General features: G+C 73.5%; 39 protein-coding genes (1 of these 39 running past the window's edge). 19 read left to right on the top strand and 20 right to left on the bottom strand.

Annotated elements, in window-relative coordinates:
• Positions 1–2,204 carry the 5' portion of a hypothetical protein gene (locus IEY99_RS07520; RefSeq protein WP_189200831.1) on the bottom strand. Its footprint begins 1,849 nt before the window's first position, so the window shows 2,204 of its 4,053 coding nt (coding positions 1–2,204); its start codon is at positions 2,202–2,204; its stop codon lies beyond the left edge, outside the window.
• Positions 2,205–2,523: 319 nt separating this feature from the next.
• Here IEY99_RS07520 and IEY99_RS07515 point away from each other — a divergent pair, with 319 nt between their 5' ends.
• The 3 genes from IEY99_RS07515 (at position 2,524) to IEY99_RS07505 (ending at position 8,446) form a co-directional block, all read left to right on the top strand.
• Positions 2,524–3,459 (top strand): zinc metalloprotease, encoded by a 936-nt coding sequence (locus IEY99_RS07515; protein ID WP_189200829.1) that lies wholly within the window; start codon positions 2,524–2,526, stop codon positions 3,457–3,459.
• A gap of 206 nt (positions 3,460–3,665) precedes the next feature.
• Positions 3,666–5,621 (top strand): serine/threonine-protein kinase, encoded by a 1,956-nt coding sequence (locus tag IEY99_RS07510; protein WP_189200827.1) that lies wholly within the window; start codon positions 3,666–3,668, stop codon positions 5,619–5,621.
• Positions 5,622–5,728: 107 nt separating this feature from the next.
• Positions 5,729–8,446, top strand: coding sequence for a heparin lyase I family protein (locus IEY99_RS07505; RefSeq protein WP_189200826.1), 2,718 nt, complete (start codon positions 5,729–5,731; stop codon positions 8,444–8,446).
• Between the two features lie 5 nt (positions 8,447–8,451).
• On the opposite strand, the gene IEY99_RS07500 is transcribed toward IEY99_RS07505, so the two are convergent.
• The 3 genes from IEY99_RS07500 to IEY99_RS07490 all read right to left on the bottom strand — a co-directional run bounded on the left by IEY99_RS07500 (position 8,452) and on the right by IEY99_RS07490 (position 9,909).
• Positions 8,452–8,760, bottom strand: coding sequence for a DUF2382 domain-containing protein (locus tag IEY99_RS07500; RefSeq protein WP_189200824.1), 309 nt, complete (start codon positions 8,758–8,760; stop codon positions 8,452–8,454).
• Positions 8,761–9,186: 426 nt separating this feature from the next.
• Positions 9,187–9,471 (bottom strand): hypothetical protein, encoded by a 285-nt coding sequence (locus tag IEY99_RS07495; RefSeq protein WP_189202227.1) that lies wholly within the window; start codon positions 9,469–9,471, stop codon positions 9,187–9,189.
• 48 nt (positions 9,472–9,519) lie between these two features.
• Complete coding sequence (locus tag IEY99_RS07490) at positions 9,520–9,909, bottom strand: hypothetical protein (protein WP_189200822.1); 390 nt, start codon at positions 9,907–9,909, stop codon at positions 9,520–9,522.
• Here IEY99_RS07490 and IEY99_RS07485 point away from each other — a divergent pair.
• Together IEY99_RS07485 and IEY99_RS07480 are read left to right on the top strand one after the other, a co-directional pair.
• A complete protein-coding gene (locus tag IEY99_RS07485) occupies positions 9,893–10,150 on the top strand; it encodes a hypothetical protein (protein ID WP_189200820.1) in 258 nt (85 codons plus the stop codon). The genes IEY99_RS07490 and IEY99_RS07485 overlap by 17 nt on opposite strands.
• A 51-nt stretch (positions 10,151–10,201) precedes the next feature.
• Positions 10,202–11,050, top strand: a complete 849-nt coding sequence (locus tag IEY99_RS07480; protein WP_189200818.1) for a hypothetical protein — start codon at positions 10,202–10,204, stop codon at positions 11,048–11,050.
• A 3-nt stretch (positions 11,051–11,053) separates the two neighbouring features.
• Here IEY99_RS07480 and IEY99_RS07475 read toward each other — a convergent pair whose 3' ends face one another.
• On the bottom strand, positions 11,054–11,392 hold the full coding sequence (locus tag IEY99_RS07475) for a hypothetical protein (protein WP_189200816.1): 339 nt from the start codon (positions 11,390–11,392) through the stop codon (positions 11,054–11,056).
• Positions 11,393–11,499: 107 nt separating this feature from the next.
• Complete coding sequence (locus IEY99_RS07470; protein ID WP_189200814.1) at positions 11,500–12,300, bottom strand: SDR family NAD(P)-dependent oxidoreductase; 801 nt, start codon at positions 12,298–12,300, stop codon at positions 11,500–11,502.
• A gap of 303 nt (positions 12,301–12,603) precedes the next feature.
• On the opposite strand from IEY99_RS07470, the gene IEY99_RS07465 reads away from it, so the two are divergent.
• From IEY99_RS07465 to IEY99_RS07455, 3 genes are read left to right on the top strand one after another with little or no spacing between them, the layout of a single operon-like run.
• The gene (locus tag IEY99_RS07465) at positions 12,604–17,067 is read left to right on the top strand and encodes a cation-translocating P-type ATPase (protein WP_189200812.1); all 4,464 of its coding nucleotides are present in this window, start codon (positions 12,604–12,606) and stop codon (positions 17,065–17,067) included.
• Between the two features lie 54 nt (positions 17,068–17,121).
• A complete protein-coding gene (locus IEY99_RS07460; RefSeq protein ID WP_189200810.1) occupies positions 17,122–18,063 on the top strand; it encodes a glycosyltransferase family 2 protein in 942 nt (313 codons plus the stop codon).
• Positions 18,056–19,234, top strand: a complete 1,179-nt coding sequence (locus IEY99_RS07455) for a glycosyltransferase (RefSeq protein ID WP_189200808.1) — start codon at positions 18,056–18,058, stop codon at positions 19,232–19,234. The genes IEY99_RS07460 and IEY99_RS07455 overlap by 8 nt, the downstream gene beginning before the upstream one ends.
• Here IEY99_RS07455 and IEY99_RS07450 read toward each other — a convergent pair.
• The 3 genes from IEY99_RS07450 to IEY99_RS07440 form a co-directional block, all read right to left on the bottom strand.
• Positions 19,140–20,564: a hypothetical protein gene (locus IEY99_RS07450; protein ID WP_189200806.1), complete on the bottom strand. Its 1,425-nt coding sequence runs from the start codon at positions 20,562–20,564 to the stop codon at positions 19,140–19,142. The two genes, IEY99_RS07455 and IEY99_RS07450, sit on opposite strands and share 95 nt — an antisense overlap.
• A complete protein-coding gene (locus IEY99_RS07445) occupies positions 20,561–21,409 on the bottom strand; it encodes a hypothetical protein (RefSeq protein ID WP_189200804.1) in 849 nt (282 codons plus the stop codon). Before IEY99_RS07445 ends, IEY99_RS07450 begins: the two co-directional genes overlap by 4 nt.
• Positions 21,410–21,533: 124 nt before the next feature.
• Positions 21,534–22,907: a glycosyltransferase 87 family protein gene (locus IEY99_RS07440; protein ID WP_189200802.1), complete on the bottom strand. Its 1,374-nt coding sequence runs from the start codon at positions 22,905–22,907 to the stop codon at positions 21,534–21,536.
• A 337-nt stretch (positions 22,908–23,244) separates the two neighbouring features.
• Between IEY99_RS07440 and IEY99_RS07435 the strand changes: the two genes are divergently transcribed.
• Both IEY99_RS07435 and IEY99_RS07430 read left to right on the top strand, forming a co-directional pair.
• Positions 23,245–24,234: a glycosyltransferase family 2 protein gene (locus IEY99_RS07435; protein ID WP_268245101.1), complete on the top strand. Its 990-nt coding sequence runs from the start codon at positions 23,245–23,247 to the stop codon at positions 24,232–24,234.
• Positions 24,235–24,302: 68 nt separating this feature from the next.
• Positions 24,303–26,522, top strand: coding sequence for a hypothetical protein (locus IEY99_RS07430; RefSeq protein ID WP_189200800.1), 2,220 nt, complete (start codon positions 24,303–24,305; stop codon positions 26,520–26,522).
• Here the strand turns inward: IEY99_RS07430 and IEY99_RS07425 are convergent.
• Complete coding sequence (locus IEY99_RS07425; protein ID WP_189200798.1) at positions 26,511–30,440, bottom strand: PAS domain-containing hybrid sensor histidine kinase/response regulator; 3,930 nt, start codon at positions 30,438–30,440, stop codon at positions 26,511–26,513. The genes IEY99_RS07430 and IEY99_RS07425 overlap by 12 nt on opposite strands.
• 100 nt (positions 30,441–30,540) lie before the next feature.
• Here IEY99_RS07425 and IEY99_RS07420 point away from each other — a divergent pair, with 100 nt between their 5' ends.
• Positions 30,541–31,278 carry a sensor histidine kinase gene (locus IEY99_RS07420; protein ID WP_189200796.1) on the top strand — a complete coding sequence of 246 codons (738 nt, stop codon included), beginning with the start codon at positions 30,541–30,543 and terminating at the stop codon, positions 31,276–31,278.
• Between the two features lie 27 nt (positions 31,279–31,305).
• Positions 31,306–33,327 (top strand): hybrid sensor histidine kinase/response regulator, encoded by a 2,022-nt coding sequence (locus IEY99_RS07415; RefSeq protein ID WP_189200794.1) that lies wholly within the window; start codon positions 31,306–31,308, stop codon positions 33,325–33,327.
• Between the two features lie 29 nt (positions 33,328–33,356).
• Here IEY99_RS07415 and IEY99_RS07410 read toward each other — a convergent pair whose 3' ends face one another.
• Both IEY99_RS07410 and IEY99_RS07405 read right to left on the bottom strand, forming a co-directional pair.
• The gene (locus IEY99_RS07410) at positions 33,357–33,752 is read right to left on the bottom strand and encodes a VOC family protein (protein ID WP_189200792.1); all 396 of its coding nucleotides are present in this window, start codon (positions 33,750–33,752) and stop codon (positions 33,357–33,359) included.
• Positions 33,753–33,873: 121 nt separating this feature from the next.
• A complete protein-coding gene (locus IEY99_RS07405; RefSeq protein ID WP_189200790.1) occupies positions 33,874–35,073 on the bottom strand; it encodes a hypothetical protein in 1,200 nt (399 codons plus the stop codon).
• 189 nt (positions 35,074–35,262) lie between these two features.
• Here IEY99_RS07405 and IEY99_RS07400 point away from each other — a divergent pair, with 189 nt between their 5' ends.
• Entirely contained in the window at positions 35,263–36,090 is an 828-nt protein-coding gene (locus IEY99_RS07400; RefSeq protein WP_189200788.1) for a MerR family transcriptional regulator, read from the top strand.
• 61 nt (positions 36,091–36,151) lie between these two features.
• Here the strand turns inward: IEY99_RS07400 and IEY99_RS07395 are convergent, their stop codons facing one another.
• On the bottom strand, positions 36,152–37,723 hold the full coding sequence (locus IEY99_RS07395; protein ID WP_189200786.1) for a methyl-accepting chemotaxis protein: 1,572 nt from the start codon (positions 37,721–37,723) through the stop codon (positions 36,152–36,154).
• Positions 37,724–38,020: 297 nt separating this feature from the next.
• Between IEY99_RS07395 and IEY99_RS07390 the strand changes: the two genes are divergently transcribed.
• Both IEY99_RS07390 and IEY99_RS07385 read left to right on the top strand, forming a co-directional pair.
• Positions 38,021–38,401: a response regulator transcription factor gene (locus IEY99_RS07390; protein ID WP_189200784.1), complete on the top strand. Its 381-nt coding sequence runs from the start codon at positions 38,021–38,023 to the stop codon at positions 38,399–38,401.
• A 118-nt stretch (positions 38,402–38,519) separates the two neighbouring features.
• Positions 38,520–39,527, top strand: a complete 1,008-nt coding sequence (locus tag IEY99_RS07385; protein ID WP_194505961.1) for a helix-turn-helix transcriptional regulator — start codon at positions 38,520–38,522, stop codon at positions 39,525–39,527.
• A 53-nt stretch (positions 39,528–39,580) separates the two neighbouring features.
• Here the strand turns inward: IEY99_RS07385 and IEY99_RS07380 are convergent, their stop codons facing one another.
• Together IEY99_RS07380 and IEY99_RS07375 are read right to left on the bottom strand one after the other, a co-directional pair.
• Positions 39,581–41,287 (bottom strand): putative bifunctional diguanylate cyclase/phosphodiesterase, encoded by a 1,707-nt coding sequence (locus tag IEY99_RS07380; protein WP_189200780.1) that lies wholly within the window; start codon positions 41,285–41,287, stop codon positions 39,581–39,583.
• Between the two features lie 35 nt (positions 41,288–41,322).
• Positions 41,323–42,903 carry a PAS domain-containing protein gene (locus IEY99_RS07375; RefSeq protein ID WP_189200778.1) on the bottom strand — a complete coding sequence of 527 codons (1,581 nt, stop codon included), beginning with the start codon at positions 42,901–42,903 and terminating at the stop codon, positions 41,323–41,325.
• Between the two features lie 214 nt (positions 42,904–43,117).
• On the opposite strand from IEY99_RS07375, the gene IEY99_RS07370 reads away from it, so the two are divergent.
• Complete coding sequence (locus IEY99_RS07370; protein WP_189200776.1) at positions 43,118–44,752, top strand: sensor histidine kinase; 1,635 nt, start codon at positions 43,118–43,120, stop codon at positions 44,750–44,752.
• 36 nt (positions 44,753–44,788) lie between these two features.
• Here IEY99_RS07370 and IEY99_RS07365 read toward each other — a convergent pair whose 3' ends face one another.
• The gene (locus IEY99_RS07365; RefSeq protein WP_189200774.1) at positions 44,789–46,306 is read right to left on the bottom strand and encodes a GGDEF domain-containing protein; all 1,518 of its coding nucleotides are present in this window, start codon (positions 46,304–46,306) and stop codon (positions 44,789–44,791) included.
• Positions 46,307–46,436: 130 nt separating this feature from the next.
• Here IEY99_RS07365 and IEY99_RS07360 point away from each other — a divergent pair, with 130 nt between their 5' ends.
• Positions 46,437–48,404: a S8 family serine peptidase gene (locus IEY99_RS07360; RefSeq protein WP_189200771.1), complete on the top strand. Its 1,968-nt coding sequence runs from the start codon at positions 46,437–46,439 to the stop codon at positions 48,402–48,404.
• Positions 48,405–48,470: 66 nt separating this feature from the next.
• Here IEY99_RS07360 and IEY99_RS07355 read toward each other — a convergent pair whose 3' ends face one another.
• The 4 genes from IEY99_RS07355 to IEY99_RS07340 form a co-directional block, all read right to left on the bottom strand.
• Positions 48,471–49,640, bottom strand: a complete 1,170-nt coding sequence (locus tag IEY99_RS07355; RefSeq protein WP_229798288.1) for a glycoside hydrolase family 6 protein — start codon at positions 49,638–49,640, stop codon at positions 48,471–48,473.
• 3 nt (positions 49,641–49,643) lie between these two features.
• Entirely contained in the window at positions 49,644–51,596 is a 1,953-nt protein-coding gene (gene glxA, locus IEY99_RS07350; RefSeq protein WP_189200769.1) for a radical copper oxidase GlxA, read from the bottom strand.
• Positions 51,593–53,359, bottom strand: coding sequence for a glycosyltransferase family 2 protein (locus tag IEY99_RS07345; RefSeq protein WP_229798286.1), 1,767 nt, complete (start codon positions 53,357–53,359; stop codon positions 51,593–51,595). Before IEY99_RS07345 ends, glxA begins: the two co-directional genes overlap by 4 nt.
• 498 nt (positions 53,360–53,857) lie before the next feature.
• Complete coding sequence (locus IEY99_RS07340; RefSeq protein WP_189200765.1) at positions 53,858–54,550, bottom strand: phosphatase PAP2 family protein; 693 nt, start codon at positions 54,548–54,550, stop codon at positions 53,858–53,860.
• 250 nt (positions 54,551–54,800) lie between these two features.
• On the opposite strand from IEY99_RS07340, the gene IEY99_RS07335 reads away from it, so the two are divergent.
• Together IEY99_RS07335 and IEY99_RS07330 are read left to right on the top strand one after the other, a co-directional pair.
• Positions 54,801–57,212, top strand: coding sequence for a putative bifunctional diguanylate cyclase/phosphodiesterase (locus IEY99_RS07335; RefSeq protein WP_229798284.1), 2,412 nt, complete (start codon positions 54,801–54,803; stop codon positions 57,210–57,212).
• 219 nt (positions 57,213–57,431) lie between these two features.
• On the top strand, positions 57,432–57,671 hold a 240-nt coding region (locus IEY99_RS07330; protein WP_373293307.1), incomplete at its 3' end, for a cbb3-type cytochrome c oxidase subunit I.

Genomic DNA, 57,671 nt, shown 5'->3' with positions numbered 1-57,671 from the left:
TCCTCGGCGGGCGGCGCGGCGGGCGGCGGCGCCGCCGGGCGGTTCAGCGGCAGCAGGATCGACGTCGGCTGGGTGACGAACAGGTCGCCGCCGGATCCGCGGTAGTCCACGTCCAGCAGGGGGTGATCCTGGCCGTCGGCGTCCCGGGCGGTCAGCGTGATCCGCTGGATACCGACGTCGCAGTTCTCCGGCGCGACGCCCAGGGCGATCGCGTCCACGTCCCGCCACGGCACGGAGCCGTGGCGCGGCGGCGCCGGCGTGACCCCGGCGACGAAGACGTAGGTGTGGTCGGTCGCCTCGAAGGCGCCCGGGTAGCCGAGCGTGTCGATGTCCCCGAGGGCCCGGTTGACCAGTCCGGTCGCACCGCCGGGACCGATGAACGTGCCGCGGATCTCGACCCGCTGGTTGCTGCCGCCGGTCGCGCTCACGCCGCCGGTGCGGATGGCGAACCGGAAGTAGACCAGCGGCGCCTCCGGGCGGGCCGGCGGTGCCGGCTGGGCCGCGCGCACCTGCCGGCGGTGCACCGTACGGACGAGGGCGTCGACGTGGCCGGACAGCGCCGGGTCGAGCAGCGCGGCCCGGATCGCCCCGGCGTACCGGGCGGCGACCGCCGTGGCCACCTCGTCGGTGCCGTCGAACCAGTCCACCCGGGTCCGGACGAAGACCGCCGGGCGCTCGCGCTCCAGCGTGGTGGCCACCCGGAAGTGGCGCAGCACCTCGTAGTAGAGGACGGTCAGGGCGTGCGCGTGGTTGTAGTTGACGACCGTGCGGGTCTCGATGGCCTCCCGCTCGGCCTGCGTCGAGTGGACGACCACCGTGCTGCGCAGTTCCCGTACGGCGCTGCTCGCCTGGGTGATGTGGTCGCTGACCCGCTGCACGGTCTGGGAACCGAGGTCCCGCCGGCCCCGCGACTGCGAGGACGCCCCGCCGATCGCCCCGCTGAGGCCGACGGCCGCGCCCGCCACGACCATGCTGCCGGACGCCCCCGCGGACCCCGCCAGCCCGGCCATCGAGCTCGAACCGCCCTGGTACTCGCTGAGCGCGGCGTCCACCGTCTCCGTGATGGTGCGGTCCCGCCGCTGGTCGTGCAGCAGGTGCTCGGTCACCTTGGTGTCCTCGTCGCGGGTCGCGTCGTCGGCCCGGGACCAGTCGATGACCGCGAGGTTGACCGACTCGCCGGGCGCGAGCGGCACACTGTGCACGATCCCGCCGAGGGAGTGGCCGAGCTGGAACCAGCGGATGGCGTACTCGTGCACCACGCCCAGGCGTACCGGGTCCGCGGGCGCCGTCACGTCGGTGAGCAGCACCGCCTGCTGCAACTGGTACGCCTGGACGGCCAGGCTGGCCGGCAGCATCTTCTCGCAGCCGTGGTCGCCGAAGACCGCCGGAAGGGTGGCCGCGAACGAGCCGGGGGAGAGCCGCCAGTCGGCCAGGCTCGGTCGCTGGATCGCCGGCAGTCCCGCCCCGCGGAGCCGGTCCAGCAGCGGCGGGGCCGGCGCGGGCAGGCGGGCGACGATGGCGGCCTCGGCGAAGCGGCCGTCCACGAGGGCGTCCACCCGGTCCGGGGAGCCGGCCGCCACCAGCCAGACCGCGACGTCGCGGGGCCCGCCGGGCGACTGCCGCCGCACCTGCATGGCCTCGCCGATCGCCGCCCGCACGGGCGTGGGCAGGCGGGTCAGGTCGAACGACAGGTAGCCGCAGTGGTCGCTGGCCAGCACGCCGAGCGGGTACGCCCAGCCGCGCGGCTCCTCGCCGGCGACCCGGAGGTCGAGCCCGCGCTCCCGGGCCACCGCGCGGACCGCCGCCTCGATCAGGCCCGGTAGCCGCCCCGGTGGCACGGCGCCCAGCCGGCCGGCCTCGCCGACCGCGTGCCGGATCGCCTCCGCGGCGAACGCCCGGCCCGCGGCGCGGTCGCCGGCGAGGCCGGCGGCGACCGTGGCGGACAGCGTCGCCGCCACGGCCGGGCGGAACGCGTCCCAGCAGTCGCGGGCGACGGCCGCGTCGTCCCGCTCGTCCGGGTCGGCGTCCCGGAAGGCCGCCACGAAGTCGTCGAAGTTGAACCCGGCGAGCGGCTCGCCGGGTGCCGCCGCCGGGAACTGCACCTCGGCGTAGACCGGCAACCCGCGGCCGGCCGCGGTGCCGCTCGCCGGGTCGAGGCAGAAGACGCTCAACTGGGCCGGAAGGACGGCTGCGGCTCGTGGCATGCGGACCACCCCGGGGTGCGCGTCGTGATCGGAAGGTTCAGGCTATGAGCGCCGGAGGCCGTCCGTGATCGCACTATCGGGAACCGGGCACACCCGGCGCGGCCGTTGTCCGTCCGGCCGATCGCTGGCCGACCGATCGTACGAGTCTCCGCAGCTGAAAGGCGTCGCACTCTGCCCGGAGCGCCCCCGTGGGGAGATCTGGATCACGCCTACGGTCTGTTCGTGGTCGCCGGCCCGGCCATCACGGTGCGACACCGGTACGCATCCCTGTCGCGGTGACGCCGTCCGGCCGGTTCAGCTCGAGGGAAGGTACACAACGATGCCCACATCATGGAGGCGGCGGCTGGCCCTCCTGACCGTCGCGACCGCGTCCGTCGTGGCGACCGGTGGCCCGCCCGGGCTGGCGTACGCGGCGGCGTCCCCCGGCGTCGCGGCCTGCGCCGCGGACAGCGTGGCCCGCGTACGTGCCGGGGCGACGGCACAGGAACCCGCGCTGTACCCGAAGAACGAGGCCAACGCCTACGGGGTCATCAAGGACGCACCCCGGCTGCCGAACGGCACCGTCACCATTCCCACGGTCTTCCACATGGTCTCCGACCGCCCGTTCACCGCCGCCGACAAGAACCGCTGGAACTCGATGATCGCGGCGCAGATGACGGTCCTGAACGACTCGTACACCGGACGCACCGCACCGGGCGCCGCCGACACCCCGTTCCGGTTCTCGCTGACCCGCACCACGTGGACGGTGAACCCGGCGTGGTACACCGTCGTGCCGGGCAGGAACGAGCGGGACATGAAGAAGGCTCTCTACACCGGGGACGCGCGGACGCTGAACGTGTACGCGGCCAACATCGGCGACGGACTGCTCGGGTGGGCGTACTTCCCCAAGGGCTACAACAACGGCCGTGACTACCTCGACGGCGTGGTCCTGCTCGACGAGTCGATGCCGGGCGGGACGGCCGGCAAGTACGCCGAGGGCGACACCCTGACCCACGAGGTCGGTCACTGGCTGATGCTGGAACACACCTTCGCGCACGGCTGCGCCGCCTCGGGCGACTTCGTGGCCGACACCGCGCCGGAGGCGATCCCGCAGTTCGACTGCCCGGTGGGCGCCGACTCGTGCGCCGCGCCGGGAGCCGACCCGATCCACAACTTCATGGACTACTCGCAGGACTCGTGCATGAACCTGTTCACCGCCGGCCAGGCCGACCGGATGAGCGACGCCTGGGTCGCCTTCCGCTCCGGCGGCGCCTGACCCTCCTGCCGACGGCACCGCAGCCGCCCAGCGTCGTAGCCGCCGGGCGGCTGCTTGCCGTACTGCCACGTCAGGTGTCAACCACCCGACAGTCGACTCTCCTTCCCGGCCGCGGCGGGACAAGAGGCCCGAACGGCGGCCATTCTGGTGGGAGGCGATACGGAAGGTCGCATGGCGACCGCTGGAGAAGTGGTGGCATTCAGCCCATGGCCGCGCGGGGGGAGTTCATCGCGAGTCGGTACCGTCTCCTCGAGCGGACCGGCACGGTGGGTATGTGCCGCGGCTGGCGGGCCCGAGACCTGGTGGCCGGCCGTGAGGTGGCCATCTGGGAGCTCGTCGCGCCCGGGTGGCTGAGCGACGAGGACAAGGGCCGCCTCGGCGACCGCACGGCCTGGGCGGCCCGCAGCGCCGGCCGGCTCGACCACCCGGCTGCGTTACGGATCCACGACGTGATCCAGGTCCGGGGCCGGCCCTGGATCGTGACGGATGTCGTCCCGCCCCGCTCCCTGCACCGGGTGATCGTGGAGGACGGCCCGTTGGCCCCGGCCGACGCCGCCCGGATCGGCGTGGAGGTGCTGGGCGCGCTGGCGGCCGCGCACCGGATCGGCTTGCGGCACGGGGATCTGAGCCCGCACCACGTGCTGCTCGGCGAGGGCGGGCGGGTCCTGACGATCTTCGGGCTGACCGTGTCGTTCCTGGAGGACGCGCCCGGCTCGGGTCGGGGCCTCTTCATCGGCTCTGTGCCGTTCGTCTCCCCGGAGCGCGCCCGCGACGGTGTGGCCACCGTGGAATCCGACCTGTGGGCGCTCGGCGCCACCCTCTACGCGGCGGTGGAGGGACGTCCGCCGCACGCGCGGGAGAGCGCGATGGCCACCCTGGTGGCGCTGGCCACCGAGCCGCCCGCTCCGCCCCGGCTCGCCGCCGACCTGACCCCCGTCCTCGCCGGGCTGCTGCGGCGCGCGCCGGGCGACCGGCTGAGCGCCGTCGAAGCCGAGAGAGCACTCCGCAGAGTCGCGCGTGGCGTCCCACCGGGACGGCTCGAACGACACGCGTTCCCGCGCCCTCGTGGACTGGTCGAGAGCACTGTCCGGCTGTGGCTGGTGCTCGCCGCTGTCCTGTTCCTGGCATTGTGGCTGCTCCCGGGCATGGTGGCGAGGACCTCCAGCGGTCCCTCCGTCGCTTTTCGGCCCAGCGCGCCGCAGCCGTCTTCCGGCCCGCCGCCTCGGCAGGACCTCGGTCGCTGCGGCGTGTGGGGAATGCGGTTCGTGGAGTCGCATGCGTACGCGGGTGAGCCGTTCACCCTCGAACTGGCGGGCAGCCTGGCGGCGGGCCGGGCCGGTGCGGGGTGCGTGCTGGAGGCGAAGCTCGAGTCCGTGCCGGGCGGAGCCGCGTCCCACGCACCCTCGGGCGTCATCCGGCGCGAGCTGGCGGCTTCCGCGAGGAAGGTGTCGTTCACCTGGCAGGTGTCGGCCGAGAAGCCGGGGCCGCTCGGCTTCACCGCCGTCGTCACGCGCGCGGGCGGCCCGGAGGCCGCGCCGGTGAGTCACCTGGTGGAGGTCGGCGGGAGCCGGCGGGAGCAGGCCGGTGCGAGTTGGCTGTACGCCGTGGCCAGGAGCGCGCGGGTACGGGCGGCCGGCGACGTCGGGAAGCTCCGCCGTGGACGCCCGTCGAGCCTCGCCGTCGACGTCGCCGCGGTCGCGCCCCCGTTGCCGGCGGGACTGGCGCCGGACGGCACCCTCGAGATCTGCCTCAGGGCCACCGGCGGTGCGACGGCGGACGAGAGCTGTACGACCATGAAGGTGCGACTCGCCGACGGGATCGACGAACGCCGTGACCTGTCGTTGCAACCCGTCAGCAACGACCCGGTGACCATCCTCGCAACGGTGGAACTCTCCGGCACTGTGGACGGCCGCGAGGTCGACGGGTACGGGAGCTATTCGTCCTTGTCCACCCGCGGGGGGCCGTCCGTGTCCCTCACGGACCGGTTGTTGCAGGGTGGCACCGCCACCGTGGCCATGGTCGCCGCGCTCGGCGGCGCGGGCGGGATCGCCGCCGCCGTCACGGCAGTACGCCTGTTCGTCCGGAAGCTTCGGGAGCGGAGGAAGAACCCGCCGAGGTCGCCGTCGGACGCCGGTACCGAGCCGTCGCGAGCCTATCTCTGACCGTCCCGGGGCGCGACGGCCGGGTCGCCGGAGAGTGCGTCGCCGACAACCCTCAGGTCACCGTGCCGCCGGACGATGGGGCCCCGCGGAGATCCGGAGGAGGACCCATGAAGGCCGCACACAGCACGACCCGGCGCCCGCGGCCGCACCGGAGCCTGGCGGTGCCCGCCGCCGTCACGGTGGCGCTCGCCGGGGCGGCCGTGCCGGCCGCGGCAGCCACCACGCCCCCGGTCTTCAGCCCCGCCACCTACGGGGCGCTCCCCTCGGACGGCCGCGACGACACGGCCGCGTTCGCCGGCGCCCTGCGGGCCGCGGCCGACGCGGGCAACGGCGTGGTCCGCGTCGCCGCCGGCACCTACGAGGTCCTGCCCGACCGGCTGACCGTGGGCGCCGGCACCACCCTCACCGGTTCCGGCGCGGTGCTCGCCGCCGCCGACCATGGCTTCAACCTGCTCAGCGTGGCCCGCGGCGCGACGGTCAGCTCGCTGACCGTCGACGGGCGCGACCGCGTGGTGCGCGGCATCACCGTGGCGGCCGGCGCCACCGACGTGAAGCTGACCAGCGTCACGGTCAAGGCCGTCGCCACCCCGCGCGACCCGGCGGCGAACGGCTTCGCCGCGAACGCCCGGCAGACGGTCGCCGGCATCCACGTCGCCGGCAACACCAGCAACGTGCTGCTCGACCGGGTCGTCGTCGACGGCGTCCGCGCCGTCGGCAGCTCCAGCCCCAACGTGACGACCACCGCCGCGTTCGACACCGACAGCATCCCGGTGGCCACCAACGGCTGGTGGCGGCACAACGCCTACGACGCCCCGGCCGGCTACCAGCCGCCGGTCGACGCCGGCCAGGTCGACCCGGTCCACCAGCGGTCCCGGTCGCTGGTGACCTCGCCGGTGCGCGCCGGCAGCCACGCCTGGCGCAGCGAGCTGCACGCCACCGACCCGGCGATCTACGGCGGCAGCCGCTCCGAGCTCACCCGCCGTGCCGACAGCTCGTTCGTGGAGCGCTGGTACGGCGTGAGCGTCCTGCTGCCCGCGGGCGGCCCCGAGGACTACGCCGTGGACCGCTCGGCCGAGGCCGTGGTGCAGTGGCACAACAGCCCGGACGCCTGCGAGGCCACCGCCACCATCTCGCCGCCGCTGGCGCTGCTGACCAAGAACGGCCAGTGGCAGCTGCACCGCTGGTGGGACGCGGATCCGTGCACCGACAACAGCAAGATGTACCACGCGAAGCCGCGCCAGCAGGAGGAGAAGATCCTCGGCGACTACGCGGCGGACAAGGGCAAGTGGACCGACTGGGCGTTCCACATCCGCTGGGGCTGGTCGACGGCGCAGAAGCCGCTGCTCGAGGTCTACAAGAACCGGCAGCTGGTCTACCGCACGGTCGGGCCGAACACGGTCAACGACGCGGTGCCGCCGTACCTGAAGTTCGGCATCTACAAGTGGGACTGGTCGCAGCGCAACCCGTCCGACACCACCACCAGGGTGATCTACCACGACGAGGTGCGCATCGACGACGCCTCCGGCAGCCTGGACACCGTCTCGCCGCCGGTGCCGCCGGGTCCGCCGGGTGCGTGGGACTACCCGGTCGCCCGCGGGGTGCTGATCTCCTCCGGCCCCGGGCAGACCATCCCGCGCAACGTGACGGTGCGCGGATCCACGATCCGCAACGTCGGTCCCAAGGACGACGGCGACTGCCTGGTGGTGCAGGGCAACGGCGCCACCGTGGAGCCGGACGCCCACACGCTGATCACCGGGAACACGTTCACCGGATGCGCCAAGCGCGCGGTGAAGGTGCAGGTGCCGGGGGTACAGGTGGTCTCGAACAAGATCACCAACGGGTTTCTCGGCAACAACCCGTACGTCGTGCGGCCCCGCTCGATCGACACCGCCGACATGTTCGCCGGCATCTCGGTGTACGCCTCCCGGGTCACCGTCTCCGGCAACTCGATCACCGGCACGGGCAGCGCCTACGCCGGCATCGACGTGGACAACGGGCCGCTGTCCGACCTGACGGTCACCGGCAACGTGGTGGTCAACGGCCGCACCGCCCGGCTCGCACCGGCCAGCCTGATCCGGCTGCACACCGCGGTGGACCGGCTGACCCTGACCGGCAACAGCGGCAGCTTCGGCGCCTGGGGCGTGCGGTGCGACGTCGCGCCCACCGCCACGCGGTACGCCCTGAACCGCGTGACCGCCACCTCGCCCGGCTTCGGCTGCGTGCCGCCGCCCACGGTGGCCTCCGCGGCGGAACTGCGGGCCCGCGGCGGCGACCCGCTGACGCTGACCGGCACCGGCTTCGGCGCCGACCTCGCCGCCTTCCGGGCGGCCGGGATCACGGTGTCCGTCAACGGCCGGTCCACGGGCGTCACCTGGCTGGACGCCTCGACGCTGCGGGTGCTCGCGCCGGCCGGCGCACCCGGCACCCGGCCCGTGGTGGTGCTGTCCCGCGGCGGCGTGGCCGCCGCGCCGGTCGAGGCGCCCGGCCGGTACGCCGCCGGCGTCACCTCGCTGCGGCCCAGCACGGTGGCGCTGACCGGCGGCCTGGTGACGGTCACCGGCATCGGCCTGCGCGACACCACCGGCTGGCAGCTCACCGGGCCGGCGACCGTGCCGCTGCCCCGCGTGGCGGACCGGACCGCGCTGAACGCCGCGCCGTCCGGCGTGGTCGTCGTCAGCGACACCAGCGTGGTGGTGAAGCTGCCGGCGGCCGCCGACGTCACCGGCGACGGGCGGGCCGACCCGGGCACGTACACGCTGGGCTTCACCCCGGCGGCCGGCACGCCGTACCTGGCGGTGGGCCCGACGGCGATTCTGCGCCGCTGAGCGGGCTACTGCAGGGGCGTGGGCCGCTCGCCGGTCAGCTCGGCGTCGATGCGCTCCTTGCGGACCTGCCCGGTGAGGACGTGCTGGTCGTTGCGCACGAGCTTGGTCAGCCGGACCCGTTCCACCGGAACGATCTCGGTGGTCACCAGCGGCCTCTCCTCGTGCAGGGTGACCTCGAAGACGACGCCGCCGTCCGGGCCGTCGAACTGTCCCGGTGCCCCGAAGACGTCCGGGTCCTCGACCATGCCGCGCTGGTGATCGGGGACGGGCTCGCGCTCGATCCGTAGTTCCTCGCGGCGCGGACGGTCACCCACTCGGGGGCGCCGGTCTGCGCGTCGAGGTAGACCTGGCCGGCGGAGCCGATCTTCGAGCCGTCGACGCCGTACACGTCGATGCCGTCGAGCCGGTCGAGGTTCTCGCGAGTGATCATGAGGATCGCCTTTCGTCGGGGGATCATCGGGCTGCTGCGACCGAATGCGCGCCACACGGCCGCGGGCGGTGCCCGCGCCGGGACAGCTGTGCGGGGTCTGCGTCCCGGCCGGACCGCGTTCCAGCGCTACGCGTCCGCCGGGCAGGAGTGCCGGTGCTGGTGCCGACGGGGGACTGGTGCCCCTGGGCCAGGGCCGTAAACAGTCTGACCATAGGAAAGAACCTGCTCGTCACCCGGAATGGCGCAGGGCCGGCACGGGAAGAACCCGTGCCGGCCCTGCCGGGCACACTGCCGATGTGGCGACGCGCGCTCAGATCAGCTCGGCGGCAGCGGCATCGCTGGATGCCGTCACCGCGGCGGACCGGGCCTTGCGGCGCTGACCGCCGGGGCGGGCGGCCGGGGCCGGCCCACCGCCGGCGGCCGGCGGCGGGTCCGAGCTCATCAGCCGGCCGGTAGCCGGGCGCTCCTCGATCGCCGGGGGCTGACCGGTCAGCTTGCGGGCGTTCGCGACGATCCGTTCGTACGTCTCGCGGCCGGCGCGGCTGCCCAGCACGTACCCGGCGGCAAGGCCAACAGCGAACTTCATCGTCTTCATCGGCGGTTCCTCATCTCGATCGGCATGGCGGGTGCGCGTGGGGGCGGGTCAGCGGTGCAGGAATCCGGGCAGCCAGCGGTTGCGCGCCGCGCGGGCCTTCGCCGCCCGGCGGCGGCGGATGAGGACCGCGGCCACCGCTCCGGCCACGGTCAGGGCCGTCGCCGTAGCCGGCGCGGGCCGGCTGCGGACGGCTTGCTGTGCCTGCCGGGCCCGCTGCGGCGCGGATGCCCGTACGCGGGAAGCGCCCGAGAGCGTCCTGGTCTTCACGCTCGACAGAGCACCGCGAAGACGCGAACCGGAGTTCGCCTCGCCGGTGATCCCCGTGACGGTGTCACCGAGGTCCCCGCGGGTGTGCTCGATCTGCGCGCGGACGTTCTCCGGAGCTCCGGGAACGGTATGGGAGCTCGTCACCTTCTCGGTGGTGTCGCTGATCTTCATGCTTCTTCCTCTCCTTGCCGGCACGCCGTCGTTGCTGGCCGGCACCTGGGGGGTCTGGGCGACCGGACGGCGCCGTAGCCTTGCCCATCCGGCGAACCCGGCTAACGTGACCAAACGGTTCATTCACGCCTACGTGTCGGTGGATCTTGGCTACCCGGCGCGGGGGCGGTCGCAAACGTCGGGCGCCGGCCGGATCCGCGTGGCTTGCGGCGATCCGTACCGGCGCTTGAACCGGTCTTGAACGACCGGCGGCAGTCTGGATCAGGTAGACATGCCACCGGAAGGACTGCCGATGAACTCCTCGCCCCTGGACCGTCGCCGCTTCCTGTCCCTGCTGGGCGGGAGTGTCGTGGCCGGTGCGGCCGCCTCGGCGGGCCTGACCCTGCCCGCGAGCGCGAACCGGTCCGACCGGGCGTGGCGCCTTCTCGGCCACGGCAACGACCTGTCGGGCTGGGAGACCATCCTCGGCGACGGGCTCTACACCGCCGCCGGCCAGGTCCCCGTGAACGCCGCCGACGTCACGGCCGAGCACCTCGGTCGCTACTCCCGGCTGCGCGCCAACATCGCGAACCGCGGCGTGATGGCGCACGTGCTGTCCTTCAAGCGGTTCACGGACGACTACCCGCTCAACGGTGACGTCTCGCTGATGAGCTGCCGCCACACCGCGAGCTACCAGTTCCGGATGCCGTACCTGCCGGCGACCGCCGGCGGCGCGTTCAACGCCCAGACGGTGGAGGGCGGTCTCTTCGTCTGGGACGGACTCGGCACCCGGGTCGACCACGGGACGGCGTTCCAGTGGGTCCTCAACCCGTGGCTGCCGAACTTCGGGCAGCTCCTGGTCTGGTCCGACGGCGAGGACGGCACCGGCGCGTGGATCGCGGGCGGCTACCTGAAGCCGGACACCGAATGGCACACGGCGCGCTTCGTCGTGGACCCGGCCGATCAGCGGGTGGAGCTCTCCATCGACGGCAACGCTCTGCCGGTGCCGTACTGCCGGACGCCGAAGACCGGCTGGGGGACCGACGTGTCGGCCCGCCTGCAGGCGGAGGCCGTCTCCATCTGGCCCGGGGCGAAGGCTACCTGGGCACCGCAGCACCAGGTGGAGGTCCGCAACTGGCACTGGCTGCGCGGCCTCGCCTAGCGCTCAGGACGGGCCGGGCGGCTTCTGCGCGGCGGCGGTCGCGGCGGCGACCGCTTCCTCGCGGGTGTCGCCGAAGTGCAACGGTACGAACTGACCGTTCTTGTCCCGCCCGCAGCGGACGAGGCCGGCCGCCACCAGGGCGCCGTGCGGCGGATCCCACGTCACCAGCGGAGAGAACCGGGCGTCGGCGCCGGACGCCGCCGCCGCGTCGGCGATCTTCTCCCTGGCCGGGATCTCGGGCGACGGTTGCTCCGACATCCAGCCGACCACCCGGCCGGCTCGCACGTCACTGCCGTCCTGGGTCGCGCACCACAGCGGGTACCCCTGCGAAATGACCGTCACGAGATCTCCCCCGTCCTCACACCGCCATTCTCGGGCAAACCGGGAGCCCAGTCGGCCGGTATGAGGACACCCGCCGGGATTTGTGGGGGGCATGCCCTCCCTTCCCGCTACCCCGTGGTGGTGACCGGCTGCTCCCGGGGTGCGGTCAGGCGGCCCGCCATCGCGATGACCATCCGCCTCGGCGCCCACCTCGTGGCCACCGCCAGCAGCGCGTTGGCCAGGCCGTCGACCCGGCTCGGCCGGCCGCGCCCCAGGGCCGCCAGCGTCGTCGCCACCACCTGTTGCGGGGTGCGCTTCTTGCCGACCGCCGCGTCCTCGCCGGCCACGTCGAAGAACGGCGTCTCCGTCGCGCCCGGGCAGATCGCGACGACCCTGACCCCGGCGGGCTTGACCTCGGCGTACAGCGCCTCGCTGAACGACAGCACGAAGGCCTTCGTGGCGCCGTACACCGCCATGTGCGGCAACGGCTGGAACGCCGCCGTGCTCGCCACGTTGACGACCGCCCCCCGTCCGCGGGCCACCATGGCGGGCAGGAACCGCCGCGTCAGGTCGACCAGGGCGACGCAGTTGAGCTGGATCTGCTCGGTGATCCGGCCGGCGTCGGCGGCGGCGAAGTCACCGTGCATCCCGAAGCCCGCGTTGTTGACCAGCACGTCGACGTCGACACCGAGCGCGGCCACGCGCGTGGCCACCCGGTCCGCGGCGCCGGGCTCGGCGAGGTCCGCGGGCACGACGTGCACCTGGCGGCCGTGTGTGCCGCGCAGCTCGTCGGCCAGGCGGTGCATCGCCCCCTCGCTGCGGGCGACCAGCACGAGATCGGCGCCGCGGGCCGCGAACTCCCGTGCGTACGCGGCGCCGATGCCACTCGACGCCCCGGTGATCAGCGCCGCCCGTCCGTGGAACTCCACGTGCCCTCCTGAGGGAAAACAGATCGACAGGTCTCTTGGAACGCGGTGCTCCTCAGGAGACTACCGCGCCGGATCATGACGGCGATGAATGCGTCCATCCGTTGGACAATCCCCGATGTATTGACTCAGTGTCACCACATGTTCGCTGATCCGTAGTTTTAGCGCGCTTGGATAGAAAACTGACGGTCATGTCCACCCAGGACGTGAGTCGTCCGCATGAACATCCGCCAACGCGATCATGGCGCGCACATGACGGCGGCGCCCCGCCCGCCGGCCATGCGAGGACCTGGGAAGGAAGCCACTGTGGCGAAGAACTCGGCGGTGTCCGTGACGCGACGGTCCGAGGCGGGGCCCGGGAGGGGACGGAGCACGGCGGGCGAGGTGCTGCGGCATGCCACGCGGCCGGTGGTGCGGGCGGCGCGCGGCGACGGCGGCCCGGCGGTGTGGTCGCGGCCGGGCCGGGTGCACCTGGGCGTGCCGGGCCTGGACGGCACCGCGGCGCAGGGATGGCCGGCGGCACTGGTGGCGGCGGCGCAGGAGCTCGAGGGGGTGCGCTGGGCCGCGGTGAACGCGCCGCTGGGCTGCCTGGTGGTCGACGCCGGCGCCGGCGCCGACGTGGGCCGGCTGGCGGCGGCCGTCGCCGAGGTGTGCCGCGAGTACGGAGTGGACGCCACCCTCCCGGGCGGCCGTGCACCGCATCCCGGGGACGCCGGGCCCGCCCGTACGGCCGCGCTCGGCCTGATCACGCACGTCGCCGGCGCCGGTGCGGCCCTGGGAGGGCGGCTGCTGCGGCTGGCCCCGCTGCCCGCGGAGGTGACCGCGGTGACCGCGGTGACCGACGTGGTGCCGTGGCTGCGCGACCGGCTGCGGCAGCACCTCGGTGACGCCGCCGCGGAGCTGGCGGGGTCGGTCACCGCCGCCGGGCTGGCCGCCGCCGCGCAGACCCCGCTGTCCTCGGTGGCCGAGGCGGTGCTGCGCGCGGTGCAGTGGAGCGAGGCCCGCGCCCGGGTGGCCGGCTGGTCGCGGCGGGAGCCGGAGCTGGTCGTCGACGCGCACAGCGCCGCGGTGCCCCCGGCACGGATGCCGGTCCGGCCGGTCCCGCTGCCTCCGGGACCGGCCGAGCGGTATCTCGGCTGGGTCGCGCGCCTGGCCGCGCCGGCGGCGGCGGTCGCCGCGCTGGGGGGCGTGCAGCGCGCGGCCCGGGTGGTGACGGTGGCCGCGCCGAAGGCCGCCCGGATGGGCCGCGAGGCCTACGCGGCGCGGCTGGGCCGGCTGCTGGCCGAGCGCGGCGTGGTGGTCCGTGACCCCGCCGCCCTGCGCCGGCTGGATCGCGCCGACACCGTCGTCGTCGATGCCGCGGTGCTGACCACCGGCCGGCTCGTCGTGGTCGAGCTGCACCCGGTCGACGAGCGGCCCGACCCGCAGCTGGCGCACCGGGCACGGCTGCTGCTCGACGAGTGGCGCCCCGGCACCGTCGTGGAGAAGGACGCGTGGCGGCTGGGACCGCCGTCCCGGGTGGGGACCTCCGTTCCCGCGGAGCTGCGCGCCCGCGGGTCCCGCGCCCCCGGCCACCACCGGCTCGCCCTGCACACGCAGGGACGCCTGGTCGCGACCGTGGTGGTCGCGGCGGAGATCGCGCCTCTGGCCGAGGCGGTCGTGGAGGCGGCCCGCGCGGTGGGCCGGGTGGTGGTCGCCGGCCGGTCCGCGGGCATCGCCGAGCGCCTCGGCGCCGACGACACCGTGGCGGGCGGGACCCGGCTGGGCGCGTCCGTACGGCGGTTGCAGCAGCAGGGTGCCGTGGTCGTCCTCGTCGGCGGCCGCAACGACGTCGCCCTGACCGCGGCGGACTGCGGCATCGGCGTCGTCGGCGCCGGTCCGCGCCCCCCGTGGGGCGCTCACCTGCTGTGCGGGCCGGGCCTGGGCGAGGTGTGGCTGGCGTTGCACGGCGCGGCCGGCGCCCGCGCCAACGGCCTGCGCGCCGCACGGCTGGCCGCGCTCGGCACGGCCACCGGCGCCGTGGTCGGCTTCACCGGCCCGCAGGCCGGCGCCGGCGACCGCGCCACCGTGCCGATCAGCCTGACCGCCCTGGCCGGCATCGCCGCCGGCGGATGGTCGGTGGCCGGGCTCGCCCGCCGTGGCGTGCCGGTCGCTGCCGATGCGCGGCCCTGGCACGCCTGGCCGCTGGCCGAGGTGTGGCGGCGCCTGGACAGCTCCGCGGCGGGGCTCAGCGAGGACGAGGCCGCCGCCCGCCGCCCGGCGCCCACCGCGGTCGACGACGACGAGCCCCAGGGACTGCTGGCGGCCACCGTCGCCGAGCTGGACACGCCGTTGACGGCCCCGCTCGCCGCCGGGGCGGGGGTGTCGGCGGCGACCGGGTCGGTCGGTGACGCCGGCCTGGTGGGCGGCGTCCTGCTGGGCAACGCCTTGCTGGGCGGGGTGCAGCGGCTGGCGGCGTCCCGCGCCCTGCGCCGGCTGGTGGACACCACCGCGCTGCGGGTACGGCTGCGCCGCGGCGGCGCCGAACGCACCGGCAACGCCGACGATCTGGTACCCGGTGACGTGATCACGCTGCGGTCCGGCGACGCGGTCCCGGCCGACTGCCGGCTCGTCGAGGCGGATGCGCTGGAGATGGACGAGTCCGCGCTGACGGGCGAGTCCCTGCCCGTGCCCAAGAGCGCCGCGCCCAGCGTCGCGGCGGCCGTCGCGAAGCGCACCAGCATGCTCTACGCCGGCAGCACCGTGGCCGCCGGCACCGCCACCGCCGTGGTGGTCGCCGTCGGCCGGGCCACCGAGGCCGGGCGGAGCATCGCCGCCGTCGCCGGCGCACCGACCGGCGGTGGGGTGGAGGCGCGGCTGCAGCGGATGACCGCCGCCTCGGTGCCGGTCGCGGTGGCCGCGGCCGGCGCGCTGCTCGGCGTCGGTGCGCTGCGCGGCCGGTTCGCCGCGAGCGTCGGCGACGCGGTGGCCCTGGCCGTGGCCGCGGTGCCCGAGGGGCTGCCGTTCGTGGCCACGGTCGCCCAGCTGGCCGCGGCGCGGCGGTTGTCGCGGCGCAACGTGCTGGTACGCAACCCGCGCACCATGGAGGCGCTGGGCCGGGTGGACGTGGTCTGCTTCGACAAGACCGGCACCCTGACCGCCGGGCGCATCTCCCTCGGCTGCGTCAGCGACGGCGCGACCGACGAGCCGGCCGCCGCGCTGACCGGGCAGCGGCGGGCCGTGCTGGCCGCGGCGCTGCGGGCCACCCCGGTCGCCGCCGGCGGCGAGCTGCTGCCCCACCCCACCGACCGGGCCGTGGCCGACGGCGGCCGCGCCGCCGGCGTCGCCGTCGCCGATGCGGCGCCGGGCTGGCGGCAGGTGCGCGAGCTGCCCTTCGAGCCCGGCCGCGGCTTCCACGCCGTGCTCGGCGACAGCGCCGGCGGCCGGCTCATCAGCGTCAAGGGCGCCCCCGAGACCGTGCTGCCCCGCTGCGTCACCCGGCGCGGTGCGCACGGCGCTCCCGCGCCCCTGGACGCGCCCGGCCGGGAGCTGCTCGCCGAGCAGGTGGAGCGGCTCGCGCGCCGCGGCTACCGGGTCCTCGCCATCGCCGAGCGCGCCGCGTCGGCGCGCCGGCACCTCGACGACGACCGCGTCGACGACCTCGAGTTCTGCGGTCTGCTCGGCCTCGCCGACCCGGTACGGCCCACCGCGGCCGCGGCGGTACGCCAGCTGCGGTCCGCGGGCGTGGAGGTCGCCATGCTCACCGGCGACCATCCGAGCACCGCCCGGGCCATCGCCGCCGAGCTGGGCATCCTCGACGGACACCCGCCGGTCACCGGGGCGCAGCTGGACGCCTGCACCGACGACGAGCTGGCCCGCCTGGTCGACCACGCCAGCGTCTTCGCCCGGGTCAGCCCCGCCCACAAGGTGACCATCGCCCGCATGCTGCGCCGCAACGGCCGCATCGTGGCGATGACCGGCGATGGCGCCAACGACGCCCCCGCGATCCGCCTGGCCGACGTCGGCGTCGCCGTCGGCGCCGGGGCCACCGCCGCCGCCCGGGAGGCCGCCGACCTCATCGTCACCGACGACCGGATCGAGACGATCGTCGACGCCGTCGTGGAGGGCCGCGCCATGTGGGCCTCGGTGCGCGACAGCGTCGCACTGCTGCTCGGCGGCAACCTCGGCGAGATCGGCTTCACCCTCGGCAGCAGCCTGCTGGCGGCCACCCCGCCCCTGAACGCCCGCCAGCTGCTGCTGGTCAACCTGGTCACCGACCTGCTGCCCGCGCTGGCCCTGGCCGTGCGGCCGCCCCGCGACACCACCCCGGAGCAGCTGCTGCGGGAGGGGCCCGACAGCTCGCTGGGCGAGTCGCTGATCCGCGACACCGTCGTGCGCGCCGCCGCGACCGGCCTGGCCGCCACCGGCGGCTGGCTGGCCGCCCGGGCCACCGGCACCCCGGGCCGGGCCGGCACCGTGGCCCTCGCCTCGCTGATCGGCGCGCAGCTGGCCCAGACCGCCGTCGCCTCCCGCGGGGACCCGCTCGTGCTGGCCGCCGCGGCCGGCTCCGCTGCCGCCCTCGTCCTGCTCCTGCAGGCCCCGCCCACCAGCCTGTTCTTCGGCTGCCGTCCGCTCGGGCCGGTCGCCTGGTCCATCGCCGCCGTGGCGTCCGCGGCCGGCGTCGCCCTCGCCGCCGCGGGCGGACGCCTCGTCACCGGCGCATCGCAGGCCGGCCGGACGGACGAAGCCGCCGGCGGTGGCCGACCGACCGGTATCGCTGACCGTCGATGAGCGTCCACCCGCTGTTCAGCGAGCGGACGCAGTCGGCACCTAGCTTCCGACGGCATGGACGCCATCCCCGCGGTCAGCGTGGTCATTCCCACGCGCAACCGCCCGCACCTGGTGGCCCGCGCCGTCCGGAGCGTGGCCGGCCAGACGATCCCGGACCTCGAGGTGATCGTCGTCGTGGACGGGCCGGACGACGACACGCCGAAGGCCCTGGCCGAGATCGGCGACCCGCGGGTGCGGGTCGTGACGCTGCCCGAGCGCCGCGGCGCTCCGCACGCCCGCAACGTCGGGGCCCGCCAGGCGCGCTCGCCGTGGACGGCGCTGCTCGACGACGACGACGAATGGCTTCCCGGCAAGCTCGCGGCCCAGCTGGAGCTGGTGCGCGGCATGGACGTGCCGTTGCCGATCGCCGCCAGCCGCCTGATCAACCGTACGCCGCGCGCCGAGCTGGTCATGCCGCGCCGGCTGCCGCGCCCGCAGGAGCATCTCAGCGAGTACTTCACGGTGCGCCGCGGGCTGTTCCACGGCGAGGGCTTCATCCAGACCTCCACCATCCTGGCGCCCACGGAGCTGCTGCGGGCGGTGCCCTTCACGGTGGGCCTGCGCCGCCAGCAGGAGCTGGACTGGGCGTTGCGCGCGCTCCGCCACCCCGGCACGGCGCTGCGGGTCGCCGAGGAGCCGCTGGTGATCTGGCACACCGACGAGGACCGCGAGCGGATCAGCCTGGACATGCCGTGGGAGTCGCAGCTGGCCTGGTTGCGCCGCAGCCGGGAGCTGTTCACCCCGCGGGCGTACGCGGTATTCACGCTGAGCGTGATCAGTTCGATGGCCGCCGGCACGCACCGCCCGGCGGTGTTCCGCGAGCTGCTGAGCGAGGCCCGCTCCCACGGCCGGCCCGGTCTTCTCGACTACCTGACGCACCTGCAGATCTGGCTGCTCCCGCCGCATCTGCGGCGGGCCCTGCGGGATCGGCTGCTGGGCCGGAGCCGCCGTGCCTAGGCGCGTCGTCATCTGGCGCAGCGGGCTGCTCGCCGCGTCCGAGACGTTCATCCGCGACCAGGGCCTCGCCCTGCGGCGCTGGCGAGCGACCTTCGTCGGTGCCACCCGGGTCGCGTCCGCACAGGCCCGCGACGACGACGTCATCGTGTTCCCCGGCGACCCGGCCGGCTTCCTGCGCCTGCGCCTGACCGGTCGCTCGCCCCGGCTGTCCGCGGCACTGGCCGAGACGGCACCCGCGGTCGTGCACGCGCACTTCGCCGGCGACGGCTGGCTCGTCCACCGCGCCGCGGCGGAGGCCGGTGCGCCGCTGGTGGTGACCCTGCACGGCCACGACGTGAGCCGGCAGCCGCGGGCCGGCGGCGTACGCGGCGCGCGCCACCGCCGCCACCTGCGCGTCGTGCTCCGCCGCGCGGCGCTCGTCCTGGCGGTCTCCGCGCCGTTGCGGGATCTGGCGCTCGCTCACGGCGCCGACCCCGCCCGCATCCGGGTGCACCACACCGGCGTGACCATCCCGCCGGCCGGCCCGCCGGCGCCGACGCGCTGGGACGTCGCCTTCGTCGGCCGGTTCGTGCCGAAGAAGGGGACCGGCGACCTCGTCACGGCGCTCGGCATGCTCGCCGACCTCCGGCCCCGGGCGGTGTTCATCGGCGACGGCCCGCTCGCCGCGGCCGCCCGCGAGCGCGCGGCGGTGCTGCGGCTGGACGCGACGTTCCTCGGCATGCAGGACCACGGCGAGGTCCGGCGGGCGCTCGCCGCGTCGCGGATCCTCGCGGCGCCCTCGCGCACCGCGCCGGACGGCGACATGGAAGGGCTGCCCACGACGATCCTGGAGGCGTCCGCACGGGGTGTTCCGGTGGTGTCCACCCGGCACAGCGGCATCCCCGAGGCGGTCGTCCACGGCGAGACCGGGCTGCTCGGCGCGGAGGGGGACCCGGCCGCGCTGGCCGCCCACCTGCGGCGGCTGCTGACCGACGAGGAGCTGCGGCAGCGGCTCGGCCGTCAGGCGCGGGCGTACGCCGCCACGCACTTCGACCTGCACCGGCAGACCGGGCTGCTGGAGGGCTTCTACGAGGAGGTCAGCGACGGGGCAGCAACCAGCGGCCGCCCCGCACGGCCGCGCGGACCCCGCCCGCCAGCCTCCGTCCCGCCCGGGCGGCGCCCCGGGCGCTGAGCAGCTCGACGGTACGCCGGGCGCGGGCCAGGTCCGACTCGGCCGCGTCCAGCGACTCCTCGTACCAGGTCAGCTGGGCCCGGGCCGCGGCCAGCTCCCGGCTCAGCCGGTCGCGGTCGGCGATCAGCCCGGCGACCGACGCCGGGGCCGCCGCGGCCGGCAGGTGGCGCGGGTCCACGTCCCGGCCGGTCATCGCCCCGAGGGTGGCGGCCAGGTCCGCCGGCCCGGTCACCGCCGGCCACGGGTGCGCACCGCCGCGCAGCAGGCTGACGGCGAGGTCGTGCAGCGCGGCGTCCGGGTCACCCGCCGGCACCAGCGCGGTCCGCTCGCCGCCCGGTCCGATGATCATCTGACCGGCCGGCACGCCGGCATGCGGCCCGGCCTGCCACCGCGTCAGAATCGCGCGCAGCCCGGGCAGGTCACGGCGGGCGGCCGCGCCGGCGACGAGGCTGGACAGCGTACGGCCGGGCGGCAGGTCCCGGCGCCACGCGGCTCCCGTCGCGGTGAGGACGTCGGGCAGAGTTCCGGCGTCGCGGGCCGGGCGGTGGCGTGCCACCACGACCCATCCGGGTGCCAGCGCCGGGGCCAGCCCGTGCGCGGCCGCGTCGACGGCGAGCGCGACCGGGTCCGACAGCGTCCCCGCCGCGGGGACGGTGCCGCGGCTCAGCGTCGCCTCCACGTAGCCGCGGATCGTGTCGTCGCCGAGCACGGCGACGTCGAACAGCACGTCGGGCGCCACCGGGTCGAGGAATGCGGCGTACGTGCGGACGACGTCGAGCCCGGCCGCGGCGAGCGCCTCCGGCACCCCCGCCAGGCCCGCCGGCCGGGTGCGGTCGTGAGCGGCGGCCGGCGTCCAGTCCGAGTCGGTCAGCGGTCGCGGCGCCGCCGTCAGCCGGTGGACCCCGCACAGGTTCGCCACGCCGAGGACGAGGGTGCCGCCGGGACGCAGCACGGCAGCCAGCCCGGCCAGCCGCTCGCCCCAGTCCGGCTCGTCGCCCTCGGCCGAGGCGAGGCGTTCCAGGCCGTCCAGCGCGAGAACGGTGTCGAACCGCTCCTCGGCGGGCAGCTTCGCGATCCCGCCGCAGTACACGGCGGCGTCGAGCGACGCGGCCAGCCGTTCGGCGTCCGGCAGGCCGCGGACCAGCACCGCGAGGTCGCCGGATCCGGCCCGGCGGACCAGAGCGGCGTCGTGCGGGCCGGCCACCAGCGTGCGGCCGCGCGCCGAGGCGAACAGCGGTGCCCAGGCCGGCCCGCGCACCGGCCCGGGGCCGTGCCGGCCGTCCAGATCGGACCAGAGCACCATCTCTCCGCCGAGAAGCCGGATACTCATGACCGCGCCCCCCGCTCGGGGCGTCCGGGCCCGGCCGTCCAGCGGAACACCCGGCGCAGCTCCGCGGGGGACAGGAGCCGATCGGCGCCGAGTTCCTCGACCGCCGCCGCGTGCGCGACGGCGGGGTCGATCCGCTCGCCGTGCAGCGGCGCCCACTGGCGGCGGATCCGGGCCTGCCCGCCGAACCTCGGGTCCTCTCCCGAGAGCGTCATGGGATCGCCGTACACGGCCGGCTCGCACCCGGCCAGGATGCCGTACCAGACGGCGGTGCTGAGCCGGTTGGACGCGACCCGGCGGTGCCGGCGCAGCTCGGCCAGCTGGTGGCGCAGGAAGGTCGGGTCGCCCGGCTGCCACGGGTCTCCCCGGTAGCCGTGGCACACCACCCGGAAGCCGGCCCGCTCGTACCGGCGGCGCAGGCGCGGCATCCGGTACTCCTGCCAGTACAGGCATACCGTGACGGCCTCGCCCTCGGTCTCCCTGATCCGGGCGATGAGCCGGTCGTGGTCGCCGTGGACGTGCTGGCCCTCCCAGCCGTGGAAGGGGTACCAAATCGTGCCCTCGCGGGGCTGCGGGGACGGCCCGGGCGGCTCCTGGCGCAGCAGATACGCCCACGGCGCGCCCACCACATAGGTCCCGCGCCGGCCCAGCGACCAGGCGCGCCGGCGGGTGCGCTCGGACCACAGGAACAGCGGCACCCCGGCCACGTACTCGTGATCGGCGGCCATCCCGTCGCCGATGTTCCAGCCGTGCTGCAGGTAGCCGTGGATCCGTGGCGGACGCCCGGACAGACCGCAGTAGCGGGCGAGGACGGCGGAATGCCCGTAGTAGTCGTTGGCGCGATGCACGCAGCGATCCTGGGGCATGCGACCGGCGGGACGCTACGGCGCCGTCCGGATCCCCGTAAAGTTCGACCGCCGTTGCCGCGCCCGTCGGATCGACGTGGGGCGATGTCCATGTGTCGGCGTACGTTCATCGATCCGTCACGGTGCCGTTGTCCCGTCCCGGCCGGAGGTACGGCACGGTAGGACCCACCCAGCCCGATGGTGAGCAGCCGTGATGATTTCCTTCGTCGTCTCGGGTCTGGTGCTCTGCCTTGGTGTCCTCCTGGCCGCACTGGACCATCCCGACTACCTCGACCACCCCCGCATCGAGAAGCTGAGCGTCGTCGTCCTGGTGGCGGGCGCGGTCGTCCTGGCGGCCGGCCTGGCCCGCGCGCTCTGGACGCCCGGCGGAGTTCTCTGATCCCCGATGGACGGTCGTCAGTGCGTGGATGCTCCACACCAACGCGGACAGCATCAGCACGGCCAGGATCCTCAGATCCACCAGTGCGGCGGTGCCGAACAGGAACGGCCCGTACGACAGCAGCGAGGCCGCCTGCACCAGCACCGGCACGGGCCAGAGCCGCGGCCGGTGGAACGCCAGCGCCACGGCCACCACGTCGGCGAGGTAGAAATAGCGCTCGTGCATGCCGGGCAGCAGGAACGGCACGCCGATGACGAACACCGCGGAGGCGGTGACGAGGCGATCCGCGTCGAGCCGGACCCGGCCGGCGATCAGCAGGTAGAGCACCCCGAGGACGAGGACCGCGGCGAAGAGGTAGCCGAGCGTCTCGAGGGTGTCGACCCTGGTGGTCACCGGGAAGAACGCGTACGCGCTCGGCGCGTTCGAGGTGAGCGCGGGCACGTGACTCGACTGCCGCCCCGGCGAGTAGAGCGTGAGCAGTTCGACCGGATCGCGGCCCGCGAGGATCGCGGGAAGGTCCAGGACGACGTACACCACCGGGACGGCCAGCAGGCACCGCCAGGGAAGCCGGCCGGCCAGCACCGTCAGGGCCAGGACGGGGAAGATGAAGATCGCCTGAGGCTTGACGGCCAGGGCCATGGTGAACAGCGAGGCCGCGCCCCAGCCCTTGCCCCGCAGCACGTAGTAGAGGCCGCCGAGCGCCAAGGCGCCCCACACGCCGTCGCATTGACCGTAGAGCGAGCTGTTCACCACGACCGTGGGCAGGAAGGCCGTCACGAGAGCGGCCAGCGCGGGAATCCGCCAGCCGGCATGGCGGAGCGCCACGATGCGGTAGGTGAAATACACCAGCAGGACGTCGAAGAGGCACCAGGTCAACTTGATCTTGATGAGGGTGGACCCGGGCAGGTACGTCAGGATCGCCAGCAGGTAGAGGAACGGCGCGTTGTAGTTGCCGATCTCCTGGTCCAGCGCGGCGAAGCCGCCGCCGGCCTCGATCCGGTCGTACCAGGCGTAGAAGATGCGCATGTCCGCGGTGACCTCGTGCCGGCCGGCCCAGCGGATCCCCACCGCGAGCATTGCCAGCAGGCCGAGAAGCAGCAATTCCGCTGTCGGTACCCGGTTGACGCGCACTGATCCGCCCCCGATCGAATGAACGGGCAAGGTACCGAGGGCAGGTGAACGTCGAGCGCCGGGTGACTTGCGGCCGGATGGCGCGCGCTCGTCCTCTGCGTACGACCTCGGTACCCGGACCCGCTCGCCCGTGCCGGACGTGTTCACTGCGAATTCAGCTCCACGTTCTCACCGCGTTGAGCCGGCTGGTGCAAGGTGGTGTCCTCGCCCAGGCCCCCGGGGAGAATCCGGGCGATGGCCGGCAGAGTGCGACGGTGTGCCGGACGAGTGCTCGCGGCGAACGACACCGAGACCCGGAGGAGACCTCGTGGAGAGCGCCGCCGTCCTGTCGGTCATCGTGCCGATGTACAACGAGGAGGCGGTGATACCGGCGCTCGCCGGACGGCTCCGGCCGGCGCTCGACGACCTCGGCGTCACCTACGAGGTGGTGGCCGTCGACGACGGCAGCACCGATCGCACCGCCCCGTTGCTGCTCGAGCACGCCCGCGCCTGGCCCGAGCTGCGCCTGATCCGGCTGCGCCGCAACAGTGGGCACCAGGCCGCCCTCGCCGCCGGGCTGCACCGTGCCGGCGGCGCGTGGGTGGTCAGCATCGACGCCGACCTGCAGGACCCGCCCGAGGTCATCGCCGACATGCTGCGGGCCGCCCGGGAACAGGGCGTCGACGTGGTGTACGGCGTCCGCTCCGACCGCAGCACCGACACCGCGTTCAAGCGGTACACGGCCGGCGTGTACTACCGGCTCATGCGCCGGATGATCGGCGCGGAGATCCCCGCCCAGGCCGGTGACTTCCGGCTGCTCAGCCGCGCCGTCGTCGACGTGCTGCTGTCCCTGCCCGAGCGGGCACCGGTCTACCGGCTGCTGGTGCCGTCCCTCGGCTTCGCCTCCACCTCGGTCACGTACGCGCGGGAGCGGCGCGCGGCGGGTGAGACGAAGTATCCGCTGCGCCGGATGGTCGCCCTGGCATGGGACAGCGCCGCGAACTTCTCCGCGGCCCCGCTGCGCGTGGCCACCTGGCTCGGTGCCCTGTCCTTCCTCATGTGCCTGGGGCTGACCGCCTTCGGCGTCGTCGTGTGGGCCAACGGCACCGTCATCCCGGGCTGGACGTCGCTCTTCCTGGCCGTGCTGCTGCTCTCGGCCGTCCAGCTGATCTGCCTGGGGCTCCTCGGCGAGTACGTGGCGAGGATCTACCGGACCGTGCAGAACCGACCCTCGTTCCATGTCGGATTCGACTCGTCGGCCGCCCCGGCGCAGCCGGCGGAGAGCGCTCCGATGCGCCGGACGGCCGCGGTCCGGTGACGGCGACACCGACCTGCGCCGACGCCGCCGTACTGCCGTCGCCTTCGCGTCGGGCACACCGGCTCCTGGTGGTCCTGCCCTGGGCGCTCGTCGCCGCTGCGTGGATCGCGGCACTGCACCGGGCGGACGTTCCCGGCGCGCAGACCGCGCGGTACGGCGGGTACCTGCTCCTCGGGGTCCTGCTGCCCGGCACGCTGGTGCATCGCTTCCTGCGGGGCAGCCGCGGCAACCTCCCCGAGGATCTCGGCTACGGAGCCGCCACCGGCTTCGTCGTGCAGCTCATCGGCTGGGCGCTGACCGCCGCCACCGGTCTGCAGGCGCTGTTGCCGTGCTGGCCCCTGCTCGTGGTGCTGGCCTTCGCCACGGTACCGGCACTCCGGCGGCACTGGCGGATCGCCGAGCCGCGGCCGTTGCCGCCGCGGTGGTCCTGGCTGATCTGCGGGGCTCTGCTCCTCGTCGTCGCCGCGGGGGCGGCAGCCTGGACGAGCACGCCGTTGCCGCCCGCCGACGCGGTCTACTACCCCGACCTGATGTACCACCTCGCGCTGGTGCACGAGATGACGCGGGCGATGCCGTTCCAGGTGCCGCAGCTGGCCGGCGACGTCCTGCGCTACCACTACCTGTCCGACGCCGACATGGCGATCGCGAGCATGAGCACCGGGATTCCGGAGGTGACCGTGCTGCTGCGCCTCTGGACGGTGCCGGTCGGCGCGGCCGGGGTGCTCGTCGTCGCGGCGCTCACCCGTGAGCTCAGCGGCACGTGGTGGGCCGGGCCCCTGGCGGCTGCGGTCGCGTTCGGGGGACTGCCGCTGGTACTGGGTGCGCCCGTCGCCCCGTACGGTGGGTCGTCGCTGTCCTACCTGAGCCCGTCGCAGACGTACGCGATGCCTCTGCTGGGTCTGCTCGTGGCCGTCGCGGCGGACCTGCTGCGCGGCCGGCGACCGGGCCCGGCCTGGTTCCTGGTGCCGCCGCTCGCGCTCGCCTGCGCGGGCGCCAAGTCCAGCGCGCTGCCTCCGCTGGTGGCGGGCCTGACGCTGGCCGGCCTGGTCGCCTGGTGGCGGCACCGCCGGTTTCCGTGGGCGGTCGCCGGGTTTGCCGGGGCGCTGGTCCTCGCCATGGTGATCGGTGCTCTGCTGTTCGCGGGCGGCGGCGCGGGCACGCTCGGTCTGCAACCGCTGAGCCTGCTGCGCTGGATGGAGCCGTACCACTCGACACTGGGCCGGCACGACGGGGTCGATCCCGGAGGGCTGTTCGCGCCGGGCGTCCGAGGGGCGGGAACGACGGGCGCCCTCTTCATCGCCGGGATCGTGGGCTGGTGGCTGCTGATGCAGGGGCCGCGGCTGATCGGCGTCGCCTTCCTGCGGCCCCGGACGGATCCGGCCGCCTGGCTGCTGGGCGGCATGGCCGTCGCCGGCTTCGGCGCGGCCCTGCTGCTCCGGCATCCCTCGGCCAGTCAGCTCTACTTCATGCTCAGCGCCGCGCCGTTCGGGGTGGTGCTGACGGCGTGGATGCTGGCCGGGCGGACCGGTGGCCGGCGGACGCCGGTGGCGGGCCTGGTCGCGGGTGCGTGCTGGGCCGTCTTCTCGCCGGCGGTGACCGCCCCGGTGGAGGACACGAAGGGCGGCTGGGCCTGGGCGCTCGCCGTCCCGGTGCTGCGGGTGGCCGGTCTCGTGCTGCTCGCCGCGGTTCTGCTCGGGGTGCTCCGCCGCCCGCTGCGGCTCCTGGTGGTCTCCGTGACCGCCGCGGTGCTGGGAGCCAGCATCGCCACCGGTGCCGCCGCGTCCGCCAGATCCCTGTGGCGCCACGGGTTCGGGCCCGAGGCCCCACCGCCTTCCCCGGCGCGGATGGTCACCCGCGAGGAGATGCGGGCCGCGCTGTGGGTGGACGAGCACGCGGGCGACGACGACGTGGTGGCGACCAACGTGCACTGCGTGCCGGTCGCCCGGTACCAGCCGTGCGACGCCCGCGCCTTCTGGGTGGCCGGGCTCGGTGGCCGGCGCACTCTGGTGGAAAGCTGGGGCTACTCGGATGCCACGGTCGCCGCCAACGGCGCCGGGGGACTGAAGTACGTGCTGCAACCGCCGCCGGACCCGCACACGTACGCCCTCAACCAGCGGGTGTTCACGACCGCGGATCCGGCCGACCTGGCCCGGCTGCGCGAGGCGTACGGGGTGAGGTGGCTCCTTGCCGACCGGCGGGCCGGCCCGGTGTCGCCCGCGCTCGACTCCCTCGCCCGGCCGCGGTATTCCAGCGGCCCGGTCACCGTCTACGAGCTGTCAGCCCGGTGAGGCGCTCGTCCAGCGTTCGAGGGTGGCGCGCAGGGCTTCCGGATCGATCGGCTTGGCCAGGAAGTCGTCCATCCCGGCCCGGGCGGCTCGCTCCCGGTCCTCCTGCAGGACCCCGGCCGTCATGGCGATGATCGGTACGTGCCGGCCGGGCTCCTCGCGTCGGCGCAGCTCCGCGGTGGCCTGGTAACCGTCCAGTTTCGGCATCTGGCAGTCCATGAGGATGGCCTGGTACGACTTCTCGGCGGCGAGCTGGATGGCCTCGGCGCCGTTGGCGGCGACGTCGACCTCGTACCCCAGCATGTCGAGGGTGTCGACGGCGACGATCTGGTTGATCTCGTTGTCCTCGGCGAGCAGGACGCGGGTGCGGTCGTGCCCTGCGCCCGACCGCTCGGCCGGTGGGTGAGCGCCCGCGCGCGAGTCGCGGTGTTCCAGTTGCTGCACCAGATGGTTGAACAGGATGGACGGGCCGACGGGTTTGGCGATGATGTCGATCCCGTCGGCGCCGGGGATGTTCTCCAGGGCTGACGGGTCGCGGCTGAGCAGGAGACAGTTCAGGGGTGGGATCGCCGTGTCGGCCGTGATCCGCCGGGCCAGGGCGACCGCGTCGAGCTCGGGTTCGTGGTGGTCGATGACGGCGACGTGGAAGGGCTCACCGCGTCCGGCCGCGGTGACCAGCTGGTGCAGTGCCTCGTCGGCGGTGGACACGGTGACGGCGCGCATACCCCACGCGTCGACGTGCTCGGCGAGGAACTGCCGGACGGTGGCATTGCTGTCGGCGATGATCAGCCGGCGCTCGGCGAGCTCGTCGCGCAGGCGTCGCGGGCTCCGTGCGGGACCGGCGGCGTGGTCCAGCGCAAGCGTGAAGTGGAACCGGCTTCCCTGTCCGGGCGTGCTCTCGACCTCGAGGCGGCCGCCCATCAGCTCGACGAGCTGGCGGCTGATGGAGAGCCCGAGGCCGGTGCCGCCGTACTCGCGGCTGGTGCTGCCGTCGGCCTGGGTGAACGGTTCGAACAGCCGGCTCACCTGGTCCTGGTGGATGCCGATGCCGGTGTCGGCGACGCTGAAGGTGAGCTGGTGGTGGGCGTCGCCGGCGGAGTCGTGGTCGACGCGGATGGTGACCTCGCCCCGGTGCGTGAACTTGACCGCGTTGCCGGCCAGGTTGAGCAGGACCTGCCGGATGCGCCCCTCGTCGCCGCGGACGCTGTCGGTCAGGTCGGCGGGATAGTAGGTGATGATCTCGAGGTCCTTGTCGCGGGCCGCGGCGGCCGCGGCGTGGGCGACCTCCTCGACGAGGTTCCCGAGGTCGAAGTCGTGCGGGGTGATGGTGATCTTCCCTGCCTCGATCTTCGAGAAGTCGAGGATGTCGTTGATGATCGCGAGCAGCGCCCGGGCCGAGGAGCGGATGGACTCGCCGTAGCGGCGCTGGACGGGTGCCAGCGGCGTGTCCAGGAGCAGCCTGGTCAGGCCGATGACGCCGTTCATCGGCGTGCGGATCTCGTGGCTGACCATCGCGACGAACTCCGACTTGACGCGGGCGGCGGCGAGCGCCTCGTCGCGGGCCGCGGCCAGGGCCTGTTCGGTCTTCTTGCGGCGGGTGATGTCGCGGACCGCCGCGGAGACGAGGACGCCTTCGTCGGTGTCGAGCGGTGCGAGGCTGATCTCGACCGGGAACGTGGTCCCGTCGCTGCGGCGCCCGCAGATCTGCTGGCCTTCGCCGTGGCCCACCATCCGGACGTCGGGAGCCTCCATGTACGCCTGGCGGTCCTTGACGTACTGCTGCCCCGATGCCTGCGGGATGAGCACGTCGATGTTGCTGCCGACGAGCTCGTCGGCGGTGTAGCCGAACATCCGCTCGGTCTGCTGGTTGACGAGCCGGATGGTGCCCACGGCGTCGGCGACGATGATGGCGTCCGGCGCGCTGAGCAGGAGCTGCCGGAAGCGCTTCTCGGCGCGTCTGAGGCTGGTGATGTCGTGGCCGATCGAGGCGGCACCGGTGACGACGCCGTTGCTGTCGCGCAACGGTGAGATGGTCACCGACAGGTGGACGAGTTTGCCGTCGCTGCGTACCCGGGTGGCGTCGGGCTCGTAGACGGTTTCTCCCGCCGTCACCCGGCGCATGATGTCGTCGAACTGATGGCGGGCGTCCGGCGGGAACAGCACGGCCAGGCTCTGCCCGATGATCCGGTCCGCGGGGTAGCCGTAGATGCGCTCGGCGGCCGGGTTCCAGCTGACGATGGTGCCGTCGAGGTTCTTGCCGATGACCGCGTCGGCGGTGCTTTCCACGATGGCGGCGAGGCGGGCGTGGGCCTCGTGCGCCTTGCGAGGTTCCGTGACGTCGCGTCCGACGGCGTAGATCGTGCCCGACGCGTCCGCGGGCGAGGCGTTCCAGTTCAGCCAGCGGTAGTCGCCGTCGCTGGTGCGGTAACGGCTCTCGGCCTGGTCCTCGAGCTCGGATCCCCGGTGGAGCCGGTGCAGCCGGGCGCGTGCCTCGTCCACGTCCTCCGGATGGACCAGACTGGTGAGCTCCCGGCCGATCAGGTCGTCGACCGGGTACCGCAGGACACGCTGCCACGACGCGCTGACCCGTTGAAGGCGCCCGTCGGCGTCGATGATGCACAACAGGTCCTGCGACATCTGGAAGAAGTGGTCGAGCTCCTGGGCCATGCGGCGGCGCTCGGCCTCCTCCCGGTCGCGCTCGGTGAGGTCGCGGTAGGTGACGATGATCAGGCTCGGCCGTCCGCTTTCGGAGCGCACCGGGCAGACCGTCGTCAGCACGGTCAGCTTGGCGCCGTCGGCGCGCCGGATCTCCGTGGTGAGCTCGCTGCGGTCCTCGGAGGCGAGGGTCGTCTGCACATCGACGAGGCGTTCGGCTTCCGTTCCGGGAGGCCACCACGGGTACGGCGGCCGGATCCCGAGCACCGTACCGGCGGCGAAGCCGGTCAGCTCGGACCACCGCTCGTTGACGTTGAGCACGGTGCCGTCCGGGGCGACGGTCAGCACGCCTTCGACCAGGGCGGTCAGCACCGTGTCGTTGAAGTCGCGTTGTTCGCGCAGCTCGCTGATCAGACGGCGCTGCCGGTTGTCGGCATGATCGAGGATCAGTCCGACCCGCAGCAGCACCACGTACAGGGTCATCAGCAGCATGCTGATCGCGACGGTCACGACCAGCCCGTTGATCGGGGTGCCGGAGCGGCTCATCACGGCGATGACGGAGCCGATCAGCACGACCACGGCGGTGATGGCGGGCGCCAGCTGGCGCACCGTGTGCCCGCCGAGGCGCGGGCTGCTGAACAGGGCGACGGCGAGCCCGGCCGGACGGCAGGTCACCACCGCCACGGTCAGCAGGAGCAGGCAGATCTGCGTGGGCGCCGGTACGACGACGCCGTTGCCCTCGGTGTACTCCGAGGGCACCCCGAGCACCGTCTCCAGCGCGGTCAGGCCGATGAGTATCCCCGCGGCCGCCGCGAACAGCTGCGCGGGCCGGTGGCCCCGGCGGGCGTCTGTCTCCAGCAGGACCAGGCTCAGCCCGACGAGGACGAACGCCATGGGCGAGCGTTTGGCCGGTGGCGCCGGCGGGCGGCCGGTGGGTTCGGCGAACCACCCCTCCAGGGGCGTGTCCAGCGACCAGACCCGGCTGACGAGCATCCAGGCCGACAGGCCGACGACCACCAGGGCCAGCGTCCGGCCCAGCCATCGCCGCGCCGGCCGGGCTCCCGCCGGCGCGATCAGCCACAGCACCGTACCCGCCATGATCGAGATCAGCGCGTGCACCGGTGACATCGCCGGCTGGTCGGAGCCGAGGCTGGTGAGCGGCCAGTACGTCGTCAGGTATCCGAGGATCACCACCGCGCCGACGACGATGGCGAGCGTCGCGGCGACCATCCAGATCCGGCCGAGCCAGGAAGGGCGTGTACTCACGAACCCGGTCACCCTTTGCATCGTTGCAGCTACTGTTTGCCATGGGCGGGTGTTTTCCGGGACGGCGACCAGAGCCTGGGGGCGAGCGATGCCGGGGACCATGGAACAGCCGGGCGTGCAGTTCACGCCCGAGGTCGTCGACCTCGTCGGCCCGGCCGCGCTGCCGAAACTCGGTCACGAGCTCCGCGGACCGCTCTCCGGCATCATCAGCCTCGCCGGCCTCATGTCCCGCAAACTGGGTCAGGGGCCGGTCCGGCCGGAACAGCTCGTCACCCAGTTGCAGCTGATCGGCTCCAGCGCCGCCGAGCTGCTGCACACCGTCGAGCGCCTCGTGCTGCTGGCCAGGCTCGACCAGCCCGCGGGCGCCGGCGACCCGGCGCCGTTCGACTGCCGGGCCCTGGTCCAGGAGGTCGTCACGGCCCACCACCCGGAGGCGGCGGCCCGGGACCGGCGCGTCGTCGTGGAGCTGCCCCCGGACGCCGTCCTGGTCACCGGCGACCCGGAGGCGCTACGCCGGCTGCTCGCCGAGGTCCTGGACAACGCGATCAAATACACGAACCAGCCGGACGTCCAGGTCACCGTGGGCGGCGCCGCGGGCGGCGCACCGGCCATCGCCGTACGTGACCAGGGCCCCGGCCTGACCGGCGACGAGCTGCGGCGAGCCTTCCTGCCCTTCGAACGCGGCGCGGCGGCCCACGAACGCGACGAGCCGGGAACCGGGCTGGGACTGTGTCTCGCCCAACGCTGCGCCCGCCGCTGCGGCGCCACGTTGTCGGCGACCGCTTCGCCCGCCGGCACCACCGTCACCGTCGCCTTCGGGCCGCCGCCGGCGCCCTGACCGACCACCGCCGAGATCGGAGGCACGATGGCCACCATCCTGGTCGTCGACGACCGCACCACCAGCCGCGCGGTCGCCCACATGACCCTGGACGACGGCGGCCACCAGGTCATCGAGGCCCGTGAGGGGCGCCAGGCCCTGGAGATCGCCCGGCGGCTGCACCCCGACGTCGTGCTCACCGACGTCATCATGCCCGGCATGGGCGGGTACGAGTTCGTGCACGAGCTGCGCGCCGACGCCAGCACCGCCGACATCCCCGTGTTGCTCTACACCGCCAACTACCTGCCCGAGGAAGCGGCGCCGCTGGCCTCCGCGTACGGCGTGTCCAAGGTGGTACCCAAGTCCGCGGACCCCGCCGAACTCCTCGCCGCGGTCGAGCAGGCACTGCACGACGAGCCGGCGGTCGCCGCGCCGCCGACCGCGCTGGCGCCCGAGCATCTGTGGACCGCCAACGCCAAACTGGTCGAGAAGGTCCTCGCCCTCGACGAGAGCGAGGCCCGTTTCGGCGCCCTGGCCGACGTCTCGCCGGTCGGCATCGTCTCCGGCACCATGGACCTGCGTGCCACCTACGCCAACCCGCGCCTGACGGACATCACCGCGATGGGCACCGACAGCCTGCTCGGGCACGGCTGGCTGTGCTGCCTGCCGGAGGAACACCGCGACCAGCTCCGCCGGCGGGGCATCCCCGACGGTCAGGCGAGCTTCGACGGCGGCGTCACCGTCGGCGACGGGCAGCGACGCTGGCTGCACACCACCGTGCGGCTCATCGAGGACGAGGAACCCGAGCATGCCGGCTTCGTCGCCACCGTCGACGACGTCACCGCCCTGGTCGAGGCCGAACAGCGCCGGCACGCCGCGGAACGCGAACGGGAGATCGCCGAACGGCGCCGCATCTCCGAACGCTTCGACAGCCTGGCCCGGCTGTCCGGGGCGATCGCGCACGACTTCAACAACATCCTCAACATCATCCTGTCGTTCAGCGAGTTCACCCAGGAAGCGCTCCGCGAGGCCGTGGGCGCCCCCCTGCAGGCCGCGGCCGCCGAACCCATGCTGCAGGACCTCGACCACATCCACCGCGCCGGCCGGCGCGCCGCGCACCTCGCGCACCAGCTCCTGACCTTCGGCGGCCGCGAGGTCGTCAAACCCACCGTGCTCGACCCCAACACCGTGGTCGAGGAAGTCCGTCGCATGGCCGAGTCCGCCTTCGGCACGCACGTCACCATCACCACCCGGCTGGATCCGCGCACGGGCAACACGGTCGCCGACGGAAGCCAGCTCACCCAGGTCCTGTACAACCTCGCGGTCAACGCCCGCGACGCCATGCCGCACGGCGGTCACCTGACGCTCGAGACCCGGCGGGTCACCGCGACCGAGCAGCCGCGGCCCGCCGGTCTTCCCGCCGGCGACTACGTGCACATCGCGGTCCGCGACGACGGCGACGGAATGACCCCCGACGTGCTGGACCACGCCGTGGAACCCTTCTTCACCACCAAGCCGAAGGGACAGGGCACCGGGCTCGGCCTCGCCACCGCGTTCGGCATCGTCCGGCAGGCCGCCGGCGACCTCACCATCGACTCCGCCCCCGGCCGCGGCACCACCGTGAACGTGTACCTCCCCGCCACCGAGGAGCGGGTGCCGGCCAGCACGCCTCCCGCCGCGACCGACACGCAGGCCGACCGCACGATCCTCGTCGCCGACGACGAGGACGGTGTCCGGGAGGTCGCCTGCCGCATCCTCGCCAGAGCGGGCTACACCGTCCTGCCCGCGTCCAACGGCCAGGAAGCCCTCGACATCGCCCGCGACCACACCGGAGCCATCCACGCTCTGCTGTCCGACGTCGTCATGCCCCAGATGAACGGCCCGGAGCTCGCCGCGGCCCTCCAGGACGTCAGGCCCGGCACTCCGGTGCTCTACATGTCCGGCTACGCCGACCCGCTGATGAACGACCAGGGCACGCTCGATCCCGACGTCACGATCGTCGGCAAGCCCTTCACCCGCAACGATCTCCTTGCCGCCGTCGAGAAGACGCTGCGGTCCGCAACCCGCTGAGCACCCGGTTCCCGCGGTGCCGCGGTGGGTCAGCTGCCGGGCTCACCCTCGTCGATGCACATGATGTTGCCCTCGCTGTCCTTGAACCACGCCGCCTTGCCCATCCCCGGGATGGTGGCCACCCGGCCGTGCCACGCGACGCCGGGCATGTCCTCGTAGACCTCGAAGACGACACCCTTGGCGACCAGGTCCCGTACCTCCTCGTCGACGTCGTCGACGTGCCACTGGGCGACGGTGTGGCCGGCCTGTCCCGCGTACTGGGTGCGGTAGACGTTGAAGAAGGTTCCCCCGGCGGTCCGGTACCGCAACGCCTCACCGCCGTACTCCGCGACGGGAGTCAGGCCGAGCTTGTCGGCATAGTAACGGCGGGCCCGGTCGAGGTCGGCTGCGGGAATGTTGGCTTCCACCGCGCTCTGGCTCAGCATGGTTCCTCCTGTTCCGGCGGGACCACCTCACGCTACGCCCGCACGCCACCGGCCGGAGTCACCCGAAAGCTGCCTCGCCCGACGCCGCGACCGGGTCCTCGTCCGGGTCCGGCCTGCGCCCTCAGGCCTGCTCGGCGGCGACGACGAGCGCCGACATCCCGGCGGCCGCGTCCACGTCGATGCGGTCCGCGGCCCCGGTCCAGTTCGCCGGGGTGAACAGCGAACCGGCGGCGACGCGTGAGTGGCTGTGCCCGTGCAGCACGACGTGGTCCGCGCCGCCGCCGACGCGGACCCGGACCGGGACCGGGCCGGCCGTGCGGACGTCGAAGAAGCTGACACCGCCGGTCATCCGCACCCGCAGTGTCCCGTCGGGGCGTGGCAGGGTCAGCGTGATCCGGCTCGCGCCGCCGGTCAGGTTCACCCCGCTGACCCCGCCGCCGCTCAGGTCGATGGTGCTGAGGCTGGCGCCGCCCGCCACCCCCAGGTCCCAGCGCACCCGGGAGGTCAGCGTGATGTCGACCGTTCCCGGGCGGTGGCCGCCGGTCCGGTCGAGCCACAGCCGGACCCGGCCGTCGCTCTCCGCGGCACGCGGCACGACGGCGCTGCCCTGCGGCGTGCTGACCGCGTAGAGACGGTCGCCGAGGTCGGCGGTGCGCAGGGTGACGGCCGTGGCGTCGCCGACCACGTCGAAGCCCGCCGCCGTACGGCCGTCCCGCGGTGCCGTCGCGGTGTGGCCCGGCGCGGGGAGGTTCGCGGACGGAGGCGCAGGGGGTCCGGCGGGCGCCGCGCCGCCGGAGTCCGGCGGCGTCGAGTCCGCCGGGGCGGTGGGATCCGCCGGGGCCGCGGCGGCCGGGCCGCCGCGGCCTTTGTCGCCGCCGGAGGTGTCCGTGCCGCGGCCGAGCACGGTGACGCCGACGCCGGCGAGCAGCAGGGCGGCGGTGGCGAGGCCGGCCCCGGCCAGCCGGCGCCGTCGTGGCGCCCGGCCGTGCGGGGGACCGGCCGCTGCCGCCCCGGCGCCGACCGGACCGTCCGCGGCCGGAGCATTCCCCGTGGAGAACAGGAGATCCTCGGCCGGGTCGTCGTCCGTGGGCGCGAGGTCGGTGATGACGGGCCATTCGACCGTGGGCTCGTCTCCCGGCAGCGGCGCGTCGGGACAGTCCGGGGGCAGGTCGGCGGGGACGTCGCCGAGGATCCGCGGACCGGCGTGCTCGCCGGTCACCCACCAGGACGCCAGCCGCCCGCCGGCCGCCTGCGGGTGGGCGGGCGGTGGTGTCGGGCCGGGTCCGGCGTCGTGACCGGTGGTCCGTGGACTCTCCTGCATGGGGACGACCTCCCTGCCTGTCGGTGCCACCCACCGGTACGCAGGGGAGGCACCCGGCGGTCGGGTCGGCGCGCAACTTTCCCGGCAGGCATCTGCCGCCCGGTGGGGCATTCCGGGTGACCGGCGCGATGACGGACGCCGGCGGCGGGTGTTGACCTTGACGCGCGGCAACCTCGTAGCGTGGTCGGCATGGGAGCGCGGGAGGCGGGGATGCTGTCGGTGGGCGAGGTCGCGCGCCGCGCCGGCCTCACCACGAAGGCGCTGCGGCACTACGACCGCCTGGGTCTGTTCGCGCCGCAGGTCGTCTCGGCGGACGGCTACCGGTGGTACGCGCAGAGCCAGGTCGCCACGGCCGTCACCATCGCCCGGCTGCGCGCCCTCGACGTGCCGCTGGAAGCCATCCGCGCCCTGCTGGCCGGGGCGGACGAGGACGAGGCGCGGCGGCTGCTGGCCCGGCACCGTGCCGCGCTGCAGGCGCGCGACGACCGGATCCGGCGGGCCCTGCACTCCCTCGACCACCTGCTCGACAACGAACGAGGAATTCTCATGGCGACGAGCGACCCCCATCCGCCGGGCGGCACCGAGGATCGTGAGCTGGCGCGTACGCTCTTCCAGCAGACGTGGGCCCTGCTGGAGCAGGAGTCCCGCTCGTCCGACGAGGACGAGCGGATGATCCACATGGCCCACGCGTCACGGTTCCACTGGGACGCCGTCGGCGACGACCAGAATCGGGCGATCGGCGAGTGGCAGTGCTCGCGGGTCTACGCGACGCTCGGCCGGGCCGAGCCGGCGCTCCACCACGCCCGGCGGTGCCTGCACTACGCCGACCGCCCGGGGACGGATGCGTGGCTGGTGGCGAGCGCCTACGAGGGTCTCGCCCGCGCCCAGGCCGTCGCCGGCGACCTCCAGGCGGCGCGCGACTCGCGCAGCCGGGCCGTGGCCCTGGCGGAGACCGTCGGCGACGTCGAGGACCGCAAGATCGTCATGGCCGACATCGACACCCTTCCTTTCGGCTAGGTTCCTAGGACGGTCTGCCCGGTGTGGCGTGCTCACCCCCGGGCGATCCGCGGGAGCCGGGTCAGTAGCGGAAGCGGGAGACCAGCTCGTGGAGCTCCTGCGACGTGCGGGAGAGATCGTCGGCGGCCTGCGCGGTGGTGCCGGCGACCGCGGTCGTGTGGGCCTGGGCCTGTTCCACGACGGTGACGTTGCGGGCGATCTCCTCGGCGCTGCCGGCGGCGCCGGAGACGTTGCGGGCCATCTCGTTGGTGGTGGCGGTCTGTTCCTCGACGGCGGAGGCGATCGCCAGCTGGGCCTCGTTGATCCGGGCGATGATGTGCGAGATCTCCTCGATCGCGGTCACCGCGGCGTGGGTGTCGCCCTGGATCGCCTCGACCCGGCGGGCGATGTCCTCGGTGGCCTTCGCGGTCTCCTGTGCCAGGTCCTTGACCTCGCTGGCGACGACCGCGAAGCCCTTGCCGGACTCCCCGGCACGGGCGGCCTCGATGGTGGCGTTGAGGGCGAGCAGGTTGGTCTGCCCGGCGATCGCCGTGATGACCTTGACGACGTTGCCGATCTCCAGGGAGGAGTCGCCGAGCCTGGCCACGGTGGAGGTGGTGGACGCGACCATGCTGACGGCGTTGGCCGCGACCTCGGTGGCGGTGGTGGCGTTGCCGGCGATCTCCCGGATGGAGGCGGTCATCTCCTCGGTGCCCGCGGCGACGGTCTGCACGTTGTCGGAGACCGTGCCGGCGGCGGCCGACACCTCGCCGGTGCGGGAGGCGGAGTCCTGCGCCGACCTGTTCAGCTCTCTCGAGGACGCCGTCAGCTGCTCGGACGCGGCGGCCAACGACTGCGCCCGCTCGGCCACGCTGCGGACCGTCGCGGCCATGTGGCTCGCGAAGACGTTGAACCAGCGTGCGGTCCCGGCGATCTCGTCCGGCCCGTCCTCGTTCAGCCGGGCGGTCAGGTCGCCCTCGCCCTCGGCGACGTCGCGGAGCCTGTTCTGCAGCCGGCGCAGCGGTCCGGTGATCGAGCGGGTCACCGCGACGGCCACCGCCAGCAGCGCCACCAGCCCGAGGAGCGCGACGACCAGCGTGATGCTGCGGATCCAGGTCAACGCCGCCTGCAACTCGGCGGTCTCGTCGTCCAGCTGCTTCTGCAGCAGTTCACCCGCGGCGCTCAGGACGTCGTCGCTCTTGTCGTTGGCGGCCTGGATGTCGGCGTACCGGGCGCGGGCCGCCGCCTGGTCGGCGACCGCCGCGTCGACGAACGTGCCGAGCTGGGTGGTGTACTCCCGGCTGGCCGCCTCGACGGTGGCCACCGCCGCGGCCGCCTCGCCGTCCAGGCGGAGATCGTGCAGGTTCTGGACCAGCCCGAGCGCCTGGGCGGTGTCGTCGGCCACGTCGGCCTTCGCCTCGGCCGGATCGGCGACGACAAGGGCCTTGTAGGCGTCGACCTTCAGCTCGCTGGCCCGGGTGTCCAGTTGCAGGGCCAGCCGCCGCGCGGCCGACACCCGGTGGAACTCCTCGCTGACCTGCTGCACCTGCTGCACGCCGACGAGCACCGCCCCGACGATCGCCAGCGTCACCGCCAGGCCGACGCCGACGAGCAGGGTCAGCCGCCGGCCCACGCTCGAGATGACCCGCTTCATGATTCGACCCCTCCAGCTGACCGACCGGACGTCACCCGCCCGCCCCGGTGCCGAGGCGCAAGGCCAGGACCGCTCCGGAGAACCTGGAAGGTCGCGAACGCGGGAGGACCGCACCAGAGCGATCTTCATTCTTGACCGAAGCCGGCCCAGGGCGACGACCATTCCTGCGAATCGGCCGCGAAGCGCGGTTTCGCCCGTCATGCTGAGCCTCTGCCGTATCTCCCGCCGGACGTCCTCGTTCCCCTGGCATGGGAAGGGCTGCGCCCAGGGGGCGACCGGTGCGGGGGAGGTGTTGCCGTGGCTGTCATCGTGGTCGCTGACGACGACACCGACATGGCCGAGTTCGTGTCGTACTCCTTCGAGGTGGCCGGCCACACCGTCCACACTGCGCTGGACGGTGCCACGGCGCTCGAGCTGGCGCGCTCACACCGGCCCGACGTGGTGGTGCTCGATCACACGATGCCGGGGCTGACCGGCGTACAGGTCGCCGAGGCGCTGCGCGACGATCCCGCCACCGCCGGCGTAGCGGTGATCATGGTCAGCGGTCATCCTCCGGACCTGGCACAGGGTCTCGTCGATCGGCTCGTCACCAAGCCGATGGGCCCCCGGGAACTGGTCAAGGTGATCCGGGACGTTCTGGCGTCGAGAACCCCGCGCGACCCCGAAGGGCGGACGTAGCGGCGGCGGCATTACCTCTGCCGCCCCCGGATGGGCATAATGGACGGCGGCGGGGGTGGCCGGGTGTTCCGTCGATGCCTTGAGGTGATCCGTGGAGGTGTCCGCGGGCGGTGACCAGGTGGCCACCGAGATTGCCCGGATCGCCGTGGCGCCGGGAAGCCTGATCGAGCGGGCCGACGCGCTGCTGCGGCCGCTGCGCCGGGTACTCCGGTTCGATGCCGCCTGGATCAGCCTGCTCGACCCGGAGCGCCGGATGCAGCCGGCGCTGGTCTGCCAGGGTTACCCCGACGTGGTGCAGCGCTACGTGAACGGTCCGGCGCTGATGGACGACGTGGAACTGGTCGGTCTGCACCAGCAGAACGTGCCGTTGCGGCTCACCGACTCGCCCGTACCGATCAGCGAGGTACCCGTATGGGCCGAGTACCTGCACCCGGCCGGGTTCGGCCAGGGCATCGCGGTCCCGCTGGCCACCCCCGACGGCCGTTACCTGGGCATGTTCAACGCCAACACCGAAGACCGCGCGGCGATCGGTGACGACGTACGGGACCTGCTCGCCGCCCTGGCTCCGCTGATCGCGCACGCGGTCGACCCGCTGCGCACCCTGGCCGCGCTGGCGGGCGTCGTGGCCGGTGCCGTGGCGGGTGTGGCGCTGACCCGTGCCGGTGACACCGTGGCCCTGCCGGGGCTGCCGGCCGACCGGCTGCTGGCCGCCGGCTCGCCGGTGCCGGTGGTGGCCGGCGCCGCGGTCGGGCGGGGCGAGGTCCAGACGAAGTTCCTGGCGCCGCGCGACGGGACCGACGCGGCCGAGCTGGTGCAGGTGACCGGGCTGGCCTGTCCGCCGCAGCCCCCCGGATACCTGCGGGCGGTACTGCTGATCTCGCCGGCACCGCAGCTGCACGGCCTGACCCGCCGGGAGCTCGAGGTCCTCGGCCTGCTCGTGGAGGGCCACAGCGTCGCCGCCATCGCCGCCGCCCTGACCGCCAGCGTGCGCACCACGACCGGCCACCTGGAGCACATCATGGTCAAACTCGGCGCCGGCACGCGGGCCATGGCGGCCGTGCGCGCACTGCGCCAGGGCCTCTATCTGCCATCCGGGCTGCTGCCCGCCGACGGCGACGACCGCTGAGCCGGCGGCTCCCTGCGGCGCCGCCCGCAGGCCGGCCGGCGCGAGCCGAAGTATCAGCGCGATGCGGCGGCCGGCAGCGGCGGGTCGAACCGCACCAGCTCGGGGCTCTGCGGGCGGGCGAAGTGGTAGCCCTGCAGGAGGTCGACGCCGAGGGCGCGCAGCGCGGCGGCGGTCGGCTCGTCCTCGATGCCCTCGGCCACGACGGTCACGCCGAGGGACTTCGCCAGGTCGGTGACGGTACGCACGATAGCGGCGTGCGGGGCGGAGCCGACCATGCGGGACACGAAGCTCCGGTCGATCTTCAGCTCGTCGATGGGCAGCTCGGGCAGGAGCGCGAGGGAGGTGTAGCCGGTGCCGAAGTCGTCGACCGATACCCGTGCGCCGAGGTCGCGCAGGGCGGTCAGGCGGGTCGCGACCTGCTCCGGCCGGGTCATCATCGTGCTCTCGGTGATTTCGACGGTGAGCAGGTCGGCCGGCACCCGCTGCACCGCGAGCAGCGCGGCGACGGTCGCCACGGCCCGGTCCTGGGCGAGGTAGGCGGCGGAGATGTTGACCGAGACCGGCACGGGCGTCCCGGCCGCCCGCCAGATCGCGGCCTGGCCGATGGCCTCGGCGAGGACCCAGTCGGTGATGTCGAGGATGATGTCGGAGCGCTCGGCGTCGGGCAGGAATGCGCCGGGCGGCAGGATGCCGTGGTCGGGGTGTTCCCATCGGACGAGGGCCTCGACCCCGTGCGGGCGGCCGCTGGCGGCGTCGACGAGGGGTTGGTAGTGCAGGCGCAGCTGCCCCCGCTGGGTGGCGGTGCGAAGTTCCGCCATCAGTCGCAGGTCGGTGCCGCGGGCCGCGGCGGTGTGCGGATCCCACGTCTCGGTGCCGGTGCGGGACCGCTTGGCGGCCTGCATGGCCACGGTGGCCCGGCGCAGCAGGGTGTCGACGTCGTCGCCCGGGTCGGCGGCGTGGGCGACGCCGATGCTCATCTCCACGCTGACCGGGATGCCGCTGACGGTGAACGGGCCGCGGGCCCGCTGGGTCAGCTGGTGGGCGAGCCGCTCCGCCCACCCGCCGGGACCGGGCGCGGCGCCGGGTTCGGCGTCGCCGTCGGGGCGGCCGGCGAGCAGGACCGCGAACTGGTCGCCGTCGAGGCGGGCCACGACGTCGTCGGGCCGGGTCGCCTGGTCCAGCGCGGTGGCGACCTGGCGCAGGATCTGGTCGGCTCCCCGGTAGCCGAGGGCGTCGTTGATCTCGGCGAACCGGTCGAGGTCGATGACCAGCAGGGCGCCGGAGGAGTGCTCGCGCAGCCATTCCTCGCCGCGGGTGGTGAGGGCGTGGCGGTTGGCGAGTCCGGTGAGGGCGTCGGTGCGGGTGAGCCGGACGTAGCGGCGGGCCATGGCGGCGATGAGGTCGAGCATCGGCGCGATGCCGTAGCGCCCGTGCGGCCAGGTGACCAGGATGGCGTCGTCGCGGGTCGCGGGCGGCCGGGCCAGCGCCGCTTCCGCGGCGACGTCGACCGCCGTGCTGGCCCGCAGCTTCAGGGTCTCGGCCGCCGGCAGGTCACCCATGGTGGGCACGCGGTCGAGCCCGGGCACGGCGGCCTGCTCCACGTGGGCCCGGCTCAGCAGTCGCAGCTGTCCGTCGGCGGCGCGGACGACGGCTCCGGGCAGCAGCGGATTGCCGCGCAGCATCGCCTGGACCTCGGCGAGGGGTGTGCTCGCGGCGACCGGCTTCACCGGTACGGCGAGCTCTCCGACCTGGCGAGGCATGCGCTCCTGGTGTCCGGCGGGCGGCACGGTGCCGGTCATGACGGCGCCGGGCCGGCGGGCGGCGGGGTCAGGTCGCAGCAGACGCCGTCGAGCGTCGTGGGGTCCTCGGGCCGCGGGCGCAGCCGGATGAAGACCAGCCGCTGGACCCCGTCGTAGCCGATGATCCGGCAGGTGAGGTCGCCGGCCTGCCCGGCCCGTGTGGTCGCCCAGAAGGCCGCGTACTTCGACTGGTCCTCGGGGTGCACCAGCGCCGCGATGGCGGAGGCGAGGAAGTCGCCATGGGTCGTCATCGGCCCGCCGAAGATCTCCGAGCCGTCGGCGCTGCTGTAGACGCCGCGGACGCTGCCGTCGGGCTGGGCCTTCACCGTGAAGGCGTAGCCGCGCAGCGACGAGATGAGCTGGTTGAGGTCGCGGCGGGCGCGGGCGGAGTCGCGTTCGGCCTTCTTCTCCCGGGTACGGTCGAGCAGGAGCCCGTCCCAGACCAGGGTGCCGTCGGGAAGCCGCTCCGGGCGGCAGGTGCCCTGCAGGTAGCGCCGCTCGCCGGTGGGCAGGGTCGCGTGTCCCTCCCAGCGCCAGTGTTCGAGGCTGATCGCCGACGCGCGCATGCTCTCCACGATCGACCGGGTCTCCTCGGGGCCGAACAGGCTGGTGATGACGGTGGCGTCGGCGAGGACCGCCTCCGGCTCCACCCCGAAGACCTCCCGGCAGCCGTCGGAGACGTAGCTGAACTTCATCGCCCCGTTCGGGGCGAACTCGAACCGGCTCACCATGCCGGGCATGTTGCCGACGATCCGCTCGAAGCGTTCCTCGCTGCGGCGCAGCGCCTCGGCGCTGCGCCGGCGCTCGGTGTCGTCGATCGCGATGGAGCACACCCCGCGGGGCACCCCGGTCGGGTCGAGCAGGGGGAACCGGGTGACGATGTACTGCTGCAGCTCGTCCCCGGCGGGCAGCTCCTCCAGGGTGGTCGAGGCGGCCGCGCTGCGCAGCACCTGCTCGTCGCGCTCCTGGGAGACCGCGGCGAGCGCGGCGGGAAGCATGTCGGCCTGGGTGCGCCCGACCAGCTCGCCGGCGCCGACCTGGAAGCGTCGTTCGAACTCGCGGTTGACGAACAGGTACTTCCCGTCGGGGTCCTTGGCGGAGATCACCGCGGTGGTGTGGTCGAGGATGGCCTGCACCAGGGAGTTGCTCTCCCACAGCGCCTGCTCGGCCTCGCGCCGGCCGGTGCTGTCGTGGGCGAACGCGCAGAACCCGTCGGCGCCGTTGGCCATGGGGTCGATGGTGACCTCGATGAGCAGCTCCTGGCCGTCGCGGTGGCGGGCGGGCAGCTCCAGCCGCCGGCCCAGCCCGCTGGTGTCGCCGGTCACCAGATGACGGGTGAAGGCGACCAGGAACGCGGCCCGCATCCGCGGCGGCACGATCGTGTCGGAGACCGGCTGTCCCACGATCTCCGCGCGGGTCCAGCCGAACATTTGTTCCGCGGCCGGGTTCCAGTCCGTGACCAGGCCCAGCCGGTCGACACCGAGGTACGCCAGCGAGGTGGCACTCAGCGCGCCCGCCGGTGTCTCCGGGAAGGTCGCTGTCCGGACAGCGGCGCCGGCGGTTCTGTCAGCCCCCACAGAGCGATCCATCGGTCACCGCGGCGCGGAGCTGAGAATCCTGTCGTGGAACGCCCGGACCTTCGCTGCCGCGCGGTAGCGCCGACCGCGCCGCGGGGCGCCGGTTTCCGCCTCTGTGGCGCCGGCGATGCCGCTAGGCTGACGTTCTCCCCTGGAACCCGACCGGCCCGCAGCTGCGGCCGGCCCATCTGCGCGGCGAGTCACGGGGGGCGTCATGAGCGAGCCGGAGCCGGCGCCGGTCAGCTGCGACCACGGCGTGCTGGACGAGCCGCAGGCCGTGCTCGCCGCCGCCCTGGACGCCTACGTGGCCATGGACGCCGCGGGGCGGGTGGTCGGCTGGAACCCGTCCGCGGAACTCACCTTCGGGCACAGTCGTGCCGACGCGTGCGGCAGCGACGTCGCCGAACTGATCATCCCCGAGCGGTACCGGGCCGCGCACCGGGCGGGGCTGGACCGGCTCAATGCCGGCGAGCCGGGCCGGGTCCTCGGGCAGCGGCTGCGCCTGGAGGCCCTGCACGCCGACGGGCGCGAGTTCCCGATCGAGATGACCCTCACCGTCACCGACACCCCGGCGGGACGGATCTTCCACGGCTTCTGCCACGACGTCACCACCGCAGCCCGGCTCAGCCGCTTCGCCGCCGTCGAGGCCGGCATCTCCCGCGGGCTGGCCGAGGCGACCTCCACCGGCGCCGCCGCCCAGCGGGTCGTCGAGGCGCTCAGCCTCAAGATGGGCTGGCCGGTCGCCGAGCTGTGGCTCTACGACCAGGATCGCCAGGTGCTGCACTGCGCGGCGCGGCACAGCAGCCACGACCGGGCGCTCGGCCAGTTCGCCCTCACCGAGCTCGAACCCGGCACCGGGCTGCCCGGGCGGGTCCACCAGGGCGGCCGGTCGCTGTGGATCCGCGACCTGGCCACGGACACCGCGTCGTTGCGCAGCCGCGCCGCCGCCCGCATCGGCCTGCACGTCGCCGTCGGCGTCCCCGTCCGCAGCGGCGGCCACGCCCAGGGCGCCCTCTGCGTCTACGGCGACCACACCGAGGACCCGGAGGACGCCCTCACCGCCCTGCTGGCCGGGATCGCCGCCCAGGTCGGCCAGTACTGGGAACGGCGCCGCGCCGAGGAGCTCACCGTCGAGCTCGCCCGCACCAAGGACGAGTTCCTGGCCCTGGTGACCCACGAGCTCCGCAACCCGCTGTCGGTGATCACCGCCACCGCCGCGCTGCTCGAGGAGGAGCTCGAGGGCCTGCTCGACGCCGACCGGCAGCAGTACATGCACAGCATCACCCGCAACGCACGGCGCCTGTCCGTCCTGACCGACGACCTGCTCGACCTGGCCCGGCTGGAGTCCGGGCACCTGTCCATCGACCCCGCACCGACCGACCTCAGCGAGATCATCCGCACCAGCGTGACCAACCTGGCCGCCCGCACCGCCGCCAAGCACCTCACCGTGACCGTCGACGTGCCCGACCGGCTCGACCTCTACGCCGACAGCAGCCGCCTGCAACAGGTGGCCGACAATCTGCTCTCCAACGCCGTCAAGTACACCCCCGACGGCGGTGCCATCACGGTCACCGCCGCCGCCGACCCCGGGGCGGACGGACAGTCGCCGACGATCACCTGGAGCGTCGCGGACACCGGCATCGGCATCCCGGCGGCGGAACGACCCCACCTGTTCCGCCGGTTCTACCGCGCGTCCACCGCCGTCGAGCGGCGCATCCCCGGCACCGGCCTCGGGCTGGTCATCACCCGTACCATCATCGAACGCCACCACGGCACCATCACCCTGAGCGATCACGACGGGCCCGGCTGCACCTTCCACATCACCATCCCGGTCAAACCACCGCCGTAGCCGGCGTCCCGGCCGCTGAGCCGGTCGGGACGCCGCTCAGCGGGGCAGCAGAGGGATCCGCTCGCCGGCGCCGCGCGGCGGCAGCCCGGCGAGCGTTTGCGGCGGGACCGGGTGGGGCTCCGGGGACTCCGCGGCGACCACGCGATCGCGGCCGGCGTGCTTGGCGGCGTACAGGGCCTGGTCGGCGCGGGCCATGAGCGCGGTGGGGTCCTCCCGGCCGTCCCAGCTCGCCACGCCGGCGGAGAACGTCTGCCCGAACGGGGTCACGGCGCGCAGGGCGTCGATGCGCCGTACCGCGTCGGCAAGGGAGACGCCGGGGAGCAGCACGCCGAACTCCTCGCCGCCGTAGCGGGCCAGCAGGTCCTCGGGCCGCAGCCCCGTCTGCCAGGCGGCGGTCGCGTCGATGAGCAGGGTGTCGCCGGCCAGGTGCCCGTACGTGTCGTTGAACCGCTTGAAGTGGTCCACGTCGAGCAGGGCCACCACGACGGCCGATCCCGTCGACGCCGCGGTGGTCAGCATCCGGGCCACCGCCTCGTCCCAGGTCCGCCGGTTGGCCACGCCGGTGAGCCCGTCGCTGCGCGCCAGCGCCTTCAGCTGGTCGGCCTGTCGCTGGGCGTGTGCCGCCAGTCCGTGCATGCGGACGAGCACCAGCAGGAACATCACGGTGGAGCCGGCGGCGATCACCACCCAGGGGATGTGGTCGGCGGCGGTGATGCCGTGGAAGGCGAGCATCGCCGGGGCCAGCAGCGCCGCGCCGGTGAGCGAGATCAGCCGGGTCCGGGACAGCCGGGTCCGCTGCTCCGGATGGATGCGGGACAGCTCCACCATCGACGGGTGCAGGGCCGCCAGGGACCAGGCCAGGAACGAGCCGAGCCAGAAGACGTCGGAGAGCAGGTTCAGGTAGTTCTCGTCGAGGCTGACCAGGCTGGTGAAGGTCGAGTCGCCGACGGTCACCAGGACCAGTGCCAGGGACAGCGCCCAGTAGCTGGGGGTGCGCGCGCCGCGCGTGGTGAACAGGCGGGTGGCCATCACCAGCAGCATGAGGTCACCCGCGGGATAGGCCATCGCGACGGTGCGCTCGGCCAGGCCCATCGAGGTGGCCGCGGTGAGCGGCGCGATCACGTACGTCCAGGCGAGCATCACCAGCGCGGTGGTCAGGATGCCGGCGTCGATCAGCCCGGCCCAGTCCCGGCCGTGCCGGCGGGCCCGGATCAGCAGGAACATCGCGGCGATCAGCAGCGGGTAGCCGGCGACGAAGAGGGCGTCGGCGGGGGAGGGGTACGGGTCGTCGCCGGTGAGGTAGTAGTAGGCGAAGATCAGCTCGCCGCCGAACCAGCAGGCCTCACCGGCCGCGAACAGGTACCACAACCGGGCCCGCGCCGGACGGTTGTGGCGCACGCCCAGCACCACGGCGGCCACGGCGACCGCGACGAACCCGTCGTAGTAGACCCAGCTGACCCAGTGGTCCTGCGGGAGGACGGCGTACCCGGCGATCAGCGCGCAGCCGACGGCCAGCCACCCGTACCACAGCCGGCCGGCACGTCGCTGATCCACCTGGGCTCCATCGGCGGACCCCTGCCGGAGTTGAGAACTTCCGCACCCGTACACCCACAGGCCACCGAAAGCCTCGCCGCCACAGTGACAAGCCGCAGCGGCATGCTGCGACGTCACTAGGAGGATCCACGTGCTCACCCGCCTGCTCGTCCCGCCCCTCGTCGGCCTGCTGGGGGCCGCGCTCGCCGCCGTCGGCGTCATGCCCGCCGCGGCGCAGGCGGCCCCGGACGGCCCGCGCACCTATCTGGTCCAGCTGTCCGGTGCACCCGTGGCCACCTACTCCGGCGGCGTCGCGGGGATCCCGGCCACCCGGCCGGCCCGCGGCCGCCTCGACGTGGCGAGCCGTGACGCGCGGGCGTACCGGGAGCGGCTGCGCGAGCGGCAGCGGGAGGTGCTGCGGCGGGCTGGGCTCGCCGAGGACCGGATGCTGGCCGAGTACCAGACGGTCTACAACGGCTTCGCGGCCCGGCTCACCGGCCGGGAGTCCGCCCGGCTGCGTGCCACTCCGGGCGTGGTGCAGGTGGTGCAGAGCCGGCAGCGGCGGGCCGCCGCGACGCCGCCGGAGGTCCTCGGGCTCACCGGTGACGCCGGCGCCTGGAAGCAGCGCTTCGGCGGTGCCGGGTCGGCCGGCGAGGGCACCATCATCGGCGTGATCGACAGCGGGATCTGGCCGGAGAGCGAGACCTTCGCCCCGCTGCCGGAGCCCCGGCCGGACCAGGCGGTGATCGACGCGAAGTGGCGCGGCGACGGATGCCGCAGCCAGACCGGCCCGGACGCGGTCGCGTGCAGCAACAAGATCATCGGCGCCCGGACGTTCAGCGCCGGGCTCGAGGGCGGCCTGCCGCCGCAGGAGTACCGCTCCGCGCGGGACCGCAACGGTCACGGGTCGCACGTGGCCTCCGTCGCCGCCGGGAACCACGACGTGGCGGTCACCACCGCGGCGGGCGAGAGCCTGGGCCGGATCAGCGGCATGGCACCGGCGGCCCGCATCGCCGTCTACAAGGCGGTGTGGCACCGGCAGGACTGGTTCGCGATGGGCGAGACGGTCGACCTCGTCGCGGCCATCGAGCAGGCCGTGCTGGACGGCGTCGACGTGATCAACTATTCGGTCGGCAACGGCGGCGGCACCGAGCTGACCGCCGAGGACGTGGCCATGTTCAACGCCGCGGCCGCCGGGGTGTTCGTCGCCGCCGCGGCCGGCAACGACGGCAGGCCCGGTTCGGTGGGCAACACCATGCCGTGGGTGACCACCACCAGCGCCACCGACCTGGGCACCACCGCGGTCGACGAGCGGTCCTCCGTCGGGCCGGTCGCCATCAACGGCGCCGACCTCACCAAGCCGGACCTCGCCGCGCCGGGCGACAACATCCTCGGCGCCTGGTCGCCGCCGGCGTACAACGACGAGAAGTGGCTCGCGTACGGCGGTACGTCGATGGCCAACGCCCACGTCGCGGGGCTCGCCGCCCTGGTACGCCAGAAGCACCCGGCGTGGTCGCCCGCCGCGGTCCGGTCGGCGCTGATGAGCACCGCCCGCCAGTCGGCCCCGTCCGGCCTGCCGATCACCCACGGCGGCCGGGGCCCGGCCGACGCCCTGCACTTCGGCGCCGGCGTGCCCCGCGTCGACCAGGCGGTGAACCCCGGCCTGGTCTTCGACTCCACTCCCACCGAGTGGTTGCGGTACGTGTGCGCCATCGGCCACGGCGCCGAGTTCGACAAGCTCGCCGCCGGCCGTACGGCCGGGGCGTGCGCGCCCGGGGAGCGCATCGAACCGAGCGACCTCAACTACCCGTCGATCGCGGTCGGCAGCCTCGGCCGGTCCCGTACGGTGACCCGCACGGTCACCAACGTCTCGGGCGACGAGAGCGTGTACACCGCCGCGGTGCAGGCCCCCGCCGGCACGTCCGTGACGGTGGCCCCGGACCGGCTCACGCTGCGCCCCGGTGCGTCGGCCACGTTCACCGTGCGGATCGATCGCAGCACGGCGCCGGGTGCCGGCTTCGCGCACGGCGCGGTCACCTGGAGCGACTCCACCGGTCATGTGGTGCGCAGCCCGCTGACCGTCGGCTCGCCCGGCGAGGACCAGCAGTCGGTGCGGTAGTGCCGGTCCGCCTCGCGGGTTTGCCCGGGTCACCGGGCAAACCCGCCGGCCCGGGCCCCGGACCCGTCAGCGGGCGAGGGAGAGGGCGTAGTCGGCCCACCACTGGCCGGCCGGCGGGGCGCCGTTGCCGCAGGCGCCGTCGGACTCGCCCGGCCGCTTGATCCACAGGTACGCGTCGACGAGAGCGTTCCCGGTGTTCGTCGTCGGCGCCTCGCCGAGCTTGCGGCCCACCGGGTTGCACCAGTGCTCGTTGCCGTTCGGGCCGCGCGCCGCGGGCCCGTTGCCGTTGCGGCTCGTGTCCACGACGAAGTGCGCGCCGTCGAGCTTGCGGGACAGCTGCGTGCCGTACGCGACGTTCTTCGTGGTGGTCTCGAAGTTCGCCACGTTGAGGGAGAAGCCGTTGCTGCGCTCCACCCCGGCCTGGCGCAGGGCGTCGGCCAGCTTGCCGGTGTCGGTGATCCAGGTCGGGTTGCCCGCGTCCAGGTAGACGCTCACCCCGGGGTTGCGGCCCAGCGTGTCGATGGCCTCCCGGAGCAGCATGAACCTCTCGGCCTTGCGCCCCTCGTCCAGGCAGCCCTGCACCGCCTGGGCGACCGCGTCCGGCTCCAGGATCACGACGGCCTTGTGACCCTTGAGGGCGTTGGCCATCGACGTGACGTAGGACCGGTAGGCGTCCGCGCCGGACGCACCGCCCGCCGAGTGCCCGGAGCAGTCGCGGTGCGGGATGTTGTACATCGTCAGCACCGGCAGCTTGCCGGCGCCGGCCGCACTGGTGACCAGCTTGCGGGCCCGCGACGTGTAGCCGGTCGAGGAGTCGGCGAACCAGGTCGCGGTGGGCCGGTCGGCGATCTTGCGGATCAGCTGGGCGTCCGCGCCGCGGCCGGCGTTCTGGAAGTCCTGGACCTGCCGGCTGGCCGGGCCGCTGCGGTCGACGTAGAGCGCCTTGCCGGCGAGCGTGCCGCCGACCGGCCTGGCCGGTGCGCTGCTGGGCTTGGCCGGCGGCCGGCTCGGCGACGGGGAGGGGAGCGACGTGGCGCCACCCAGGCTGGACGAGGGCAGCGGGGTGGGGCTGCCGGCGACGGCGCTGGGCGTGCTGGCGCCCGCGGCGCTCTGCTCGGCGGGTTGCTCGTCGTCGCGGGTGGCCACCGTCAGGCCGATGCCCGCGGCGACCGCGACCATCGCGGACGCCGCGAGCACCAGTGGGCCGCGGCGCGGCGGCTTGGCGTGGCTGGCCATGGATCAGAGCACCTGGACCCAGCGGGCCACCGAGGGCACACCCTTGTCGTCCAGCAGGAACAGCATGTACCAGCCGGACGGCACCAGGCCCTTCGTCTGGGGGATGGACAGGTCCAGGGTGTCGGTGCCCTTGGGGGTGATGTCCACCGCGACGGAACGCTGGTCGACGTCCAGCACGTGGGTGACCGCGCTGGGCCGGACCAGCCGTGCCGCGGTGATCCGCGCCGCCTCCGGGCTGGTGAACTCCACGGTGGTTCCGCGCTTCACCTCGGTCGGGCCGCCGGTGATGGTCGGCCGGGAACCCCGGAAGAGGTACGGCGGCGAGTACACCTCGATGCGCTTCTCGAAGGTGCCCGGGCCCTTGCCCGACTCGTCGTACAGCGGGTCGCCGCCCATCGTGACGACGCGGCCGTCGGGCAGCAGGATCGCCTCGGAGTGGTAGTTGCGGCCCACCGTCGACTCGGCCGCCGTCGCGAACGCGTTCTCGGCCGGGCGGTAGATCTGCGCGTTGAACAGGTCGCTGCGGGTCTGGTCGCCGTACCTGCCGCCGCGGTATCCCGAGGAACCGCCGGTGGTGAAGACCGTGTCGTCGGGCAGCAGCACGGCGCTGAGGTAGCGGGCCGGCTCGGGCAGGTCCGGGCCGGGCTCGTACCGCGGGTTCTTCTTGGTCAGGTCGATGATGTCGGTGCGCCTGGTGGAGACCTCGGACTCGCCGACCCCGCCACCGCCGAAGATCATCACCTTCTGGTCCTGCGCGGGGGCCAGCAGCACGGAGGAGCTCGTCTCGGTCAGCTTCGGGTCACGCAGGCCGGGAACCTCCGTGAACTTGTTGTTCCGGACGTTCCAGATGCCCGGGGTGCGGCCCTCGGTGTCCGAGCCGTAGCCGGCGTTGGAGCCGGAGTAGAAGAAGTTGCCGTCCTGCATCATGTGGAATGCCGGGTAGGTCGGGAACGTCCGCTTGAGTTCCGGGGCGTCGACCCACTTCTTCTGCGAGGCGATGTACTTCTCGTTGTTGCCCGGGATCATCCGGCCGAACTGGTCCAGGCCCGACACGGCCAGCACGTCGCCGTTCGGCAGCTCGGCGAGGGTCGGGTACCAGCGGTGCTTGACCATGTCGCCGACCTTGACGTACCGCTCGGTCTTCGGATCGAACTCGTACGACGTCTTGTCCCCGGCGTACTCCTGCTTCTCCCGCGTGATCTTGTCCGAGACGCCGTAGATGTTCCGCTCGTCCGCCCCGGTGAGACCCTTGACGGCGTACTGCGCCGGCTGCTCGACGATGGGGCCGTCGCCCTTCTTGACGGCGTCCACCCAGACCTCGACCTCGCCGGCGTGGGTCATCACCTCGCCGCCGTGCTGCATCGTGGTGGCCGGGGGCAGGATCACGTCCTCGCGGGTCTTGTACTCGTTGCCGTCCTTCGACACGACCCGGGTGCCCTTGGGGAACTTGCGCGGACCGCCGGCGACCGACTCGTTCTTCAGCTTCATCACGCCGTACGCGTGCTCGATGTCCTTCGGCAGGACCTCGTACTCCTTGGTGCCGCCGGCGATCAGCAGGTTGCCGTTGGGCAGGAAGGTGTGCCCGGCGCAGAAGACGTCGGTGGGCGTCGGCACCTCGGAGAACTCCTCCGACGCGGGGTCGTAGATGACCGTCCGGAAGGTGCCCGCCTCGAACGCGTCCCGGTTGTTGCCGCTACCCGCGATGATGAGCACCTTGCCGGTGTTGAGCAGGGCCGCGTGGATCGCGTTGACCCGGAAGTCGCGCGGGACCGGCAGCCGGGCCCAGTGCCCGTACTTCTCCTTGTAGGACTGCCGGTTGATGGAGTACTCGTGCAGCGCGTCGGCGGCGGCGGCGACCATCGGCCGGTTCACCACCACGACGATGCCCAGGACCAGGAGTGCGACCAGGCCACTGCCGAGTCGCCTGGCGAATGCGGGGCGGTTGCGGGGCTTCATACGTACGTCTTCTCCATCGTCCTCGGATCCAGGGCACGCCTCTTGCCCTTGGGGCGCTGCAGGGTCTGGATCTTCCACACGGTGATCGGTAGCAGGCAGATCACGAGGTTGAGGCTGGGCCACAACCACATCGCGCCGTCCACGTGCCCGAGGAACGGCGAGACCGCCAGCAGCGCGGCGTAGAACGCCGCCCAGGACAGGCTGTGCTTGAAGGTCAGCGGGCGGTCCGGGCTGGTCGAGTCGCCCTTGGGCGTCACCACGAAACCGGCCTTGCGGCGCAGCAGCGCGCCGACGAACGACGACACGTAGATCGGGGTCGACAGGGTCGAGACCAGCATCCCGGGCAGGCCGGACGAGCCGTCGTCCTCGTGCGGGCTCACGTTGTGCCGGCGGTTGAACAGGTACAGGCCGATCTGGAACAGCGCGGCGTCGACGTACAGCATCAGCCACACCTCCTGCGGCACCTGCACGCCCTTCGCGCCGAGCAGCAGGTAGCAGGCCGCGACGCTGGCGCCGAGCACCCAGGCGAGCGCCGTCAGGGGGTAGTACGACATGAGCAGCGCGTAGTGGAACGCCCGTCCGAAGCCGAGCTTCCACCACAGCTTGCCGAACTGCCGCACGACCACCTCGTCCGTGCCCCGGGACCACCGGTGCTGCTGGCTGAAGTAGTCGGTCCAGGAGGACGGTCCCTCGCCCACGGCGAGCACGTCGGGGGTGTAGACCGAGCGCCAGCGCTTGCCCGTCTCCGGGTTGTTGGTGCTGTGCATGACCAGGCTGGTGGCCATGTCCTCGGTGATCGAGTCCTGCAGGCCGCCGATGCTGCGCAGCGCGGAGATGCGCACCGCGTTGTTCGTGCCCACCAGCATCGCGATACCGCGCTTGTTCCCGGCCCGCTGCAACAGGGAGTGGAACAGGTACTGCTGAGACTCGGCCCAGCGGGTCACCACGCTGTCGTAGTTGCCGTAGACCTGGGGGCCGACGACGAACCCGACGTCCGGGTCGCGGAAGTAGCCGAGCAGGCGCTCGCAGAAGTTCGGCTGCGGCACGTGGTCCGGGTCGACCGAGACGAACACGTCGTACGAGTCGCCGTGCCGGTCGATCCAGGAGTTGTAGTTGCCGTGCTTGGTCTTCGCCTTGAAGGCGCCCGCCTCGGTGTTGTACTGGGCCAGGCCCTTGCGGCTGTAGTGCCGTACGCCGATGCGCCGGCACATCTGGCGGACCTCGGGGCTGTCACCCTCGTCGAGCAGCCAGACGTCGTACGGGCCGGCGTACCGGATGTCCATGGCGGCGCTCAGCGTGCGCTCCACCATCTCCAGCGGCTCCTTGCCGGGCACGATGGTGGTCAGGAAGGCCACCCGCAGCGTGGTGTCCGGGACGACCGGCTGGGGGTCGCGGGCCCAGATCGTCGCCAGGCACAGGGTGACGACGTTGAGCAGCCGGAACAGCTCGATCAGCGTCGTCGCCACGATCATGAAGACGGTGGCGGCGAACAGCACCGGTCGCAGGTCCGGATCGGGCAGCTCGATGGCGGCGAGCAGCCAGCCGAAGAACGTGCTCTCGAAGGCGAAGGCGAACAGCGTGATGAACACGGTCGCGACCGGCCGCCGCCGGGCGAGCCGGCGCATCTTCACCCGGTAGGGCTCGCGCGCCGTCCCGTCCGGCCGCTCGGAGGGGCCGGCGAGCACGCTGTACGCGCTGTAGCTATACCGTGACGGAAGGATAAGCGTCTGGTCGTTGCCGGTGCTCAGCCTGTCATGGTCCAACCTCGATCGTGGCACGGGGATGACCCGGGTGTCGTCCACGGACCGCCGTTCGGAGTAGTGGTGTTCGGATCCCGAGGATGGGGTCTGAACAACGCTCATCGACAACCTTTCACGTTGGGCTGGGACCCGGTCGGGCGGAGCGCGCGAGAATCTGCGATAGTCGATGCCACTCGTCGCCGACCATGCTCACTTCGACACGCTCCGTAGTACTACCATCAGTGACTATCGATGCGTCTCCAGCCTTTGAGCTGCGTCGATGTCGCAATGCAGGGCTACCCAAGGTGGCACTTTTAAATTGCGATTAGGTAAACAAGATCAAAATGGAGTTCTTCGTCACTCCGCGTTCATAGGGGTATGCGGCAATTTCCCGAATTGCCGGGCAGCTGTTTCGTGCCACGACATTTGCGTCGTCAACGGAATCGCCCCGGCTCCATCGTGCGGCCGGGCGGTTGGCCGGCTTTGTCGGAATAGACCTTTTTGCCGAATAAATGGCGAATGTCAGGCGCGGAGGAATCGGCGCGGAATCGCGGCCTGCCGGACCCGGTATGACCCTTCGGGGAGAAATGCCCGGGCCATCACCCACACGCAGACTCCGCCGTTGAGAAACGACGCCACGACGTCGGTGGGGTGGTGCATGCCGCGGTACATCCGGGTCAGTGCCACCCCGGCCGGAATGATCAGCAGAAGCCAGCAGGCCGCTCTGAGGCCGGTGCGGTGCGTCAGGCGTACCAGCAGGACGGCCAGCCCCAGATAGAGGGCGACCGCCGCGGAGGTGTGCCCGGACGGGAAGCTCGAGGTCGGCGGCGAGGTGTCCATGTGGTCGACGTCCGGCCGGGTCCGGTCGATCGCCAGGGTGGTCAGGTAGAAGATGATCGCCTGGGCGGTGACCGCCGCGCACAGGAAGACCGGCTCCCGCCACCGCCGGAGCACCAGCCGCAGCACCAGCGCGGCCAGCGCGGTCACCGCGACGATGGCGGGGGTGCTGGCCAGGGTGCTGAAGACCAGCGAGACGGCGTTCCACTCGGCGGTACGCTCCCGCTCGAGCTCCCGGTTGACGGAGTCCTCGACGGTGAGCGGCCACATGTGCACCATCACCTTGGTGACGAGCAGGCCGAGCGCGACCATGACGCCGAGCAGCAGGGCCACCGGCAGCAACACCCGCGTGAGGGCCCGAACGACGACATCCGACATGGCCGCGCCTTTACCCGACCCGGCCTCCTGTTACGCCTGGGGCAGTTCTGCCTCGCGTGGCCACCGTGGTCGGTGAGAATTCACTCTTCCGTGTCGGTTCCTTGCGCCTCGAACTCCGCTCACCCACCGGGCCGATGCCGGCCCAGCCGTCGGTCGGGTGCGGGTTGCTACCTTGCGGGCGCCGGCTCGCACCGGAGTGACAACCGTCGTCGCGTATCCATGAGGTGACCTGAGGAAGGGAGCGGCCGACATGGTGTCGACCACCGCGGCCGGACCGTCGCCGATAGCGCAACAGGCCCACGCCGTGTCAGCGAGGCTGCGGCGGCTGCGCCGGTACGCCTGGCGATACGTCAGCGGCCTCGGCGCGGCCACCGTCCTGGCCGGCCCCTTGCTGCCCTGGGGCGCGACGCAGGCCCTGTACGGCCTCGCGGGGCTGGGCTCCCTCGCCGCGGCCGCGGTCGGCATCCGGCTGCACCGGCCGGCGCTGGCCCGTCCATGGTGGCTGCTGGTGGCCGCGATCTCCGCGGCGACCCTCGGCAACGTGTACTGGACCGTGGAGTTCTCCCTCACCGGGCAGCGGATCCCGTTCGGTTCGCTCGGTGACCTGATCTATCTCAGCGCCTATCCGCTGCTGATCGCCTCGCTCTGGACGATGGCCGGGTGCCGGTCGCGCCGCAGCGGCATGGTGGACGCCGCCATCGTGACCAGCGGCCTCGCCGTGCTCATGTGGACGCTGGTGATCGACGGCTTCCTGGACGGCTATCCGCTGAGCGGCGCCCGGCTGGCGATCGCGATGGCGTTCCCCCTCTTCGACCTCGCGGTGGTGACGGTCACCGCGCGGCTGCTGTTCACCGGGTCCACGCCCCCGATGAGTCACCTGCTGGCAGCCGTCATGGTCTCCGCGCTGATCACGGCCGACATGGTGCACTTCGCCGACACGGCCGGCAGTGTCGTCGGCGAGGTCGCGCACAACCCGGTGTCCACCGCCGGCTGGCTGCTCGGGCTGGTCTTCGCCGGCGCGGCGGCCACGCACCCGTCGATCAGCCGCCCCACCGAGGCGGGCCCGCTGCGGCTGCGGCTGGGCCTCGGGTTGCAGCCCGGACTGCAGATCCTGCTGGCCTTGCTGGGCCCGGCGGTCACGGCGGTCTCCCTGCTCGACGAGCTCACCGCCGGCAACGCCGAGCCGGCCGACGTCCTGGTTCCCCTGGTCGCCACCGCCGTCATGTCGATGCTGCTCGTGATCCGGCAGCAGCAGTTCGCCCGGACCGCCACCGCGCGCGCCGCGGACCTGGCGGTGCAGGCGCGCACCCTCACCGAGGCCCTGGAGGAGCAGCGCGCGCTGCAGGACCGGCTGAGCCACCAGACGCTGCACGACCCGCTCACCGACCTGGCCAACCGGCTGCTGCTGCAGGAACGCCTCGGGCACGCCCTGACCCGCCGGTCCGGCACCCACGGCCTGCTCCTGCTCGACCTGGACGGCTTCAAGGACGTCAACGACACGCTCGGCCACCCTGTCGGCGACGAGCTGCTGATCGCGGTCGCGATGCGCCTGGGTGCCCTGGTGTCCGACGGCGACACCCTCGCCCGGCTGGGCGGCGACGAGTTCGCCATCCTGCTGGAGGACACCGATCCGGAGCGTACGGTCGCGGTCGCGACCGCCGTGCTGGAGGCGGTCCGCCAGCCGTTCACGGTCGCCGGGGTGGAGCTGTCGCTCACCACCAGCATCGGCCTGCACACGGTACGGTCGCCGGCCACCGTCGCGGACTCGCTCCGCGACGTCGACCTGGCCCTGTACGCGGCGAAGTCCGCCGGCAAGAACCAGGTCGCGGTCTTCACCGACTGGCTGCGCAGCGAGCGCCAGGACTATGCCCACACCGTGGCGGGGCTGCGCCGCGCCCTCAAGGACGACGAGTTCGAGCTGCACTACCAGCCGCTGGTGGACCTGGCGACGGGAGCCGTCCGCGGGGTGGAGGCGCTGCTGCGCTGGACCCCGCCGGGCCAGCGGCCGGTGCCGCCGAGCGCGTTCATCCCGGTCGCCGAGCAGAGCGGTCTGATCGGCCCCATCGGGGACTGGGTGCTGCACCGGGCCTGCACCGAGGCGCGGACGTGGTACGAGCGCTACGGCATCACGGTGTCGGTCAACGTGGCCGGACCGCAGCTGCGCGACCCCGGTTTCCCCGACACCGTACGGCGGGTGCTGCGCGAGACCGGCCTGCCGCCGCGGGCGCTCACCCTCGAGATCACCGAGACCGACCTGGTCGCCACCACGATGGCCGAGGCGGACGAGGTGATCGCCCGGCTGGTCCGGATCCGCGAGTGGGAGGTCCGGGTCGCCATCGACGACTTCGGCACCGGCTACTCGTCCCTGTCCTACCTGCGCCAGCTGCCGGTCGACATCCTCAAGATCGACCGGGCGTTCATCCCGCAGGACCGCGGCGACGGGGGCTTCGGGCCCGACGACCTGACGCTCACCCGGGCCATCGTGGACCTCGGCGCCAGCCTGCGGCTGACCACGGTGGCCGAGGGCGTGGAGACCGCCGCCCAGGCGGACATGCTCCGCGAGCTGAACTGCCCGGTGGTGCAGGGATACCACTTCTACCGCCCGATGCCCGCCCACGACCTGGTGGCGGTCCTGGCCGGTCCGGTCGCGGCGGCCGCCTGAGCCCCGGGACCCGCGAGGCCCACCGCCGGGTCCCGGTCCGGGACGGGCCCGAGACGATGCCGCGGCGGCCGCGGATGAGCGCGGGCATTCGCCCGCGGAGCACGGCGCCGCTCGACGGTGATGTCTCAATGGCCCTGAAATCCAGCGATTCGCTCCGTTAGAAGCCTATAACAGGGGGTAGACGCCTGTTTCGTGAACGCGGCAGCCGAGGAGCGACCCATGACCACCGTCTCACCGCGTCCCGTGCGCACCCGGCCGCACCCTGTGCGCCGGCAGGTGAAGGGGTCGGCCCTCGCGCGGATCCTGCGCACGACGGACGCGAAGCAGATCGGGATCATGTACATGGTCACGTCGATCGTGTTCTACGTGGTCGGCGGCTTCCTGGCCCTGCTCATCCGTACCGAGCTGGCCCGCCCCGGCATGCAGGTCCTGTCGCCCGAGCAGTACAACCAGATGTTC

The organism is Couchioplanes azureus (assembly GCF_014648355.1).
In the GTDB taxonomy this organism is placed as follows: Bacteria; Actinomycetota; Actinomycetes; order Mycobacteriales; family Micromonosporaceae; genus Actinoplanes; species Actinoplanes azureus.
Note: the sequence above shows the minus strand (reverse complement) of the source record. Positions and strands in the feature narration are given on the sequence as shown.

What these genes read in the sequence shown, in the direction of transcription:
- IEY99_RS07410 (WP_189200792.1), bottom strand. Translation starts at nt 33,752, where the DNA reads ATGCTGAGCCAGAGCGCGGTGGAAGCCAACATTCCCGCAGCCGACCTC.
- IEY99_RS07505 (WP_189200826.1), top strand. Translation starts at nt 5,729, where the DNA reads ATGAAGGCCGCACACAGCACGACCCGGCGCCCGCGGCCGCACCGGAGC.
- IEY99_RS07395 (WP_189200786.1), bottom strand. Translation starts at nt 37,723, where the DNA reads ATGAAGCGGGTCATCTCGAGCGTGGGCCGGCGGCTGACCCTGCTCGTC.
- IEY99_RS07480 (WP_189200818.1), top strand. Translation starts at nt 10,202, where the DNA reads ATGAACTCCTCGCCCCTGGACCGTCGCCGCTTCCTGTCCCTGCTGGGC.
- IEY99_RS07370 (WP_189200776.1), top strand. Translation starts at nt 43,118, where the DNA reads ATGAGCGAGCCGGAGCCGGCGCCGGTCAGCTGCGACCACGGCGTGCTG.
- IEY99_RS07335 (WP_229798284.1), top strand. Translation starts at nt 54,801, where the DNA reads ATGGTGTCGACCACCGCGGCCGGACCGTCGCCGATAGCGCAACAGGCC.
- IEY99_RS07460 (WP_189200810.1), top strand. Translation starts at nt 17,122, where the DNA reads ATGGACGCCATCCCCGCGGTCAGCGTGGTCATTCCCACGCGCAACCGC.
- IEY99_RS07400 (WP_189200788.1), top strand. Translation starts at nt 35,263, where the DNA reads ATGGGAGCGCGGGAGGCGGGGATGCTGTCGGTGGGCGAGGTCGCGCGC.
- IEY99_RS07495 (WP_189202227.1), bottom strand. Translation starts at nt 9,471, where the DNA reads ATGAAGACGATGAAGTTCGCTGTTGGCCTTGCCGCCGGGTACGTGCTG.
- IEY99_RS07355 (WP_229798288.1), bottom strand. Translation starts at nt 49,640, where the DNA reads ATGGCCAGCCACGCCAAGCCGCCGCGCCGCGGCCCACTGGTGCTCGCG.
- IEY99_RS07415 (WP_189200794.1), top strand. Translation starts at nt 31,306, where the DNA reads ATGGCCACCATCCTGGTCGTCGACGACCGCACCACCAGCCGCGCGGTC.
- IEY99_RS07420 (WP_189200796.1), top strand. Translation starts at nt 30,541, where the DNA reads ATGGAACAGCCGGGCGTGCAGTTCACGCCCGAGGTCGTCGACCTCGTC.
- IEY99_RS07490 (WP_189200822.1), bottom strand. Translation starts at nt 9,909, where the DNA reads ATGAAGATCAGCGACACCACCGAGAAGGTGACGAGCTCCCATACCGTT.
- IEY99_RS07510 (WP_189200827.1), top strand. Translation starts at nt 3,666, where the DNA reads ATGGCCGCGCGGGGGGAGTTCATCGCGAGTCGGTACCGTCTCCTCGAG.
- IEY99_RS07515 (WP_189200829.1), top strand. Translation starts at nt 2,524, where the DNA reads ATGCCCACATCATGGAGGCGGCGGCTGGCCCTCCTGACCGTCGCGACC.
- glxA (WP_189200769.1), bottom strand. Translation starts at nt 51,596, where the DNA reads ATGAAGCCCCGCAACCGCCCCGCATTCGCCAGGCGACTCGGCAGTGGC.
- IEY99_RS07405 (WP_189200790.1), bottom strand. Translation starts at nt 35,073, where the DNA reads ATGCAGGAGAGTCCACGGACCACCGGTCACGACGCCGGACCCGGCCCG.
- IEY99_RS07380 (WP_189200780.1), bottom strand. Translation starts at nt 41,287, where the DNA reads ATGCCTCGCCAGGTCGGAGAGCTCGCCGTACCGGTGAAGCCGGTCGCC.
- IEY99_RS07450 (WP_189200806.1), bottom strand. Translation starts at nt 20,564, where the DNA reads ATGAGTATCCGGCTTCTCGGCGGAGAGATGGTGCTCTGGTCCGATCTG.
- IEY99_RS07340 (WP_189200765.1), bottom strand. Translation starts at nt 54,550, where the DNA reads ATGTCGGATGTCGTCGTTCGGGCCCTCACGCGGGTGTTGCTGCCGGTG.